This window comes from Actinokineospora sp., from assembly GCF_050699995.1.
GTDB lineage: Bacteria > Actinomycetota > Actinomycetes > Mycobacteriales > Pseudonocardiaceae > Actinokineospora.
Window position 1 is genome coordinate 1 of sequence record NZ_JBOHGC010000023.1, and the last position, 40,629, is coordinate 40,629.

Below are 40,629 nucleotides of genomic sequence, written 5' to 3' on the forward strand. Positions count from 1 at the left end.
GGCTCGGTGGTGAGCCGGAAGGTCGCCAGGTTCACCGGGCCGTCGTAGCGGAGGAACTCCTCGATGGCACCCGAGAGCAGGGTGGGGTCGGCCCTGAGCGCCGCCAGCTGGTCCGGGCGGGTCAGCAGGCCGAGCATGGCGTTGCCGATGAGGTTGACCGTGGTCTCGTGGCCCGCGACAAGCAGGAGGAACGCCATGGAGACCAGTTCCTCGCCGGAAAGCCGGTCACCGTCCTCGCTGGCGTCGATGAGCGCGCTGAGCAGGTCGGCGCCGGGCTCGGCGCGCTTGGCCTCGATGAGGCCGATCAGGTAGGTCTGCATCGACGCGGCCGCGTTGTGCAGCTTCTCGGAGCGGTCGTTCGACAGCAGCTGATCCGACCACGACCGGAAGTCGTCCCGGTCGTCGAGGGGGACGCCGAGCATCTCGCAGATCACCGTGATCGGCAACGGGAACGCGAACGCCTCCAACAGGTCGATCTCCTCGGCGCCCGCCATTCCCGCGAGCAGCTCCTCGGTGATCGCCTCGATGCGGGGGCGCAGGTGGTCGACGCCGCCGGCGGTGAACGCCTTGTTGACGAGTTTGCGCAGCCTGGTGTGGTTGGGCGGGTCCGTGTTGAGCATGTGCGACGACAGGCTGGTGCTGAAGTCGACCCGCTGCGCGCCGGGGGCGAGGTGACGGTCGGTGACGTCCGCCGACTTGCGGATGTTCTTGCTCAGCGTCGGGTCCGCCAGCGCCGCGCGCGCCTCGGCGTAGTCGGTGACCAGCCAGACGCGCACCCCCGTCGGAAGCTCGACCTTGCGGACCGGGCCGGTGGAGCGCAGTTCGGCGTAGACCCCGTACGGGTCGTCGATGAATCGGGCGCCGAGCTTAATGTCGTTGTCCAGCACGGAAATCATCCCCCCAGTGGTGTGCGGTTCGAGCCCCTTGGCTTCCACCGTACTCACTTTCAGGATCACCGCGAGTAGTTGTCCACAGGCTTAGGAGAGGCAGCCTGGACCCAGCAGTGCCTTCAGGTCCCCCATCAGCGACGGCGACGGGCTCACCCGCAGCGCGTCGTCGAGTTTGAGGAGGGTTTGCCGGGGCCCGTTGATCAGTTTCAAGTGGACTTCCGTGGTCCCAGGGTAGGAACCCAACACGTCCTTGAGCTGCGCGACCAGCGGCGGCGTGCACTTGGTCGCCGCCATGATCAGCCGGAACGGCGCGCCCGCCGCGTTGGACAGGTCGGGGACGGCGAGGTCGTTCGCGATCAGCGAGGTCCGGTCGTCGCGCTTGGCGACCCGGGCCTTCACCAGGACGATCGCGTCCTCCAGGACCCCCATGCCGATCACCGCGTACGTCTTCGGGAAGAACAACACCTCGATGCCGCCGGCGAGGTCCTCGAGCATCGCCGAGGCCCACGGCTCGCCGTTGCGGTTCACCCGCCGGTTGACCGAGGCGAGAATGCCGCCGATCACGACCTGGGTCCCGTCGGGGATGCCGCCTTCGAGGATCGCCGCGATGGATGTGTCCGACTGCGAGGTGAGCACATGCTCGACCCCGTTGAGCGGGTGGCCCGACACGTAGAGCCCGAGCATCTCCCGCTCCAGGGCGAGTTGGTGCTTGGACTCCCAGACCTCGTCGGGCACCCGCACGTCGAAGACGCCGGCCACGTCCTCGTCCGCGCCGCCCGCCGCGCCGAACAGGTCGAACTGGCCGACCGCCTCGGCTTTCTTGGTGTCCATGACCGCGTCGATGGCGTCGGTGTGGATCAGGAACAAGCCCTTGCGCGGGTGCTTGAGCGAGTCGAACGCGCCGGCCTTGATCAGCGATTCGACGACCTTCTTGTTGCAGGCCACCGCTTCGACCTTGCGCAGGTAGTCGGAGAAGTCGGTGAACTCGCCCTTCTCGGTGCGCGACTTGATGATCGAGTCGACGACGTTGGCGCCGACGTTGCGGATCGCGCCGAGGCCGAAGCGGATGTCGCCGCCGACCGGGGCGAACTCCTTCTCCGACTCGTTGACGTCGGGCGGCAGGACGGTGATGCCCATCTTGCGGCATTCGGCCAGGTAGACGGCCGCCTTGTCCTTGTCGTCGCGCACACTCGTGAGCAGCCCGGCCATGTATTCGGCCGGGTAGTTCGCCTTGAGGAAAGCCGTCCAGTACGAGACCAGGCCGTACGCGGCGGAGTGCGCCTTGTTGAACGCGTAGTCGGCGAACGGGACGAGGATGTCCCACAGGGTCTTGATCGCGTCCTTCGGGTAGCCGTTCTTCTCCATACCGCCGGAGAAGTTGACGAACTCCGCGTCCAGGACCTCTTTCTTCTTCTTACCCATGGCCCGGCGGAGCAAGTCCGCTTGTCCGAGCGTGTATCCCGCCAGTTTCTGCGCGATCGCCATGACCTGCTCCTGATACACGATCAGGCCGTAGGTTGTGCCGAGGATGTCTTCCAGCGCCTCCGCCAGGGCGGGGTGGATGGGGGTGATCTCCTGCTGCTTGTTCTTGCGCAGCGCGTAGTTCGTGTGCGACTTCGCGCCCATCGGACCCGGCCGGTAGAGCGCGCCGACCGCCGAGATGTCCTCGAAGTTGTCGGGACGCATGAGGCGCAGCAGGTCGCGCATGGGCCCGCCGTCGAGCTGGAACACGCCGAGCGTGTCCCCGCGCGAGAGCAGCTCGTAGGTGGCCTTGTCGTCGAGGCCAAGGGTTTCCAGGTCCGGCACCGGTTTGCCGTTGCGCTCGATGTTGCGCAGCGCGTCGTCGATGACGGTCAGGTTGCGCAGGCCGAGGAAGTCCATCTTCAGCAGCCCGAGCGACTCGCACGTCGGGTAGTCGAACTGCGTGATGATCGACCCGTCCTGCGGACGCTTCCACAGCGGGATCGTGTCCATCAGCGGCTCGGCGCTCAGGATGACCGCGCAGGCGTGCACACCGGCGTTGCGGATCAGGCCTTCCAGGCCGCGGCCGGTGTCGATGATCTCCTTGACCTGCGGGTCGCTGTTGTACAGCTCGCGGATCTCGGTGGCCTCGGCGTAGCGCTTGTGCTGCGGGTCGAACAGGTTGTTGAGCGGGATGTCCTTGGCCATGACCGCGGGCGGGTACACCTTGGAGATCTTGTCCGCGACCGCGTACCCGGGCTGGCCGAAAAGCACTCGGGCGGAGTCCTTGATCGCGGCCTTCGCCTTGATCGTGCCGAAGGTGATCACCTGCGCGACCTTGTCCGCACCCCACTTCTCGGTGGTGTAGCGGATGACGTCACCGCGCCGACGTTCGTCGAAGTCGATGTCGATGTCGGGCGGGCTGACCCGGTCGGGGTTGAGGAACCGCTCGAAGATCAGGCCGTGGGCCAGCGGGTCGAGGTCGGTGATGCCCATCGCGTAGGCGATCAGCGCACCCGCGGCGGACCCTCGGCCGGGGCCGACCCGGATGCCGTTGTTCTTCGCCCACTGGATGAGGTCGGCGACCACGAGGAAGTACGCCGGGAACCCCATCTGGGTGATGACATTGATCTCGAACTCGACCTGCCTGCGGTGTTCCTCGTCGACGCCGTCGGGGAACCGCTTGTGCATGCCCTCCCACACCTGCTGCCGGAAGAACTCGTCCTCGGTCATGCCGTCGGGGATCGGGAACTTCGGCATCAGATTGCGGAACTCGAACATCCCGCTGATGTCGACCTTCTCGGCGATCACCAGGGTGTTGCGGCACCCCTCCTGCCACGGGTCGGACGAGTCGATCGCGCGCATCTCGTCCGGCGACTTGAGGTAGTAGCCGGTGCCGTCGAAGCGGAACCGAGTCGGGTCCTGCAGCGTGCTCGCGGTCTGCACGCACAGCAGGGCGTCGTGCGCGTCGCGGTCCTCGGCGTAGGTGTAGTGCGAGTCGTTGGTGACCACGAACGGAAGGTCGACCTTCTTCGCGACCTCGATCAGACCGTCGCGGACCCGGCGCTCGATCTCGATGCCGTGGTCCATCAGCTCGACGAAGAAGTTGCCCGCGCCGTAGATCTCCTTCCAGGCACCCGCGGCGGCCACGGCCTCGTCGAACTGGCCGAGCCGGAGCCTGGTCTGGACGTCGCCGGACGGGCACCCGGTGGTGGCCATCAGCCCCGCCGAGTGCTCGGTGATCAGCTCACGGTCCATCCGGGGCCACTTACCGAGCTGGCCCTCCAGCGACGCCAGGCTCGACAGCTTCATCAGGTTCCGCAGGCCCTGGTCGTTGCGCGCCCAGATCGTCTGGTGGTTGTACGCGCCGCTGCCGCCGACGTCGTCGGACTTCTGGCTCGGGTCGCCCCAGCGGACCCGGTCCTTGTTGAACCGAGACCCGGGTGCGATGTACGCCTCGATCCCCAGGATCGGCTTGATACCGGCGCCCTTGGCCTGCCGATAGAAGTCGTAGATGCCGTTGGTGTGACCGTGGTCGGTGATCGCCACCGAGGTCAGGCCGAGGCGCTCGCACTCGGCGAACATGTCCTTGAGCTTGGCCGCTCCGTCGAGCATCGAGTACTCGGTGTGCACGTGAAGATGAGCGAAGGAGTCAGCCACGGGCACACCTTAGTCGGGCCGTCGGACAGTTCTGTGGACCGGCACGCGAGACAGGGAAGGATGGCGGGTGTGCGTTTCCGACCGCTTTCGCCGCCCGCTCTCATCGACGAGGTGTCCGCGCAGGTGGCGGCCCGTCCGGAGATCACCCGCGTGATCATCGACGGTGCGCCGCCCACTCGCCCGGACGTGCTGGCCGACCGGATCGGCGAGCGGCTGCGGGTGCTGGGCCGTCCTGTGTTGAGGGTCTCGGCGGCCGATTTCCGGCGGGCCGCGTCCCTGCGGTTCGAGCGTGGACGCACCGACCCGGACGCCCGGTACGACGACTGGCTCGACGCGGGCGCGCTGCGGCGTGAGGTGCTCGACCCGTTGGGCCCCAACGGGTCGCGTCGAGTCCTGCCGCGACTGTGGAACACCGACACCGACCGCGCCGCCCGCGCCGACTATGTCGACCTCCCCCATGGTGTGGTGCTGATCGACGGCGAACTGCTCTTGGGCCGCGGCCTGCCGCACGACTACTCCGTGCACCTGTGGCTCTCCGCGCCCGCGCTGGCCCGCAAGGTCCCGGAGAGCGAGCAGTGGGCGCTGCCCGCGTTCGCCCGCTACGACGCCGAAGTGCGCCCGCTCTATATCGCCGACACCGGTGTGCGCGCCGACGACCCACTGCGCCTGGCCGTGCTCGATGACGCCCCGGTGTGAGCGGACGATCACGCAAACGGATCTTCGCCGGGCCGGTGTGACAGCTTCCGGCGCAGGAGGACGAGTGACCCGGTAGCGTGCGATCCGTGACGGATCCCATGGACGCACGGGTGCTCGGCGTAGTCGCCGAGATGGGGCGTGCCGCGGTGCACGAGGTGGCCGCGCGGCTGGGCATGGACCCTCGCGAGGTGGCGTCCCGACTGGTCGCGCTGTCCGCGGCGGGGGTGCCGCTGCTCGTCGGCGTCGAGTGCGACCCCAACGGTGTGCGGGCCGCGCTGGCCCGGATGACGGCGCCCACCAACTACGGAGCGCCGGCCCCGGGACACGGCCAAGGCGTGCACGGCACGCCGTCCGGGGTCTATGGCGCGCAAGGGACGCCGTCGGGCGTGTATACCGCTCAGCAAACGCCCGGCCCGCCCTATGGTGCCCAGGGCACGCCGTCGAGTGCCTACGGGGCGCAAGGGACGCCGTCCGGGGTCTACCCGCCCTCGCCGCCCGCCGGGTACCAGCAGCAGCCGTACCAGCCGCAGCAGCAGCAGTTCCCGCCGTCGGGCCCGCACCAGGTCCGCACCGGACCGCCCAGCCAGCCGTTCCCCGCGCCGACGGGCCCGCCGAGCCAGCCGTTCCCGACGCCCGCCGAGCCGATCTCCACCTGGGGTCCCCCTGGCAGCTCGTCGTGGGCGCGCGGCGACCAGCCCCCCGCCACGACCATGCCCGACGACCGCACGCGACCCACGACCCGGCCGCGCAGGCAGGGCGTCGCGGGCGAGACGCTGGAGGCCGAGGGCCTGGAGGGTGAGCGGCTGTCGATCCAGCTCGTCGAGGTGGTCGACCCGGCCGACTACCTGTTCACCGCCGCGGGCTACCGGCTGCAGGCGGGCGAGCGCTCGGTCGTCGTGCACACCGAGCTGACCAACCGCGGGACCGTGCGCTTCGGCACGCTGCCCGACCTGTACCTGGTCCTGGTCACCCCGGACGGCAAGTCGATGTCCAAGGCACCCGTGTCACTGTCGTCCCGGCCGCCGCACCGCATCGGCGTGGCGCCGGGCGAAACCGCGGGCGGACACACCGTGTATGTCGTGCCCGAGGACCTTGAGATCACCGCCGTGCAGTGGAGCCCCCGCCCGGATGAGGAATCCCGGACGCTCACCTGGAAGATCGAGAACTAGCGGCCGAACAGCTTGCCGAACCAGCTCTTCTTCTCAGCACCCGGGTTCGCCACCGGGATCGGCGACGTCGGCGGCTCACGGTCGTAGCGCACCTCGTCGGGGTTCACCCGGACCGTCTCGTCGACGTCGTCCGGCGCCCCGCCGATCACCGACGGCGCGGCGCCGTCCCGCATGAACCGACCGTGTCCCCCGGTCGCGAACGGATCACCGTCGTTCGCGCCGTCCCACTTCGCCTCGCGCTGATCGCTCATCGCTCCCCACCCTCTTGCCGACTCTCGGACCCAAACTAGCCCAGAGCGACACGAACGGGTGGGATTCAGTAGTCCGCGGCGAGCAATTCCAGTGCCCCGGCCAAGTCCGCGGGGTATTCGCTGGTGAATTCGACCCACCGGCCGTCGTCGGGGTGGTGGAAGCCCAGCGTCCGGGCGTGCAGCCACTGGCGGGTCAGGCGCAGGCGCTTGGCCAGGACCGGGTCGGCGCCGTAGGTGAGGTCGCCGACGCACGGGTGGCGCAGCGCCGAGAAGTGCACCCGGATCTGGTGCGTGCGACCGGTTTCGAGCTTCACGTCCAGCAGCGACGCCGCGCGGAAGGCCTCGATCGTCTCGTAGTGGGTGATGCTCGGCTTGCCGCCCGCGACGACCGCCCAGCGGTAGTCGTGCTTGGGGTGGCGGTCGATCGGCGCGTCGATGGTGCCGACGCTCGGGTCCGGGTGCCCCTGCACGAGCGCGTGGTAGCGCTTCTCGACAGTGCGCTCCTTGAACGCGCGCTTGAGCACGGTGTACGCGCGCTCGCTCTTGGCGACCACCATGACGCCGGTCGTGCCGACGTCGAGCCGGTGTACGACGCCTTGGCGCTCGGCGGCGCCCGAGGTCGAGATGCGGATGCCCGCTCCCGCGAGCCCGCCGATCACCGTCGGGCCGGACCAGCCGGGGCTGGGGTGCGCGGCGACGCCGACCGGCTTGTCGACCACGACCACGTCGTCGTCCTGGTGCAGCACGATCAGGCCCTCGACGGCGATCGCCTGGACCTCGATCGGCCGTTCCGGCTCGGGCAGCGTCACCTCGAGCCACGTGCCCGCGAGCAGGCGGTCGGACTTGCCCGCGGGCCGCCCGTCGACCAGCACGTCACCGGACTCGGCGAGCGCGGCGACGACGGTGCGGGACAGGCCGAGCAGCTTCGACAGCCCCGCGTCGACCCGCATGCCGTCCAGACCATCGGGAACAGGAAGGGTGCGCGAGTCGCTCATGCGGCCACCTCATGAATTCGGTGGCTCCACTCGCGAAGGCACTGTGTCGATGATTCGCTCGCAAGCTCGCTCATGCGGTTTCTTTCGCCTTGGCCGAGGTGTGGGTGCCGTCGTAGTCGCGGCCGAGCATCGCCATGAGGACGATCAGGCCGCCGCCGACGCAGATCGCCGAGTCGGCGACGTTGAACACCGGCCACACCTCGCCGTTGGGGCCGAACACCGACACGAAGTCGATCACGTGCCCCTGCAGGACGCTGGGGGCGCGGAAGACGCGGTCGGTCAGGTTGCCGAGCGCGCCCGCGAGGACCAGGCCCAGACCCAGCGCCCAACCCGCGGAGCGCAGCTTCGGGATGATCCAGATGATCGCCACCACGACACCGAGCGCGACCAGGCTAAGCAGCCAGGTCATGCCGGTCGCCATCGAGAACGCCGCACCCGGGTTGCGCACGAGCTGCAGGTAGACGGCACCGCCGAGCAGCCGGATCGGGGCCTCGCCCTCCAGCGTCGCGACCGCGATGATCTTGGTGACCAGGTCCGCGGCGAACACGGCCAGCGCGGCCGAGATCAGCAGCAGGCGGCGGCGGGCGGGCGGTGCGGGCGTGGCCGGTTCCGACTCGGTCGGGGTATCACGGTCGTCGCCGCGCTCAGTGTTCACCGGTCCATTGTCCATGGTGTGCGGAGCGGCCGGTCAGGACACCTCTCGGAGGAACGGCGGCAGCGGCCGCTCGTCGTCGGCGGGGACCCACCGGCCGTCGACCTGCGCATAGGTGAAGGCCGGTCCGTCGGCTGCCAGCGAGCGCAGCGCGGCGACGAGCCGGTCGACGTGTTCGGCGGTGGAACCGAGTCCCAGGCTGGCCCGGACGGCCCGCTGCTGGTCGGCGCCGGAGCGGTCGAGGAGCCTGCGGGTGGCGATGTGCGCGCAGAAGGCCCCGTCGCGCACGCCGATGCCGTGCTCGGCGGACAGGGCGGCGGCGGTGAGACCGGCGTCGAGGCCGTCGACGCTGAAGCTGACCACGCCGACCCGGTCCTGCTCGGGTCCGAACAGTTCGAGGACCCGCAGGCCGGGGATGCCCGCGAGGCCTTGGCGCACCCTGCGCAGCAGGGTCCGCTCGTGCGCGGCCACGTCGTCCCAGCTCTGCGACAGCGTCTCGCAGGCCACTGCGAGCGCGTGCACACCGACGACGTTGGGCGAGCCCGCCTCGTGCCGCTCGGGCACGGCGGTCCAGGACACGCCGAGGTGGTCGCCCCAGTCGACGACCTGGCGGGTGGCGCCGCCGCCGACCAGGTACGGGTCGGCCGCCTGCAGCCAGTCCGAACGCCCGATCAGCGCGCCCGCGCCATAGGGGGCGTAGAGCTTGTGGCCGGACAGGACGACGTAGTCGACGTCGAGCGCGCGGATGTCGACCGGGCGGTGCGGGGCGAGTTGCGCGGCGTCGAGTACGACCCGGGCGCCGTGGCGGCGGGCGACCTTGGCGAGTTCGGCGATGGGCCACACCTCGCCGGTGACGTTGGACGCGCCGGTGAGCACCACCAGCCGCGGACCGACCGGGCAGGTGCTCAGGGCGGCGTCGAGCGCGGCGATGGTGGCGGCGGCGTCGGCCGGGGTCTTGACCCGGTGGACCCGCGGTCCGCGCCACGGCAGCAGGGCGGCGTGGTGCTCGGTGTCGAACAGCACGACCGAGGTGCCCTTGGGCAGCGCGCGGGCGAGCAGGTTCAGGCTGTCGGTGGTGTTGCGGGTGAAGACCACCGCGTCGGTCGCGCGCGCGCCCACGAACCGGCGCAGTGTGTCGCGCGCCTGCGCGTAGACCCCGGTGCACACCTGCGAGGCGAAGCCCGCCCCGCGATGCACGCTGGCGTACCAGGGAAGCAACTCGTCCACGGCGTCGCGCACGGCGTCCAGACAGGGCGCGCTCGCGGCGTGGTCGAGATTGGCGTAGCCGACCTGGCGGCCGTCGAGCAGCGGCACGGTCAGGCGGGCGCCGACGACTGTGGGCACGGTGGACTCACTCGGGTCGGCGGTGCGTGCTGTCGGGAAGGAGATGGCGAGCGTCAAGGCAGGCCTCCGGGTCCTGGGACCCGCATGGGTCCGCGCTTGCCCGCTCGCACCACGCGACGGGCCAGGTCCTCACCCGGGGCACCCCACCGCGGAAGGAGGGTTGCCGGTCAGCGAGCCGGGGCTTGACGCTGACACTCATGACCTTGGTCTCGACCCTAGCCGACAACTCGGGCGCCGCGCACCGCCGTCCAGATTCTGGGAGTCGACGATCAGTCCTTGCCGGATTCGCCCTTCCAGCGGGCGTAGCGGCCCGCCCGGTCGACCGCGCGGATGCGGCTCTCGGTGGCTGAGCGCACGGCCTGCGTGGTGACCACGAGAATCTGGTCGCCTTCCTGCAGCCGGGTGGTCGGGCCGGGGGTGAAGCCCTTCCCGTCCCGGGCGACCAGGCTGACCGTCGCGCCCGGTGGCAGCCGCAGTTCGGCCAGGTACACGCCGTGCAGCTTCGAGCCTGCCGGGATGGTCACCTGCAGCAGCTCGGCGTCGAGTTCGTCGAGGGTGGCGACGTCGACCTCGACCTCCTTCGGCTTCGCCCCCGGATCGAGCCTGAGGACGCGCGCCAGCATCCCGAGGGTGCTGCCCTGCACCAGCGTCAGCACGATGACCAGCACGAACACCGCGTCAACCAGCTCGGTCGCCCCGGGCAGGCCCTGTGACAGCGGGATCATCGCGAGCACGATCGGCACGGCTCCGCGCAGTCCCGCCCAGGAAAGGAACGCCTGTTCTCGCCAGGGGACTCTGAACGGCGTGGTGGAGATCAGCACGGACAGGGGTCTCGCGAGGAAGGTGACCACCGCCCCGGCGACCAGCCCCGGCACGATCGCGTCGAGCAGCCGCGACGGCGAGGCGAACAACCCGAGCAGGACGAACAGGCCGATCTGCGCGAGCCAGCCGAGGCCCTCGGCGAAGGAGACGGTGTCGGCCCGGTGCGGCAGCTTGGAGTTGCCCAGCACCAGGCCCGCGATGTAGGTGGCGAGCAGCCCGGAGGCGTGCGCGGCCTGCCCGCCAGCGAACGCGAGGATGCACACGGCCACCGTCGCGAGCGGGTAGAGGCCGGTCGCGGGCAGCGCGGCCCGGCGCAGGGCGTGCGTGCCGAGCCAGCCGAGGCCGACGCCGATCACCGCGCCGAGGCCGAGTTCGTAGACGAGGGTGAGCGGCAGGGTCCAGGTGACCGGGTCGGTCGAGGCGAGCAGCACGACCGCGATGTAGCAGGGCGCGTCGTTCATGCCGGACTCCAGCTCCAGCGACCCGACAAGCCGTCTGGTGACCGACAGGTTGCGCAGGACGCTGAACACGGCCGCGGCGTCGGTGGACGCCAGCACGGCGCCCCACAGCATCGCCATCCGCCATTCCAGGCCGAGGATCCAGTGCAGCATCGCGCCCGCGACTCCGACGCTGATCACAACCGCCACTGTGGACAGGGCGATTCCGGGCCACAGCGCGGGTTTCACCTCATCCCACCGCGTGGTCAGGCCACCTTCGGTCAGGATGAGGACCAACGCGGCCAAGCCGAGCGCCTGCGTCAGCTCGGCGTTGGAGAACTCGATGCCGAAGCCCGCTTCGCCCAGCAGGACGCCGATCCCGAGGTAGAGGAGCAGCGAGGGCAGGCCGACCTTCACCGAGACGCGCACCGCGAGCACGGCCGCGAGGATCACGGCCGCTCCGATGCCGAGCGCCAAGGTCAGGTCAGCCACGCCGCCTCCACGTTGTCAGACGCATTCTCCCCTGCCGCGGGCCGACCAGCGTCTTCTCGACGATCAGGCCCCGCGTCACCGCTCGTCGAGCAGCCGGTCCAGAGTGGATTTCGCGTCGTCGGGAGGGTGATCGATCTCGACGACCTTGTCCCGGCCGCGGTCGCCGGTGACGATGTGGACGTCCTGGCGGCGCACCCCGAAAGCCGCGGCCAGCGCCCGGCGCACCGCTTCGTTCGCCTTACCCTCGACCGCGGGCGCGGCGACGGCCACGACCAGCGCGTCGGTCCACCGACCGCCGACCTTGGTCTTGCGCGCGCCCGGCTTGACCCGGACCCCGAAGCGGAACGCCATTCACCGCTCCGCCGCGGGCACGAGGATGACCCGCAGCACGTCGTCGATGTAGGCGCGCCTGCTCGACGCCGAGCGGGGCAGCAACTCGGGCGCGACGCGCATGAGCTGAGCCTGTCCGAGGTAGGCGGAGTAGGCGAACACAGCCCGTCTGCGCGCCGCGGCACGGCCGAAGCCCAAATCCGTGAACTGCGTGACCAGATAGGCGATCCGGCGTTCGGTCACCCGTGAGACAGCCGCCGAGACCACGGGATCGGCGGTGGACGCCAGCAGCGCCAACTCGATGCCGAAAGCGTGCTCGCCCGCGAGGATGGCCCCGAACAGCAGCCGCAGCCGCTCCTCGCCGGTGGCGCCCTGGTCGGCGAAGCCGATCACACCTTCGGTGTGCTCCCGCTCCCACCGGGCGAGCGCGGCTTCGAGGAGCGCGTCGCGGGTCGGGAAATGCCAGTAGAGGCTGCCTTTCGTGGCTCCGACGCGGGCGGCGAGCGGCTCGACGGCGACCGCGGCCGCGCCGCCCTCGGCGATCGCTTCGAGCGCGATCGCCGTCCAGTCGTCCTTGGTCCTTCTCGTCGGCACACCCATACGCTACCGTACGCTCAACACCATACGGTTCCGTACGGAAGGACGATCGCATGATTCTCAATACGCACCAACGGGAAATCCCGGTCGAGCCGCGGCGCGTCGGGGAGCTGCTCGACCAGCTCCTGGGGCCCGACAGCCCGATCTGGCCAGTCGACTCCTGGCCAGAGCTGCGCTTCGACCGGCCGCTGTCGGTGGGCGCGGTGGGCGGCCACGGTCCGATCCGGTACTCCTGCACGGCGTACCAACCCGGCAGGCTCGTCGAGTTCACCTTCGCGCCGGACTTCGTCATCCAGGGAACGCACACGCTCGAAGTGGTCGACGGCGCCACACCGGACACCTGCGTGGTGCGGCACGTGCTCACCGGGCACCCGAAGGGCGCCGGGCATCTGCTGTGGCCGCTGGCTATCCGGTGGCTGCACGACGCGCTGATGGAGGACGGCTTCGACCGGGCGGGCGACTCGGTCGGACACCCGCCGGCGCGCCGCGCGCGATGGTCGCCCTGGGTGCGGATCCTGCGCTGGGCGATCGAGAAGCGTGCTCGCGCGGCGGTCTAAGAGCTACACCCGAATGGCGCATCAAGCGTTCCTGCATCACCCGTAAGGCGGCATGGTTCTTTTACGGAAAGTTGCAGTACGCATGGGGAAGATCTGCGTTTAACATGGGCGAACGCAGCGTGCGACGGACCGCTCCACTCCCCTGCCGGACTCGCCCACCGAAGGAGGCTCCGCTCGCATCCGGCCCAGTGCCGGATCGCCGAGCAGGCAACCAGATGACCGCACACCGATGGAGTGCCCTCTCCTCGGTCCGCCTCATCGCGCGTTCCCGGCGTTTGCGCGCCGAAGAACGGACAGCGACCGCGGGCCACGTCTTACTCAGACTCATCGTCCCGCTCGGCTTGGCCGGGCTGACCGCCGCCCTCCGGGTGGGGATGCTCCAGTCCCCCGCCCAACCCGTTGAAGCACAACATGTGGCACAGGTGTACGCGGTGGCCGAGCTTGGCAAGCTGCTCGACCCACTCGGCGCCGCAGCGGCCCCGCTGGCCTGGTTACAGATCGGCGGTTACACCGCCCTGACCGACGCCTTCGCCCGGCACGCGACCGGCGCCATCGCCGTCCGCGAATCGATCCTGTTCGCCTCCGCCTGCTGCGCCCTGCTGGTGTGGCTCTTCGCCCGCCGCATGTCGCTGTCGCGGTGGACCGCCGCCGCCGCGGTCGGCATGGTCGCGCTGTCACCGATGGCGATCTCCATCCAGAGCGCCGTGCGGCCGGAGAACGTGGCCATGCCGTGGGCGCTGGCCGGGCTCGGTTTGCTGTGGACCCACAACCGGCACCGCTCACTCGCGCCGGACCTGTGGGCCACGGCGTTCCTGGTCATCGCGGTGATCACCGCCCCGGTCATGCTGGCGCTCGTCCCCACCGGCGCCTGGCTGATCTGGCGGCGCCGACGCAAGCGCTTGTCGCTGATGGTGGCCTCGCTGTTCACCCTCGGCGTCGGCATCGGCCTGGGCACCACCAGGGTCCTCGACGGCGCCTACCTCACCGGCGACGGACCCGTCCCGGCGCACTGGGTGGCGATGGACCCGGTCCTGGCCGCCACCGCCGTCTTCGCCGCCTGCGGCGCCCTGTTCTCCTACCGGCTGCGCCCGCTCGCCGTCGGTGTCCTCTCCCTGATCGTGACCGCACTGATCCCCGGCGGCCCCGGAACCGCGGCCCTGACCGTGGTACCGCCGCTGGCCGCACTGCTGATCGCCGGAACGGTGGAGTGCGGCATCACCCACCGCGAGCGGGTCGGCAGGCACCAGCTGGTCAGGCCGTTCCTGGTGCCCACGGCGGCGCTCGCGGTGACCGTGGCCGCGTTCGCGATCCCCGCGTGGGCGAGCCCGGTCGGCGCGACCGAGCGTTCCGACATCGCCCCGGCTGTCGCGGCGGCGGGTTGGTTGCGGGTCAATCTGCCCGAGGCGCGGATCCTGACCGACGATTCCATGTGGGTGGACCTGGTTCGCGGGGGACGGCCGATTGCCGCCACCACCCGACCGGACGAGTGCGTCGACACCTGTCTGGCGCAGTCGTGGCTGCTGCTCACCCCGGCCCTGCGCCAGGACATCGACGTCCGACCAGGACTCGCGAGCGCGGTGGACCGCAGCAAACTCGTGGCGGTGTTCGGCGCGGGCGAGACCCGGGTGGAGGTCCGCAGCCATCCATAGTGGACTGATGCCGTCATCCGGCGAGGATGCGGGACATCAGCCCGCCAGGAACGTTCCCGCCACGGCCACCGCGGGCGCGGCCGAACCCGCGTCCTCGACCAGCACGGCGAACGCGACGTCGCCGCGATAGCCCGCGAACCAGCCGTGTGAGTGGGTGCCGTCGCCGAACTGGGCGGTTCCGGTCTTGCCGGCCACGGCGCCGTATTTGGCCAGCGCCTGGGCTCGGCCCACGGTCACGACCTCGCGCATCATGGTGCGCAAGGATTTGACGGTGGCCGCCGAGGGGCCCTGGTAACCGGTCTTCACGACGGTCTCCACCCCGGTGAACAGCCGTGGGGTGACCGCGGACCCCTTGGCCACCGTGGCGGTCATCAGAGCCAAGCCGAACGGGCTGGCCTGGACCGTGCCCTGCCCGATGCTGTTCTCCACCTGCTCCGGGGTGCCCCGGGCGGGCTGGACCCGGCCGGTCTGGGTGCTGATGCCGGGGATCTCGAAGTCCGCCGCGAAGCCGAACTGGGCGGCCGCGGCGGGCAGCGAGTCCGACGGCAGGTCGGCGGCCAGCGCGGCGAAAGTGGTGTTGCAGGACTGGGCGAACGCCGTGCGCAGAGGGCCGTCGGGGAGTTCGAAGTCGGCGTTCTTGATGCTGCGGGTGCCGATGGTCTGCCTGCCGAGGCAGGGCACGACGGTGTCAATACCGGCCTTGCCCTGGTTGAGGAGCGCGGTGGCGGTGACGACCTTGAACGTGGAGCCAGGCGGGTACAGGCCGTTGAGTGCCTTCGGGCTGCTCCCGGCGGCCGAGTTCTGCGCGACGGCGAGGATGCCGCCGGTCGACGGCTGGATGGCGACCAGGATGGCGGCGCCAGGGGCCGAGTCCACGGCGGCCTGGGCGGCCTTCTGGGTGACCGCGCTCAGTGTCGCGGTGACGGCCGGGGTGGGTTTGGCTTCGACGCCGAAGAGGTTCTCGACCTCGGCGCCCGCCTTGTCGAACAGCACCACGCGGACCGGGGCGGGGGTGCCCGCGGGCTGCACCTGGTTCTTGATCGCCCCAGCCAGCAGCGGCACGGCGGCGGGGTCGAGTGGCTTGCCGTCGCGGTCGAGGACGGCGTTCGACGCGGCGGCGGGCTGCCGCACGCCGAGGGAGAAACCGGACGTCAGCCTGGGATGCACGATCGCGGGGTCCCAGCGGACCCGCCAGCCCGCGGTGGCGCGTTCCATGGTCAACGCACTCGGGTACGTCCACACCTGGTCGACGCCCAAGGTCCAGCTGATCTGGAACTGCTGGGCGATCTCGGTCGCGTCCGCGGCGGGCGCCGCCTGGTTCGTCCACGCGGTGGCCACCTTGGTCGCCCCCAGCATCGACTTGACCTCGATCAACACCCGCGAGGCACCCTCACGGTCCGAGGTCATCGTCGCCGCGGTGACCATGTCCTGCGCGGCGAGCGACTTGATGAACCGATCACCGACCTGCAGTGCCGTCATGGTCGGCTGCGCCGATGTCGTCGGTGTGTTCGCGGCGGCCTGCGGCCCGCGTTGCCTGGGCATCAACACAAAGATGGCGGCGCCCACGCAGGCGATCACCGCCAACGCCCCAATGGACAGAATCCAGCGCTTTCGTGTCGATGACACGTCGAACCCCCAGTACCGCACATCCCCCGACGCGCGACAGTCACGCTTTCACCCACGATGCCAGGAAGGCGGCTCCCGGACTACCGAAAGCCGCCTTCCTGATACCTGCGCGTGATGTGAATTACCGCCGAACCACCAGCACCCGCACCTCGACACCGTCGCCGACTGTGCCGTCGAACCCAGTCTCGACCTCGCCGTATGCCACCACTTCGGCCAGCGTGTCGCCGCCGACGATGCCCTCGTGCGTGCGCACGGCCGCGCCCACGTCCTCCGGCGCGTGCACCGTCAGGCTGATCCGGTCGGACACGTCCAGACCGGCGTCGCGCCTGGCCTGCTGCACGACGCGGATCAAGTCGCGGGCGATGCCCTCGGCCGTCAGCTCAGCGGTGACCGCGGTGTCGAGCACGACCAAGCCCGAACTGGCGGGCAGCTCAGCGGTCGCACCCGGGTCGGTCGCGACGAGCCGGCGCTCGTACTCGCCGTCGAGCAACTCGATGCCCGCCGCGACAACCGCGCCGCCGTCGGCGGTGGTCCACTCCCCCGCCTTCACCGCCTTGATCACCTTCTGCACGTCGGCCCCGAGCCGCGGCCCGCACGCGCGGGCGTTGACCACGAGTTCGAAGTGACCGTGCGCGGCGACGTCGGTGGTCAGCTCGACCTCCTTGACGTTCACTTCGTCGCGGATCAGCTCGACGAACGGCTCGAGTACCGCCGCGTCCTCGGCCGCCACCAGCAGTCGCGCCAGCGGCAGCCGCACCCGCAGCTTGTTCGCCTTGCGCAGCGCCAGCGCCGACGAGCACACCTGCCGGACCCGGTCCATACCCGCGACCAGCTTGTCGTCGGCGGGCAGGTCGTCCGCGGCGGGCCAGTCGGCCAGGTGCACCGAACGCTCGCCGGTCAGACCGCGCCAGACCGCCTCCGCGGTGAGCGGCAGCAGCGGCGAAGTCAAGCGGGACACCACTTCCAGCACGGTGTGCAGGGTATCGATCGCGTCGGTGTCGCCCGACCAGAAGCGGTCACGCGAGCGGCGCACGTACCAGTTCGTCAGCACCTCAAGGTATTCGCGCACCGAGGCGCAGGACCCGGAGATGTCGTAGTTGTCCATCGACTCGGTCACCGACACCACGAGCTGCCGGGTCTTGGCGAGCACGTAGCGGTCGAGCACGTGCGTGGAGTCGACCCGCCAGGTGCCCTCCTTGCCTTCGGCGTTCGCATACAGGGCAAGGAAGTACCACGAGTTCCACAGCGGCAGCACGGCCTGGCGCACCGCGTCGCGGATGCCGCGCTCGGTCACGACCAGGTCGCCACCGCGCAGGATCGGGCTGGCCATGAGGAACCAGCGCATCGCGTCGGAGCCGTCGCGGTCGAAGACCTCGTTGACGTCCGGGTAGTTCTTGCGGGACTTGGACATCTTCTGCCCGTCGTCGCCCAACACGATGCCGTGCGCGACGCAGTTGGTGAACGCGGGCCGGTCGAACAGCGCCGTCGCGATCACGTGCATCGTGTAGAACCAGCCGCGCGTCTGGCCGTTGTACTCGACGATGAAGTCACCCGGGTAGTGGTCCTCGAACCACTGGGCGTTCTCGAACGGGTAGTGCACCTGGGCGAAGGACATCGAGCCGGACTCGAACCAGCAGTCCAGCACCTCGGGCACCCGGCGCATGACCGACTTGCCCGTCGGGTCGTCCGGGTTGGGCCGGGTCAACTCGTCGACGTGCGGGCGGTGCAGGTCGGTCGGGCGCACGCCGAAGTCACGCTCGAGGTCGTCGAGCGAGCCGTAGACGTCCACCCGCGGGTACTCGGGGTCGTCGGACACCCAGACCGGGATCGGCGAGCCCCAGAACCGGTTGCGGCTGATGTTCCAGTCGCGCGCGTTCTCCAGCCACTTGCCGAACTGGCCGTCCTTGATGTGCCCGGGCACCCAGTTGATCTGCTGGTTCAGCTCGACCATGCGGTCCTTGAACTTGCTGACCGCGATGAACCACGACGAGACCGCCCGCTGGATCAGCGCGTTGTCGCAGCGCCAGCAGTGCGGGTACGGGTGGTCGTAGGTCTCGTGCCGAAGCAGCAGGCCGGCTTCCTTGAGGTCGCGGATGATCGGCTTGTTCGCGTCGAAGACCTGCAGGCCCTCGTACGGCGCGACCTCGCTGGTGAACCGGCCGTGCGGGTCGACGGGGACGACGACCTCGATGCCCGCGGCGTCGGTGACGAGCTTGTCCTCCTCACCGAAGGCGGGCGCGATGTGCACGATGCCCGTGCCGTCCTCGGTGGTGACGTAGTCGGCGGCGAGGACCTGGTGGGCGTTCTCCCGCCCGGCGAAGAAGTCGAACGGCGGCGCGTACTTCGTGCCGAGCAGGTCGGAACCGGTGTAGCGCGCGAGAACCGCGGGCTCCTCACCGAGTTCGCGCGCGTAGGCCGGGACTCGCGCCTCGGCCAGCAGGTAGCGCTTGTCCTCGGGACCCTGGACGACGACGTAGTCGACATCCGGGTGCACGGCGGCGGCGAGGTTGGACGGAAGCGTCCACGGCGTGGTCGTCCACACGAGAGCCTGGACGCCGTCGAGGTCGGCGCCCGGCGCGAGCAGCCGCAGACCGACCGTGACCGCCGGGTCCTGGCGGTCCCGGTAGGTGTCGTCCATTTTGGTCTCGGTGTTCGACAGCGGCGTCTCGCAGCGCCAGCAGTACCACAGCACGCGGAAGCCCTCGTAGATCAAGCCCTTGTCGTGCAAGGACTTGAAGGCCCACATGACGCTTTCCATGTAGTCCAGGTCGAGGGTCTTGTAGTCGTTGTCGAAGTCGACCCAGCGGGCCTGGCGGGTCACGTAGTCGCGCCACTGGTCGGTGTAGCGCAGCACCGACGTGCGGCAGGCCTCGTTGAACTTCTCGATGCCGAAGTCCTCGATCTCGCTCTTCGACGAGAACCCGAGCTGCTTCTCCGCCTCGACCTCGGCGGGCAGACCGTGCGTGTCCCAGCCGAAGCGGCGCTCGACGTGCTTGCCGCGCATGGTCTGGTAGCGCGGGACGACGTCCTTGACGTAGCCGGTCAGCAGGTGGCCGTAGTGCGGCAGGCCGTTGGCGAAGGGCGGGCCGTCGTAGAAGACGAACTCGTTGGCGCCGTTGTCGCCCGCCGGGCGAGCGTCCACAGTGGCCTTGAACGTCTGGTCGGCGGACCAGTAGTCGAGCACGGCCCGTTCCAGCTCAGGGAAAGAGGGCTGCGCGGGGACAGCGGCGGTCTCGGTGTGGTGCGCCCTGGGGTACGGCATCGGTGGTACTCCTCGTACGGATCGGTCGGACCCACACGGGGACGACTCGCGCCGGCCTCCATGCCGCCGCTCGCCGCGGTACCACCCCGCTTGCCGCCGGCGCCGAAACGCCGATGACCGCTCTAGGTCGGCTGTGACGGGCCGATCCCGTCCGGTTCTACTGAGGCTCGCGCCCGTTCTTCCGGAGGCTCCCCGGTGATGGCCGGATCAGTGCCTTGACATCCAGGGTAACCGGTCCGCGCAAGCCGGTTCAGCCGACCAGGTGTTTGACCATGATCGTCGTGGGCGCGCGGGCGGTGTCCTCCAGCGCGGCCATCAGCGCACTCGCGCAGCCCTTGCCCCGCGCGTCGCGGTGCACCAGCAACTTGACCACCTCGGCGCGGTGCGGACCGTTGTCCTGGGTCGCGAGCGCCAACCGGACCGTCCCGACGACCCGAGGGGTGCCGACGAACCCGACACTCGCCCCGCTCGCCACGCAGTCCACCAGGACCTGCGCCAGCCCGTCGACAAGTCCGTCCGCGTCCTTCACCAACTCGACTCGCATGCCGCCATTGTGGCCTCAAGGTCGGTCCGGCTCGAACGCCTCCCGCCGAAAGTGCCGCCACGCGAAGCCGGTCAACACGACCATCGCCGCACCGGCAGCCCACATCGGCGCCGTGACGCCCCACTGGCGCGCGATCAGGCCACCGGCCAGTGAGCCGATCGACGCGCCGCCGATGACCAGGAGGAAGTACACGCTGCCGACCCGGCCGCGCAGCCGGTCGGGAATGACCCGCTGGCGGACCGACATGGCGACGACTCCCCAGATCGACGCGTGGACACCGAAGACCAGCAGCGTCGCCCCGGCGACCCACGCGTCGGTGGCCAGTGCCAGGCCGAAATGGGTCGCGGTCTCGATCACCATGCCCGCCCGCAGCAGCCAGGCATCCCCGAATCGCGTCTGCGCACGAGCGGCGACGGCGGTCCCCATCAGGCCACCCACCGCCATCACCGCCAGCAGCAGCCCGAAGCCGATCTCGGGCAGGTCGAGATGCTCCTTCGCATAGAGCACCAGAATCGCCGACGGCGCGAAGAACGCGACGTTCATCAGGCACAAGACCACCGCGAGGGCCCTGAGCAACTCGTGTCGCCACAGCCACCGCAGCCCCTCGCCGATCTCCTGGCGCAGCGGCCGTCGCTCGACGACCTCAGCGGGCGGCGGTCGGTATCGCAGGGTGGCCAGCACGGCGGCGCCGAGGAGGAACATCGCGGCGTTGGTCCCGAACGGCAGGGCAGCGCCGACCACGAACAGCGCCGCACCCACCGGCGGCGCGATAAGCAGGTTGCCGACGAAGTGCAGGGCGTAGAGCCTGGCGTTGGCCTTGGGCAGCAGGTCGGGCGACACGACTGCGGGAACCATGGCGGCGGAGGCGTTGTCGGCCAGCGTCTCGCCGATCCCCAGCAGGAAGAACGCGGCGTAGACGAGCGCGATCGTGACGTGGCCGGTCCATACGGTCGCGGCCAGGCCGCCGATCACGACGGCCCGGAAGACGTCGACCGAGATGATCAGCACCCGGCGGTCGAGCCGGTCGACGAGCGCGCCACTGATCAGGGAGAACAGCAGCCAAGGCAGCCGCTGGACGAAAGCCGCACCGGACACGATCGCCGGGTCGGAGGTCAGTCCGGAGACCAACAGCGGGCCCGCGGCCAGCGCGATGCCGTCACCGAGGTTGGTCGCGGCCGTGGACGCCCAGAGCTTGCCGAAGTCGCCACCGAGACGCTTGGTCCCCACGCCGGACAGGACCATGCGAAACCGCGCCCCCTAGATCAGCTGACATCAACTGTTCCAGGGACGAGTCGCGAGACGCGACCGGTTTCGCCTTCGGCTGAACTACTTCTCGCCGGGGGTCCTGGCTCCTCGGCCCGCGCGGTGCTTGGCCGCCAGGGTCGCGTCCGGGCTGCACCGCGCGCACGGGGTGAAGCCGAGCTGGCGGGCCTCGGCGACCGGGAGACCGATCGACGACCGTCCGCCCAGCCAGGCGCACTTGGCCAGGTGGTAGCGCGGACGCTCGTCCAACACCCGGACGTCGGCCGTCAGCCCGGAGATCACCAACAGGTCGGCGGCGTCCGTCGGCTCCTCGCCGGGCTCATCCTCCGAGGACGTCTCGGGGACGACAGCGACCGCCTCGGCAGGCGGGACCGACGCAACGACAGGCTCCTCGACGGGCTCGTCGACAGCTTCATCGACGTACTCCGGCTCACGGTCGTCGACCTCGGCCACAGCCTCAGGCTCGGCGGCCTTGCGGCGGCGGTTGCCCAGCCAGTCGTAGACCAGGATGCCCGCGGCGGCGATGCTGATGCCGACCGAGAGCCACGCCCAGAGGGTGTTGGCCGTTGTCAGAGCCGTGACCAGCAACCCGAGGGCGGCCAGCACCAAGATCAAGACGATGTACAGCACCGTGTGCCCTACTGCCTTGATCGGGACGCCTCAGCGATGAGGCGTCCCGATCAGTGGCTCGCTAGGTCAGCCCGCTTCCGCACGCGGGCCGAAGGAGTAGCCGCTCTGCTGACCGGCACCGCGTCCGCCCTCGGTGGTCGGGGCCGCGGAACCGCGGTCGCCGAGCTCACGCAGGCTGGACTCGAGGAAGGTCTTCAGACGTGTGCGGTACTCGCGCTCGAAGGTGCGCAGCTCGTCGATCTTCTTCTCCAGCGTGGTGCGTTCCTGCTGCACCGCGCCGATGATCTCGGTGTGCTGCCGCTGGGCGTCGCGCTCCAGCGTGGTCGCCTTCTCCCTGGCCTGACGCTCCAGGGTCTCGGCCCGGGTCCGGGCGTCGTTCAGCATGGTCTCCGCGCGCGTACGCGCCTCGGTGACCATGGTGTCGGACTTCGCACGCGCATCGGACAGCAGCTGCTCGGACTTGGTCCGTGCCTCCGACAGCATCCCGTCGGCTTCGGCTTTCGCCTCGCCGGTGAGCCGGTCGGCCATCTCCTGTGCGAGGCCCAGAACCTTGGCGGCCTGCACGTGGTGATCACCGCCGCCCCCGGGACTGGTCTGCTCCAGCGCACTGGGCGGCGGAACCGGAGTGAGCCGACGCGGCTCCTCGGCCTGACGCGGCGCCACGCTGGGCACGCCACCCCCGGACCGAGCGTCGTCGAGGTCGGCGCGGGCCGACTCCAACTGCGCGTCGAGCTGCTCGACCTGCGCGCGCAGGTCGTTGTTCTCCTCGATCAGGCGGGAGAGCTCCACCTCGACCAAGTCGAGGAAGGCGTCCACCTCGTCCTCGTTGTAGCCCCGCTTGCCGATGGGAGGCTTGCTGAACGCGACGTTGTGCACGTCAGCGGGGGTCAACGACATCTGATCACCTCACGCACTCCAGGGCTGCCATCAACCCAAGTCTCCCCGATCACCCGGGATACGCCAGTTGCATCAAGATGAATACAACCAGCAGCAGCACCATAATCGATAGGTCCAGGCCTACACCCCCGATTCGGACTGTCGGTATCAACCGACGGACCAAACGCACCGGGGGATCGGTCACTGTGTAGATGGTCTCCAGCGCTACCGCAACCCCTCCGGCTGGTCGCCACTCGCGTGCGAACGTGCGCACGAGTTCCACGACCACCCTGGCGGTGAGCAGCAGCCAGAAGGCGAACAACACCCAATAGACGGCAAGAAGCACTGGTTCCACAGCTCAACTGTGCCATCACTTAGCTTCGGGTGGCGAACCCGCCCTCCGCCAACCTCCGCTTGTCCTCCGCGGTGGGGTCGACATTGGGCGGTGAGATCAAGAACACTTTGTTCGTGACCTTGTCGATGGAGCCGCGCAACGCGAACGCGAGACCGGCCGCGAAGTCGACGAGACGCTTGGCGTCCGCGTCGTCCATCGCGGTCAGGTTCATGATCACGGGGCGGCCGTCGCGGTAGTGCTCACCGATGGTGCGCGCCTCGTTGTAGCTGCTGGGATGCAGTGTCACGACGCGGCCCATCGGGTATCCACCTGCCTGTACAGCGGGCTCCACCTGCCGCAGCCGGGGAGCCGGGTCGCGGCGGGCGTCCATGGCGAGCGCGCCATGGGTCTGCGGCTCGGAGGTCTGCCCAGCCCACGCCGGCCGCGAACGGCCCCGGTCGACGGGCTCGAAGTCGTCCTCGACATCGTCGCGGTAGCCCGCGCGAGCGCCGCCGAACCACCGACGGCGTCCTCCGGCGTACTCGTCGAAGTCGTCGTCGAGGTACTCCGGACGGCGGCCGTAGGGGCGACGGTCGTACTCATCACCCTCGTAGTCCTCGAGCTCTTCGGCAGGCACCATTCCGAAGTAGGCCTTCAGCTTCTGCAGCGTACTCATGGCGTTCCTCCGCGACTCCCCTTGCGTGGTCCCACATGGCGCACCGTCAAGGGGAGGCTAGCCCGCGTCCCCCTAGCAGAGCAGTTCCGACACGCACGCACGTCGACCCATGGTCCACCGCTTCTTCAAGATCGTTACTCATGCCGCACGACAGCTCACGCGCCGTTGGATACAGCTCGCGTAGCTGGTGTGCCACACCCGCTAGACGTTCGAACGCCGCCGAAGGTTCCATCCCGACGGGCGCCACAGCCATGATCCCCTTCAACGACAATTCACTCGATCGAATTACATGATCCGCTAAGTAATCAAGATCACTCAGGGGGCAGCCGCCGCGCGCGGGGTCGCCGTCGATGCTCGCCTGCAGGAGGACGTCGAGCGGCTCGGGACGATCTTGGGCGGCCTTGGCCAGCGCGTCGGCCAGCCGGGTCGAGTCGACCGACTGCACCTCATCGGCCCAGCGGACCACTGAGCGCACCTTGTTGCGCTGCAGCCGCCCGACCATGTGCCAGCGCGGCTTGGCGTCGGGTCGGAGCTCCATGAGCTCATCGAACTTCGCACCGGCCTCTTGATCACGGTTTTCGGCGAGACCAAGCACTCCGAGGTCAGCCAAGATCGCCGCGTCGGTGGCGGGGAAAGTCTTTGTCACGGCGAGAAGCCGCACGTCAGCGGGGTTTCGGCCGGCGTTGCGGCAGGCAGCGTCGATCCGCCCGCGCACGTCGGCGAGGTTCGCGGCGATCTCCGCGGCGCGGTCCGTCACGGCTCGAGCCAAGTGATCGCGGCCAATCGCCCAGTGGTCCCTTCCCTGCGGTGACTGAACAGCGAACGCTCCTCATTCGTGCACCGCGGGTCAATCCCGATCTTCCCGACGCCCGCGTCGGCGAGCTGCCGCCAGAGCCCGGCGCGCAGATCCAGTCCGGGCGTGCCCTTGCGGGTGCGGCACGCGCTGCCCGGCAGATGCTTCTCGACGTCGTTCTGCATCGCCTGCGGCACCTCGTAGCACTCGCCGCACACCGACGGCCCGAGGAGCACCTCGATCCGGGACACGTCGGCGCCCGCTTCGCGCATCGCGTCGAGCGCCGCCGGGACCACGCCGACCCGCGCGCCCACGCGACCCGCGTGCACCGCGGCGACCACACCGGCCTCGGGGTCGCCGAGCAGGATCGGGACGCAGTCGGCGACGAGCGCGATCACCGCGAGGTTCGGCTCCGCGGTCACGAGCGCGTCGGTCGCCTCGACCGGCTCGGACCGCGGGCCGTCGACGACCGCGGCGGTGCGGCCGTGGACCTGTTCCATCCAGACCAGCCGGTCGGGTCCGAGCCCGAGCTCGCGGGCCAGCCGCTCCCGGTTCGCCGCCACCGCCTGCGGCGCGTCCCCGACGTGGTCGCCGAGGTTGAACGAGTCGTACGGCGCGGCGGATGCCCCGCCCTCGCGTGTGGTGACCACCCGGCGAATCCGCACCCAGAACTCCTCAGTCGACCGATAACGAACACGAACCCCGGCGGGGGAACGCCGGGGTTCGTATGGTGCAGGAGCGGTGCTACCTGCGCATGAACGGGGGTACGTCGACCTCGTCGTCCGGGTCGTCGCCGACCGGGACGGCGCGGCCGGGCAGGGTGCCCTGGGTGCCGCGCACGTTCGGCAGCGGCTGTCCGCCACCGACCGGCGGCGGGGCCTGGGTGGTCTGCTGCGCGTAGCCCATGCCGTTGCCCGCGGGCGCCTGCGCCTGGTAGCCACCGGCAGGCTGCGGCGTCTGCTGCTGGTAGCCGGTGTGCTGCTGGGGCGCGGGCTGCTGCTGGGTGGCAGGCGCCTGCCGCTCGGTCGACACCTGACCCGCCTTGGCGGTCGCCGTGGCGCCCGTCGTGGTGCCGCGGGTGCCGAGCGCCGTCGGATCGAGTTTCTTGTGGGTCGGCGCACCCGCGTCAAAACCCGCGGCGATCACCGTGACCCGGACCTCGTCGCCGAGGGAGTCGTCGATGACCGTACCGAAGATGATGTTGGCCTCGGGGTGCGCGGATTCCTGCACCAGCGACGCCGACTCGTTGATCTCGAACAGGCCGAGGTCGGACCCGCCGGCGATGGCGAGCAGGACGCCGTGGGCGCCGTCCATCGACGCCTCCAGCAGCGGCGAGTTGATCGCCTTCTGCGCGGCCTGCACCGCGCGGCCCTCGCCGCGGGCCGAGCCGATGCCCATCAGCGCGCTGCCCGCGCCGGACATGACGCTCTTGACGTCGGCGAAGTCGAGGTTGATCAGACCCGGCGTGGTGATCAGGTCGGTGATGCCCTGGACACCGGAGAGGAGGACCTCGTCGGCGGAGCGGAAGGCGTCCATCAGGCTCACGCCCACGTCGCCGAGCTGCAGCAGCCGGTCGTTCGGGATCACGATGAGCGTGTCGCACTCGTTGCGCAGCTCGCTGATTCCGTCCTCGGCCTGCTTCGCGCGGCGCTTGCCCTCGAAGGAGAACGGACGGGTGACCACACCGATGGTCAGCGCGCCGAGCTTGCGGGCGATCGAGGCCACGACGGGCGCGCCGCCGGTGCCGGTGCCGCCGCCCTCACCCGCGGTGACGAAGACCATGTCGGCCCCCTTGAGGACCTCCTCGATCTCCTCGCGGTGGTCCTCGGCGGCCTTGGTGCCGACCTCAGGGTTGGCACCCGCGCCGAGGCCTCTGGTCAGTTCGCGGCCGATGTCGAGCTTGACGTCGGCGTCGGACATGAGCAGTGCCTGCGCGTCGGTGTTGACGGCGATGAACTCGACGCCCTTGAGGCCGACCTCGATCATGCGGTTGACGGCGTTCACGCCGCCGCCACCGATGCCGACGACCTTTATCACGGCGAGGTAGTTGTGCGGGGGCGTCATCAAAGGCCGCCTTCCTGAATCGTGTCGAGCATGATCGTGTCCGGACGGGAAACCCTCGACCTCAACCAGAGACTGAGAGTTATGTCAACCCCGGACCACGCAAGGAAGGTAGGCACTGGCCGGCCGCCGATCCAGCCGCCACGCCGTAATACGCGGCGGATGTTCGTCACGGACGTAAGGAACCGCGTTTATCACTCGCCCGTGGCGCCGTCGAGCTGTTCGCGGATGAGGTCGAGATGCCCGACGTGCCGGGCGGTCTCCTCGATCATGTGCAAGATCACCCAGCGCACCTTGGCCTGTTTGTCCCCGCGGAAGGCGACGACATCGTCGAGTCCGAGTCTCGCGGCGGTCTCACGGCTTTTCGAGCACTGCGCCCGGTAGTCGTCGATCAGCCGCGCGCGACCGTCATCAGCTCCGAGGGCAGCAGGCTGCGGTGGGCGTCCTCTTCGGACAAACCCGCCGCCTTGGTGACGACAGTGGCGCGGTGATATTCCAGAAACGCGCTGAGCTGGGTGGACTCGTCGGCCACGTACGGCGGATCGATCCGGGTCTCGGTCGAGGTCATGGCCGCGAGCCGTCGGACACCACCGACAGTCGCACCGGGTTTTCGCGCGGCGGGTCAGGAGATCGTCGGGAAGTCCGGGGTGCCCACGTCGTAGACCTTGCCCGGCTGGGTCAGCAGCGGACCCAGCACCGCGGCCTTGCGGTCGGAGTGCTCGGCACTGCCCCACTTCACCACCCGGCCGTCCGCCAGGATGATCTTCACGTTGCCGACCGTCTCCGCGGACACCGAGGTGACCTGCGGGCGCAGCGGGTCCGGCACGGCGGCCAGCACCGTCACCGCGGCCTTGACCGTCGGCCCGTCCGCGGCGGCGAGCTGGGGCAGGCCCGGTGGGGCCACCGACACGACACCGAAGTCCACGCCGTCGATGTCGATCAGGTGCACGCCGTCGGGCTGGGTGGTCACCGCGAACGGCGCGCGCTCGACCAGCGTGATGCGCACCGTCACCGGGTACGAACGGCGGACATCCACCGACCGCACTCGCGGCAGGGCCGCGACCCTGGCGGCGATCTCGTCGGTGTCGAGCCGCACCAGCGGGCTGCCCGCCTCGACCGCCGCGGCCTTGCGCACCTCGTCGTGGGTGAGGACGGACGTGCCGTAGACCTCGACCCCGCGCACACCGAACACCGAGGTGAACATGACCACGTAGACGAGGGCGATCACCCCGACGAAGGAGCCGAGCACCACCGCGCGGCGGACGAGGTAGCGGCGCCGGGTCAGCCTGCGCGGCCGGTCGGCGGCTTTGGGCGGCCTGCGCCGCTCCCTCGTCTGCGCGGAGGTCATTCCGTCGCCGCTCGCCGGTCGAGCTCGGCGATCAGCTCCGGGCCGAGCGACGTCACGTCTCCCGCGCCCATGGTCATCACCAGGTCGCCGGGACGGACCAGGTCGGCCACCAGCGTGGTCACCTTGTCGAAGGCGGGCTCGTAGTGCACCTCGGTACCGGTGATCGCGTCGGCGATCAACGCGCCGCTCACCCCCGGCTGCGGCTCCTCGCGGGCGCCGAACACGTCGAGCACGACGACGACGTCGGCGAGCCCGAGGGCCTGGGCGAACTCGGCGGCGAAGGCCTCGGTCCGCGAGTACAGGTGCGGCTGGAAGATCACCACGACCCGGCCGTCCTCGGCCGCGGGCCGGACCGCGCGCAGCTGCGCGTCGACCTCGGTCGGGTGGTGGGCGTAGTCGTCGTAGACCCGCACGCCGCCGGAACGGCCCTTGAACTCGAAGCGCCTGCGCACCCCGCCGAACGCGGCGATGCCCTCACCGAGCCCTTCGAGCGGTGCGCCCAGCTCCAGGCCCGCCAGCAGGGCGGCGAGCGCGTTGAGCGCCATGTGCTCGCCGGGAACCGCGACACCGAGCTCGAACTCCTGGCCGTCGAGCGACACGCGGGCCACGCCGCCGCCGTCGGCGGGGCGGTAGTCGAGCAGGGTGGCGTCGGACTCCGCGGCCGCCGCGCGCCCGTAGCGGCGCACGCGGATTCCCTTGGCCTCGGCGCGCTCGGCCAGGGCGACCGCGCCCGGGTCGTCGGCGCAGGTGATCAGCACGCCGTCGGCGGTGATCTGGTCGAGGAACGAGTCGAAGACCGCGACGTAGGCCTCGACGGTGCCGTGGTGGTCGAGGTGGTCGGCCTCCACGTTGGTCACCACCGCGACACTCGGGCGGAAGACCAGGAACGAGCCGTCGCTCTCGTCGGCCTCGGCCACGAAGATCCCGCCGCTGCCGTGGTGGGCGTTGGCGCCGGAGTCGTTGAGGTCGGCGCCGATCGCGAACGACGGGTCGAGCCTGCAGTGCTGCAGCGCGACCGTGAGCATCGAGGTTGTCGAGGTTTTGCCGTGCGTGCCCGCGATGCAGGCGACCAGATGGCCCGACATCAGCTCGGCGAGCGCCTGCGACCGGTGCACCACGACGATCCCGCGCTTGCGGGCTTCGACGAGCTCGGGGTTGTCCTCCTTGATCGCCGTCGACACGACGACCGCGGTCGGCGCCGCGGGCAGCTGGTCGAGGTTCTCGGCGCGCTGGCCGATCGCGATCTTCGCGCCCTGCGCGCGCAGGGTCAGGAAGGTCCGGGCCTCCTTGGCGTCGGAGCCGGACACCTCGCGCCCGCGCGCGAGCAGGATTCGGGCGATGCCGCTCATGCCCGCGCCACCGATGCCGATCAGGTGCGCGCGCGTGAGGAGCTTGTCAGTCGTCGTCATTGTGACCTCTTGTCGATGGCGTCGAGCACCATGCGGGCCAGGACGTCCGCGGCCTCGCGGTGTCCGCTGCCCTGCGCGGCGGTGCTCATCGCGGCGAGCCGGGCGCGGTCGGCGAGCATCGGGACGACCAGCTCGGTGACGGCCTCGGGGGTGAGTTCGGCGTCCGGCACCATGATCGCGCCGCCCGCGTTGACCACGGGGTCGGCGTTGAGCGCCTGTTCGCCGTTGCCGTGGGGCAGCGGCACGTACACCGCGGGCAGCCCGACGGCCGACACCTCGGCGACGGTCATCGCGCCGCAGCGGCACAGCGCCGCGTCCGCCGCCGCGTAGGCCAGGTCCATCCGCTCCAGGTAAGGCACGGAGACGTACCTGGGCGCACCGGGGACCTCTTGCACCACGAGGGAGTTCTTGGGGCCGTGGGCGTGCAGCACGCCGATGCCCGCGTCGGCGAACGCGCGGGCGGCGCCGGAGACGGCGTTGTTGATCGAGCGCGCGCCCTGGGAGCCGCCGAAGACCAGCAGCGTCGGGGCGTGCGGGTCCAGGCCGAAGAACTCGCGGGCCTGCGCGCGCAGCGCCGCGCGGTCGAGGTTGATGATCGACTCACGAAGCGGGATGCCGACGACCTCCGCGTTCGGCAGGCCGGAGTCCGGCACGGCCACCGCGACCCGCTCGGCGAACCGCGCGCCGACCTTGTTCGCCAGGCCGACGCGGGCGTTGGAGTCGTGCACGATGATCGGGATCCGGCCGCGGGCGGCGAGGTAGGCGGGCAGGGCGACGTAGCCGCCGAACCCGACGACGACGTCGGCGCCGACCCGGTCGAGGACCTCGCGGGTCTGCTTGATCGCGGAGCGGACCTTGAGCGGCAGCTTGAGCAGGTCGACGTTGGGCTTGCGCGGCATCGGCACCGGCGGGATGAACTCCAGCGGGTAGCCGCGCGCGGGGATGATCGTCTTCTCCAAACCGCGCTCGGTGCCCAGCGCGACCACGCGGGCGTCCGGGCGCAACCGCATCACCGCGTCGGCCAGGGCCAGCGCGGGCTCGATGTGTCCGGCCGTGCCACCTCCCGCGATCACTACGCACGGGCCTTTACGGGCGGCCTGACTACCACCGGTCAACGACGTCCTCCTTTAGCGGTTCGCGGATTCCCGCGACTTGCCTTCTGCCGGGCCCGCTCGGGCGCGCCCCGCCTCCGTTGCTCGGCGCCGCGCGGCGGTGCCGTCGGCCGCACGGGCTTGCGCTTCTTCGGCGGCTGGTACGGGTCCGGCGCTGGCAGGTGCAGCAGCTTGCCGAATCGGCCCGGCCCCTGCGAGCGTAGTGCCGACACGGCCTCGGGTTCATGGCGCGCGCAGTTGCCGAGGATGCCGAACACCAGCATGGTCACCACGACCGAGGTGCCGCCGGAGGAGATGAGCGGCAGCGTGATGCCGGTGACCGGCAGCAACCCGACGACGTAGCCGATGTTGATCGCGGCCTGGGCCACGAGCCACACGGTCAGCGTCGCGGCGACCATCCGGATCCACGGGTCGATGTTGCGGGTCGCGATGCGCATGCCGATGACCGCGACCATCGCGAAGAGGGCCAGCACCAGCCCGCAGCCCAGCAGGCCGAGTTCGTCGCCGATGAGGGCGAAGATGAAGTCGTTGTGCACGTTGGGCAGGAAGTTCCACTTCGACGAGCCCTGGCCGAGTCCGCGGCCGAAGAACCCGCCGTCGGCGAGCGCGAGCTGCGCCTGGATGGCCTGGTAGTTCTTGCCGCCGAGGTCGTCGTCGGGGCTCAGGAAGCTGACCACCCGGTCGAGCCGGTACTGGGTGCCCACCGCGAGCAGGGCGACGCCCGCGAGGCCACCGAGGGCCAGCGCGCCGAACAGCCGCAGCGGCGCCCCCGCGAACCAGAGCAGCGCGATCAGCACGACGCCGAGGGTGATCGTGCCGCCGAGGTCGGGCTGCAACATGACCAGGGCGAAGAGCAGCAGGGCCACCGGCAGCACCGGAACCAGCAGGTGGCGGTAGCGGTGCAGGACCGCGCGTTTCACCACCAGGACGTGGGCGCCCCACAGCGCGAGGGCGAGCTTGCAGACCTCGATCGGCTGAAACGAGACGGGGCCGACGACGAACCAGCTGCGGGTGCCGTTGACCTTCGCGCCTAGCGGCGTCAGCACGGCCACCAGGATGACGACGCCCACCATCATGCCGATCGGACTCAGCGCGCGGATCGTGGACAGCGGCAGCCTCAGGCCCACCCAGAAGAGGACCGAGCCCACGAGCACATACAGCAACTGCTTTTTGAACACCGTGTAGAGGCCCGAGCCGGGCGTGTTGAACGAGACCACGACCGAGGCCGAGAGCACCATGACCAGGCCCAGGGCGGTGAGCAGCGCGAACACCGCGAGAACGAGGTGGAACGAGGCCAGCGGTCGGCCCAGCCACGCGGTCAGCGCGGTGCGCAGCGCGACCAGCCTGCCCGCGACCTGGACCGTGCGCCGGGGCCGGGCGGGCTTCTCGATCTCGGTGACGGCCATCAACTCGCCCCGGTGTCGCCGTCGTCTTCCTGGATAAGCCGGTGGACGGCTTCGGCGAACGCGTCACCGCGGTGGGCGTAGCTGCGGTACATGTCGAGGGACGCGGCCGCCGGCGCGAGCAGGACGACGTCACCCGATCGGGCCATGGCGCGTGCCGCGCGAACCGCTGCGATCATGGGTTCATCGTCTCCCGGAGCCACCCGCTCGACACGGACATCCGGCGCGTGTCGCGCGAGCGAGCCGGAGATCACCTCGGCGTCGACGCCCAACAGGACCACCCCGCGCAACCGGCCGGCGACCTCGCTGACCAGGTCGTCGACCGAGGCGCCCTTGAGCTGTCCCCCCGCGATCCACACCACCGACGGGAACGAGCGCAGCGAACCGGAGGCCGCGTGCGGGTTGGTGGCCTTGGAGTCGTTGACATACGCGATCCCGGCCGACTCGGCGACCGGGACGGCCCGGTGCGCGCCGGGGACGAACGCGCGCAGACCGGCGCGCACCGCGTCGGTGGAGACGCCGTACGCGCGCGCGAGAGCGGCGGCGGCCAAGGCGTTGGCCACGTTGTGCGGACCCGCCGGGCGGACGTCGGCCAGGGTGGCGAGTTCGACGGCGTTGTTCGCCGGGTCGCCTACGAAGGCCCGGTCGATCAGCAAATCCTCGACGACGCCGAGTTCGCCGATGCGCGGGGTGTCCAGGCGGAACCCGACGTGGGTGCCGTCGTGTTCGGCGGCGAGCCGGGTCGACCAGTCGTCCCCGGTGTTGCGGACGACGAACTTCGCTCCCGCGTAGACGGCGCCCTTCGCGTGGGCGTAGTGCTCCAGCGAGCCGTGCCAGTCGAGGTGGTCCTCGGCGAGGTTGAGCACCACGCCCGCGTGGACCCGCAGCGAGGACTGCCAGTGCAGCTGGAAGCTCGACAGCTCGACGGCGAGCACCTCGTGCCCGGCGAGCACCGCGTCGATCACCGGCAGCCCGACGTTGCCACACGCGACCGCGTTGGCGCCGTGCGCGCGCAGGATCGATTCGAGCATCCCGACCGTCGTCGTCTTGCCGTTGGTGCCCGTGACGGCGAGCCACACGGGCGGCTTGGGCAGGCGCTGGGCGATCCGCCAGGCCAGCTCGACCTCGCCGATGACCTCGACGCCCGCGGCCGCCGCCGCGACGAGCAGCGGGCTGCTCGGCCGCCAGCCGGGGCTGGTGACGACCAGGTCGATCCCCGCGGGCGGCTCGGTGAGCCCAGGGACCAGTTCCGCGCCGGTGTCGGCCAGCTCGGCCAGCCGCTCGGCGTTCGCGTCGGTGACCGTGACGGTCGCGCCCATCCCCTTCAGCGCGACCGCGACCGAGCGCCCGGTGACCCCGGCGCCCGCGACCAGCACCGACCGTCCAGTGAGGTCCCGCGAGGTCACACGCCGCCGCCGAGAGCGAGCCAGTCGGCGTAGAACAGGCCGAGGCCGAACATCGCGCACACGCCCGCGAGCAGCCAGAAGCGGATGATGACCGTGGTTTCGGCCCACCCGGCCAGCTCGAAGTGGTGATGGAACGGCGCCATCCGGAACAGCCTTCGCCGGGTCGTGCGGAAGACCGCGATCTGCAGCACCACCGAGACCATCTCGACCACGAACAAGCCGCCGATGACGATCATCAGCAGCTCGGTGCGGGTGGTCATCGACAGACCGGCGACCAGGCCGCCGAGGGCCAGCGAGCCGGTGTCACCCATGAAGATCTTCGCGGGAGCGGCGTTCCACCACAGGAAGCCGATACACGCGCCCATCGCCGCCGCCGCCACGACCGCGAGGTCGAGCGGGTCGCGCACGTCGAAGCAGGCCGCTTCGCGCACGCGCGAGCAGTCATGGCTGAACTGCCAGAAGGAGATGACGACGTAGGTGCCGAGCACCATCGCCGACGCACCGCCCGCGAGACCGTCGAGGCCATCGGTGAAGTTCACCGCGTTCGACCACGCCGAGACGGCGAGGTAGCAGAAGACGATGAAGCCGATGCCGCCGAAGGAGACGATGGCGATGTCGCGGACGAACGAGAGGTGGTCCGAGGCCGGGGTCAGGTCGCGCTCGTCGGGGAAGCGCAGGGCGAGGATCGCGAACACGATCGCCACCACGAACTGTCCGACCATCTTCGCGGTCTTGTTGAGCCCGAGGTTGCGCTGCTTGCGGATCTTGATGAAGTCGTCGAGGAAGCCGACGATGCCCAGGCCGGTGCCCAGCAGCAGGACCAGCAGGCCCGACGCGGTCGGGGTGTCGCGGCCGCCGGTCATGGCGCTGACGATGTGGGAGGTGCCGTAGCCCGCCCACATCGCGACGATGATCGCGACGCCACCCATTGTGGGCGTGCCGCGCTTGGCCTTGTGGCCCTGGGGGCCCTCTTCGCGGATCTCCTGGCCGAAACCCTGCCGGGAGAACACGCGGATCAGGTACGGGGTGAGCAGGATCGAGACGACCATCGCGATCGCGGCCGCGATGAGGATGCTTTTCACTGAGCATCCACCGCCAGCAGCTCGTCGGCGACGCGCCACAGCGCGGCCGCCTTGGAGGCCTTCACGAGCACCACGTCACCGGGTGCCAGTTCGGCGCGCAGCAGCGCCACCGCGGCATCGACGTCCGGCACGAGCACCGACTCCTCTCCCCACGAACCTTCCAGGTGCGCCCCTTGGTGCATCGCGCGGGCTCCGTCGCCCACCACCACAAGGCGGTTGATGTCCAATCGCACGGCGAGTCTGCCGATCTCGTCGTGCGCGCTCACTGCCGAGTCGCCCAACTCGCCCATCACGCCGAGGACGGCCCACGACCGCCGCCGCTCACCCGTGCGCGCCATGGTCGCCAGGGTCTTGAGGGCGGCCCGCACCGACTCGGGGTTGGCGTTGTAGGAGTCGTTGACCACCGTGACGCCGTCCGCGCGGGTGGTCACCTCCATCCGGCGCGCCGAGACCCGCCGGGCTCCGGAGAGCCGCTCGGCGATGTCGTCCGGCGTGGCGCCCAGTTCCAGCGCGACCGCCGCCGCCGCCAGGGCGTTGCCGACGTGGTGCGCGCCGTGCAGGCCGAGCGTGACCTTGGCCTCGCCGATGGGCGTGACCAGCGTGAAGCTCGCGCGGGCAGCCTCGTCGGTCTCGATGCCGACCGCGCGCACCTGCGCGTGCGGCGCCTCGCCGACCAGGACGACCCGCGCGGCGGTCCGCTCGGCCATCGCGGCGACCAGGGGGTCGTCGGCGTTGAGCACGGCGACACCGTCGGCGGGCAGCTTCTCGACCAGCTCGCCCTTGGTGCGGGCGATGTCTTCGCGCGAACCGAACTCGCCGAGGTGGGCGCTGCCGACGTTGATCACGACACCGATACGCGGGGGTGCGACGTCGCACAGCGCGGCGATGTGGCCAGGGCCCCGCGCGGAGAGTTCAAGGACGAGGTGTTTGGTGTCCTCGTCGGCGCGCAGCACGGTCCAGGGGTGGCCGAGTTCGTTGTTGAAGGAGCCAGGGGGCGCCACGGTCGGGCCCATCGGCTCGAGCAGCTGCGCGATCAGGTCCTTGGTGGAGGTCTTGCCCGACGAGCCGGTCACGCCGATGACGGTGACGCCGTCAAGGCGGTCGACCACGGCCCGGGCGAGCGCGCCGAGCCCGGCGAGCACGGCGGCGCCGGACCCGTCGGTGTCACCGACGAGGGCGACGGACTTGGTGTGCGCGTCGGTCGCCGCGGGCACGATCACCGCGGGCGCGTCGACGGGCCGCGCGGCGAGGACGCCGACAGCGCCCGCCTTGACCGCGGCGGCGGCGAAGTCGTGGCCGTCGACCCGCTCCCCCGGCATCGCGATGAACAGCCCGCCCGGCACGACTGCCCGCGAGTCGAACTCGACCGACCCGGTCACCACTTGTGACCCGTCGGCGTTGTGCAGCTCACCGCCGATCGCGTCGGCGATCTCCCGCAACGTCAACCGGATCACGCCACCACCTCCGTGAGTCGCACGTTCAGAACACCGAGTCGCACGTTCAAAACACTGAGTCGGACGTTCAGGACACTGAGTTCGTTGTTCGCGTAGCCGGTTTTGTTCACGATCATGTCCGCACCCCGCGCGAGCGGATCGCCGCGGCAAGTTCGTCGCGGTCGGAGAACGGGTGCACCACACCTGCGATCTCCTGGCCGGTCTCGTGGCCCTTGCCCGCGACAACCACGACATCGCCGGAGCCCGCACGGGCCACGGCCGTCGCGATGGCCTGGCGCCGGTCGCCGATGTCGATCACCTCGCCGCGCTGGGCCGCGGGCACCGACTCGGCCCCGGCCAGCATCGCGGCGCGGATCGCGGCCGGGTCCTCGCTGCGCGGGTTGTCGTCGGTGACGACCAGCAGGTCGCTGCGCCGGGCCGCCTCGGCGCCCATGATCGGGCGCTTCGCGGTGTCACGGTCGCCGCCACAGCCGAGCACGACGATCACCTTGCCGTCGGAGCGCGCCTTGATCGCGTCCAGCGCGAGCGCCACGGCCTCGGGCTTGTGCGAGTAGTCCACGACGGCGGTGAAGTCCTGGCCCAGGTCGACCCGCTCCATCCGGCCCGGGACCTGCACTGTGGACAGTCCACTGACGATCGCGTCGATCTCGACGCCCGCCGCGCTCAGGCAGGCGGCCGCGACGAGCGCGTTCGCGATGTTGAACGTCCCGGGCATGGGCAGCGTGGCGGGGACCTTCGCGCCGTCCGGGGTGTGGATGAAGAAGGACTGCTCGCCCGACAGCGATGTCCGCGCGTCGCTCGCGGTCCAGCCGGCGCCGCCGGTCGTGGACACCGTGACGGTCTGGGGGGTCACCAGCCTGCGACCCCACTCGCCGTCGACGCAGACGACTTCGCGCGCGGAGCGGCCGTCGAACAGGAGGGCCTTCGTCTGGAAGTAGTCCTCCATGTCCGGGTGGAAGTCCAGGTGGTCCTGGGAGAGGTTGGTGAACGCGCCGACAGCGAACTTCGTGCCCGCCGCGCGCCCCAGGGCGAGAGCGTGGCTGGAGACCTCCATCGGCACGTGCGTCACACCGCGTTCGACCATCACCGCGAGGAGGGCCTGCAGGTCCGGGGCCTCCGGGGTGGTGAACGCGCTGGCCAGCCGCTCGCCCGCGATCCGGGTCTCGACCGTGCCGATCAGCCCGGTGGTGTGGCCCGCGGCCGCGAGACACGACTCGATCATGTAGCTGGTGGTGGTCTTGCCGGAGGTCCCGGTGACCCCGATGATCGCCAGTTTGGCGGACGGGTTCCCGTAGATCATGGCGGCGATAGGGCCTAGAGCGGCTCGTGGGTCGTCGTGCACGAGCACGGGCAGACCCGAGTCGCGCACGGCGGGCCTGGCGGCTCCGGCTTCGTCGGTGAGCACGGCGGCGGCGCCCGCGGCGATGGCGTCGGCGGCGAAGTCGGCACCGTGCACGCGCGCGCCCGGCAGGGCCGCGAACAGGTCGCCGTGCCGCACGTGCTGGGCGCGCAGCGTCGCTCCGGTGACCGTGGTTTCCGGAGTCCTGGTGATCAACCGCGCGGCTGACGCCTCGGCCAACGAGGACAGCGCGACGGGATCGGTGTGGGAGGGGCGAGGCGGGGCCGTGACAGCCTTGCCTTCGAGCTTGGCGGGCACGCCGCGAAGGCTACCTGCGCACTCTCGGCAACCGTGTAGCCCCTCGATCACGCGGGTCGTCGCCGATGCGGTAGGCCGCCGTACGACCATTCGGCGACACGTTCGAGTGACGCCCATCAGTGCAGCTCACCGAGCCCGCCCGGTGTGTATGGTCGAACACATGTTCGAACATTTGCCGCTCATCCCACGGACCGCGGTCCGGGGCGTGGCGGCGTGTCCGCCCGCGACTGTCCTCAGCGGACTGTTCGGGCGGTCACTTGATGAGCGGGACGATCGGCGTCGGCTCCTTCGACATGGGGATGTTGTAGCGCTGGGTCAGGAACGAAGCCACGTCGTGGAAGAACGGCGCGGCACTGTTCCCCTCCGGGGTCGAGTAGACCGGGGTGTCGTAGACCATGCCGACAACGAAGCGCGGGTTGTCCGCGGGCAGGATCCCGGCGAACGTGATCCAGTACTTCGAGTCGCTGTAGCGGCCCGCGGCCTTGTCGAACTGCTGCGCGGTACCGGTCTTCCCCGAGATCTGGTAGCCGGTGACGGCCGCGAGGGTCGCGGTGCCGCTGTTGCCGTTCGGCGCTTTCTGCGTCACGGCACGGAACATGTCGCGCGTCGTCTTCGCCGTCTCCGGGGAGACCACGCGAATCCCTTCCGGGCGCGGCTCTTCCACCCGAGTGCCATCCGGCCGGACCGTGGCCCGCACGATTCGCGGCGGCACGCGGACCCCGTCGTTGGCCAGAGTCTGGTACATCCCGGCCATCTGCAGCACGGTCATCGACAGGCCCTGACCGATGGGCAGGTTGCCGAAGGTGCTGCCGGACCACTGCTTCTGCGGCAGCAGCGCGCCAGGGCTCTCACCGGGCAGGCCGATGCCGGTCCTGGTGCCCAGGCCGAGCTTGCCCAGCAGTTCGGCGAACCTCGTCTCGTTGATCTCCTTGGCCAGCAGCAGGGTACCCACGTTGGACGACTTGGCGAAGATGCCGGTCGTGGTCATGTTGAGCCTGCCGTGGTCCCACGCGTCCCTGATCACCCGGTCGGCGATCTTGATCGAGTCGGGCACGGAGTGGACGGCGTCCGGGGTGGTGATGCCGTACTCGATCGCGCCCATGGCGGTGACGACCTTGTTCACCGATCCCGGTTCGAACGGAGTGGTCACCGACGGGTCGGACATCAGCTTCGGGTCCACGCCACCAGGTGCGCTCGGGTCGAACGCCTTGTCGTTGGCCAGCGCGTAGACCTCGCCGGTCTTCGCGTCCATCACCACGGCGCTGACCCGCTTCGACCCGCTGCGCTGCCCGTACTCGGCGGTCTTCTGCTGCAGAAAGAACTGCAGGTCGGCGTCGATCGTCAGCTCCATGTCGGAGCCGTCGATCGCGGCCTGCAGGTCGCGGCCGCGGCCGGGGATGACGGCGTCGGTGCGCTCACCGGTTTCGACTATCTGCTTGCCCGGCTTGCCCGCCAACAGGTTGTCCCGGAAGAGCTCCAGGCCACTGAGCCCGTGCAGGCTGTGGTTCGCCGGGACGGGGTCTTCCATCCGCCAGTTGGCCCGCCCCACGATGTTCGACGCCAGGCTGCCCGCCGGGTACTCCCGCTGAGCGCGGTATTCGAGGTTGAGGTGGGCGAACTTCTTCTGGAGTTCACGCGCCTTGGCGGGTTCGACCTTGTCGACGAGGTAGACGAACTTCTTGTCCGAACGCAGCTTCGCCAGCACCTCGGCCTCCACCACCTGGTCCCCCAACACCTCCCGCATCCGCTTGGCGAGCGCCGCGGTCTCCTCGTCGAAGTTCAGCTGTTCGTCCGGGTGCGTCTTGTTCCACTTGTCGATCTCAGTTCGACGCGCGACAGGCCGGTAGGCCAACGCACGCGCCTCGACAGAGAACGCCAACTCCACACCGTTGCGATCGACGATCGACCCGCGGTGCGCGGGGATCGGGATGGTCATCGCCCGCTGCTGCTCGGCGCGGGCCGCGAGAGCCTCACCTTCGAAGATCTGGACCTGCACCAGCTTCAGCCCCGCCGCCACCAGCGAAGCGATCAACAGGAACCGGATCACCACCACACGGACACGGTGGTCGGTGCCCTGGGCACGCTTGCGGACCTGCCGCATCCGCCCAGGCGCGGGCGAAGGCCGCACAGCTGGACCGCGCCCCTCCGCCGCCCACGGCCGCCGAGAACCACCGGCTCCACCGGCTCCACCGGCTCCGCGCCGGAGCGCACCCGCGGCCCGCTGGGCGACACCACCCCGAGGTGCGCCGCCGGTGGACCTGCCCTGCCCAGCCACACTCCCGCGACGTCCGGCGCCGGCACTCCCGGCCTGCCCACGACGCGAAGCACCCTTTCCGACCGGCTCTCCGCCGCGTCCGCCTGCCCGCGCCCGGTCACCACCGGCAGAGCCCGCACGACGCCCGACCGAGCGCGCACCACGGCCGGCAGGCTCCTCGCCGTAGCGGCCGCGCTCACCCACCGAACCGTCGCCATAGCGGGATCCCTTGCCCACAGGCCGATCCCCGTACCGGGATCCACCCGTGCCCACCGGTCCATCCCCGTAGCCCGAACCACTCTTGCCGCGGGAGCCACCACCAGTCGCTCCGGGGCGGCCGTCGGAAACCCCACGCCCACGTGCCGCACCGCCGGCCTGCCCGCTGCCACTTCCACCGCGAGAACCCGTCGAACCCCGCTGGTCGCTATCCCACGGCCCGACACCGAAACCGAGTCCGGAATCCCCCACATCGTCGCCATACCCCGGAGATCGGCGACGACCGTCGTCCGGTCCGTCGTACCGGTCCGACATCAGCCGCCACCTCCCCGCGTGGCACCTACCGCTCGATCCACGACTCCCCCTCGCAAGAACCCACCCACCGAACAACCAAACCCATCACGACTCGTCCCGACACCGACAGCGGCGCCGAACCCCCCGCCGCGCGAAATCCACGTCAAAGCACCGATGCCCCGCGCCGCGGCGGGCGGCGTGGGGCTCGGGGTGGAGACGATCACGCTCCCACCGGTGGCGGCGGGAGCGTCAGCGCCTGGCGCGCCTCGGGGGGCGGCTGCCATCAGCCGGCGCCTGGCGCGGGGACCCCCGCGCCGTCGGGGACGGTCTGACCCGCCGCCGGAGGTTGTGTGTCCGCGGCGGGCGGGGGCTGGGTTCCCGCGGCCGGGTCGGCGGGCGGTGCGGGTGGCGGCGCCGGGGCTTGGAC

35 protein-coding genes and 1 riboswitch are annotated in these 40,629 nt (G+C 70.4%); of the genes, 4 read left to right on the forward strand and 31 right to left on the reverse strand.

All coding sequences use genetic code 11. The features are described from left to right. Both ACRDSQ_RS01470 and dnaE read right to left on the reverse strand, forming a co-directional pair. The coding region (locus tag ACRDSQ_RS01470) for a cytochrome P450 family protein (RefSeq protein WP_431418073.1) at positions 1-944 on the reverse strand (944 nt) is incomplete at its 3' end. Between the two features lie 33 nt (positions 945-977). Next, entirely contained in the window at positions 978-4,511 is a 3,534-nt protein-coding gene (gene dnaE / locus ACRDSQ_RS01475) for a DNA polymerase III subunit alpha (RefSeq protein ID WP_431418075.1), read from the reverse strand. A 69-nt stretch (positions 4,512-4,580) separates the two neighbouring features. Here dnaE and ACRDSQ_RS01480 point away from each other — a divergent pair, with 69 nt between their 5' ends. Further along, positions 4,581-5,207 carry a uridine kinase gene (locus tag ACRDSQ_RS01480; protein ID WP_431418077.1) on the forward strand — a complete coding sequence of 209 codons (627 nt, stop codon included), beginning with the start codon at positions 4,581-4,583 and terminating at the stop codon, positions 5,205-5,207. A gap of 98 nt (positions 5,208-5,305) precedes the next feature. Further along, a complete protein-coding gene (locus ACRDSQ_RS01485) occupies positions 5,306-6,376 on the forward strand; it encodes an AsnC family protein (RefSeq protein ID WP_431418122.1) in 1,071 nt (356 codons plus the stop codon). Here the strand turns inward: ACRDSQ_RS01485 and ACRDSQ_RS01490 are convergent. From ACRDSQ_RS01490 to ACRDSQ_RS01520, 7 genes are all read right to left on the reverse strand, one after another. Continuing rightward, a complete protein-coding gene (locus ACRDSQ_RS01490) occupies positions 6,373-6,627 on the reverse strand; it encodes a hypothetical protein (RefSeq protein WP_431418079.1) in 255 nt (84 codons plus the stop codon). The genes ACRDSQ_RS01485 and ACRDSQ_RS01490 overlap by 4 nt on opposite strands. Before the next feature lie 65 nt (positions 6,628-6,692). Continuing rightward, positions 6,693-7,622 carry an RluA family pseudouridine synthase gene (locus ACRDSQ_RS01495; RefSeq protein ID WP_431418080.1) on the reverse strand — a complete coding sequence of 310 codons (930 nt, stop codon included), beginning with the start codon at positions 7,620-7,622 and terminating at the stop codon, positions 6,693-6,695. A 70-nt stretch (positions 7,623-7,692) separates the two neighbouring features. Continuing rightward, positions 7,693-8,277, reverse strand: coding sequence for a signal peptidase II (lspA, locus tag ACRDSQ_RS01500; protein ID WP_431418081.1), 585 nt, complete (start codon positions 8,275-8,277; stop codon positions 7,693-7,695). A gap of 33 nt (positions 8,278-8,310) precedes the next feature. Then, positions 8,311-9,675: an aminotransferase class V-fold PLP-dependent enzyme gene (locus ACRDSQ_RS01505; RefSeq protein WP_431418083.1), complete on the reverse strand. Its 1,365-nt coding sequence runs from the start codon at positions 9,673-9,675 to the stop codon at positions 8,311-8,313. 30 nt (positions 9,676-9,705) lie between these two features. Beyond that, positions 9,706-9,821: riboswitch (SAM riboswitch) on the reverse strand. A gap of 66 nt (positions 9,822-9,887) precedes the next feature. Next, positions 9,888-11,369 carry a potassium/proton antiporter gene (locus ACRDSQ_RS01510; protein WP_431418084.1) on the reverse strand — a complete coding sequence of 494 codons (1,482 nt, stop codon included), beginning with the start codon at positions 11,367-11,369 and terminating at the stop codon, positions 9,888-9,890. Positions 11,370-11,444: 75 nt separating this feature from the next. Then, positions 11,445-11,720 (reverse strand): DUF167 domain-containing protein, encoded by a 276-nt coding sequence (locus ACRDSQ_RS01515; protein ID WP_431418086.1) that lies wholly within the window; start codon positions 11,718-11,720, stop codon positions 11,445-11,447. After that, the gene (locus ACRDSQ_RS01520) at positions 11,721-12,293 is read right to left on the reverse strand and encodes a TetR/AcrR family transcriptional regulator (protein WP_431418088.1); all 573 of its coding nucleotides are present in this window, start codon (positions 12,291-12,293) and stop codon (positions 11,721-11,723) included. A gap of 56 nt (positions 12,294-12,349) precedes the next feature. Between ACRDSQ_RS01520 and ACRDSQ_RS01525 the strand changes: the two genes are divergently transcribed. Both ACRDSQ_RS01525 and ACRDSQ_RS01530 read left to right on the forward strand, forming a co-directional pair. Next, positions 12,350-12,853 carry an SRPBCC family protein gene (locus ACRDSQ_RS01525; protein WP_431418090.1) on the forward strand — a complete coding sequence of 168 codons (504 nt, stop codon included), beginning with the start codon at positions 12,350-12,352 and terminating at the stop codon, positions 12,851-12,853. 215 nt (positions 12,854-13,068) lie between these two features. Next, on the forward strand, positions 13,069-14,502 hold the full coding sequence (locus ACRDSQ_RS01530) for a hypothetical protein (protein ID WP_431418092.1): 1,434 nt from the start codon (positions 13,069-13,071) through the stop codon (positions 14,500-14,502). Between the two features lie 36 nt (positions 14,503-14,538). On the opposite strand, the gene ACRDSQ_RS01535 is transcribed toward ACRDSQ_RS01530, so the two are convergent. The 22 genes from ACRDSQ_RS01535 to ACRDSQ_RS01640 all read right to left on the reverse strand — a co-directional run bounded on the left by ACRDSQ_RS01535 (position 14,539) and on the right by ACRDSQ_RS01640 (position 39,539). Next, the gene (locus ACRDSQ_RS01535; RefSeq protein ID WP_431418094.1) at positions 14,539-16,128 is read right to left on the reverse strand and encodes a penicillin-binding transpeptidase domain-containing protein; all 1,590 of its coding nucleotides are present in this window, start codon (positions 16,126-16,128) and stop codon (positions 14,539-14,541) included. 121 nt (positions 16,129-16,249) lie between these two features. Continuing rightward, complete coding sequence (gene ileS, locus ACRDSQ_RS01540; RefSeq protein WP_431418096.1) at positions 16,250-19,390, reverse strand: isoleucine--tRNA ligase; 3,141 nt, start codon at positions 19,388-19,390, stop codon at positions 16,250-16,252. Between the two features lie 250 nt (positions 19,391-19,640). Then, positions 19,641-19,934 carry a GNAT family N-acetyltransferase gene (locus tag ACRDSQ_RS01545; protein ID WP_431418097.1) on the reverse strand — a complete coding sequence of 98 codons (294 nt, stop codon included), beginning with the start codon at positions 19,932-19,934 and terminating at the stop codon, positions 19,641-19,643. A 15-nt stretch (positions 19,935-19,949) separates the two neighbouring features. After that, positions 19,950-21,161, reverse strand: coding sequence for an MFS transporter (locus ACRDSQ_RS01550; RefSeq protein ID WP_431418098.1), 1,212 nt, complete (start codon positions 21,159-21,161; stop codon positions 19,950-19,952). 99 nt (positions 21,162-21,260) lie between these two features. Then, positions 21,261-21,827 (reverse strand): hypothetical protein, encoded by a 567-nt coding sequence (locus tag ACRDSQ_RS01555; protein ID WP_431418100.1) that lies wholly within the window; start codon positions 21,825-21,827, stop codon positions 21,261-21,263. Positions 21,828-21,893: 66 nt separating this feature from the next. Beyond that, entirely contained in the window at positions 21,894-22,724 is an 831-nt protein-coding gene (gene wag31, locus ACRDSQ_RS01560; protein WP_091574649.1) for a DivIVA-like cell division protein Wag31, read from the reverse strand. Between the two features lie 49 nt (positions 22,725-22,773). After that, positions 22,774-23,049: a YggT family protein gene (locus tag ACRDSQ_RS01565; protein WP_091374428.1), complete on the reverse strand. Its 276-nt coding sequence runs from the start codon at positions 23,047-23,049 to the stop codon at positions 22,774-22,776. Between the two features lie 28 nt (positions 23,050-23,077). Beyond that, positions 23,078-23,713 carry a cell division protein SepF gene (locus ACRDSQ_RS01570; protein ID WP_431418102.1) on the reverse strand — a complete coding sequence of 212 codons (636 nt, stop codon included), beginning with the start codon at positions 23,711-23,713 and terminating at the stop codon, positions 23,078-23,080. A gap of 46 nt (positions 23,714-23,759) precedes the next feature. After that, a complete protein-coding gene (locus ACRDSQ_RS01575) occupies positions 23,760-24,470 on the reverse strand; it encodes a YggS family pyridoxal phosphate-dependent enzyme (protein ID WP_431418104.1) in 711 nt (236 codons plus the stop codon). Continuing rightward, on the reverse strand, positions 24,467-25,171 hold the full coding sequence (gene pgeF / locus ACRDSQ_RS01580) for a peptidoglycan editing factor PgeF (RefSeq protein WP_431418106.1): 705 nt from the start codon (positions 25,169-25,171) through the stop codon (positions 24,467-24,469). The genes ACRDSQ_RS01575 and pgeF overlap by 4 nt, the downstream gene beginning before the upstream one ends. A gap of 79 nt (positions 25,172-25,250) precedes the next feature. After that, positions 25,251-26,570 (reverse strand): cell division protein FtsZ, encoded by a 1,320-nt coding sequence (gene ftsZ, locus ACRDSQ_RS01585; RefSeq protein ID WP_431418108.1) that lies wholly within the window; start codon positions 26,568-26,570, stop codon positions 25,251-25,253. A 191-nt stretch (positions 26,571-26,761) separates the two neighbouring features. Continuing rightward, positions 26,762-26,962 carry a DUF664 domain-containing protein gene (locus ACRDSQ_RS01590; protein WP_431418124.1) on the reverse strand — a complete coding sequence of 67 codons (201 nt, stop codon included), beginning with the start codon at positions 26,960-26,962 and terminating at the stop codon, positions 26,762-26,764. Then, positions 26,959-27,135 carry a DUF664 domain-containing protein gene (locus ACRDSQ_RS01595; RefSeq protein WP_431418125.1) on the reverse strand — a complete coding sequence of 59 codons (177 nt, stop codon included), beginning with the start codon at positions 27,133-27,135 and terminating at the stop codon, positions 26,959-26,961. Before ACRDSQ_RS01595 ends, ACRDSQ_RS01590 begins: the two co-directional genes overlap by 4 nt. Positions 27,136-27,189: 54 nt before the next feature. Beyond that, complete coding sequence (locus tag ACRDSQ_RS01600; RefSeq protein ID WP_431418110.1) at positions 27,190-27,915, reverse strand: cell division protein FtsQ/DivIB; 726 nt, start codon at positions 27,913-27,915, stop codon at positions 27,190-27,192. Next, a complete protein-coding gene (murC, locus tag ACRDSQ_RS01605) occupies positions 27,912-29,324 on the reverse strand; it encodes a UDP-N-acetylmuramate--L-alanine ligase (RefSeq protein ID WP_431418112.1) in 1,413 nt (470 codons plus the stop codon). Before murC ends, ACRDSQ_RS01600 begins: the two co-directional genes overlap by 4 nt. After that, the gene (murG, locus tag ACRDSQ_RS01610) at positions 29,321-30,439 is read right to left on the reverse strand and encodes an undecaprenyldiphospho-muramoylpentapeptide beta-N-acetylglucosaminyltransferase (protein ID WP_431418114.1); all 1,119 of its coding nucleotides are present in this window, start codon (positions 30,437-30,439) and stop codon (positions 29,321-29,323) included. Before murG ends, murC begins: the two co-directional genes overlap by 4 nt. Next, complete coding sequence (gene ftsW / locus ACRDSQ_RS01615) at positions 30,436-31,842, reverse strand: putative lipid II flippase FtsW (protein ID WP_431418116.1); 1,407 nt, start codon at positions 31,840-31,842, stop codon at positions 30,436-30,438. Before ftsW ends, murG begins: the two co-directional genes overlap by 4 nt. Then, positions 31,842-33,245 (reverse strand): UDP-N-acetylmuramoyl-L-alanine--D-glutamate ligase, encoded by a 1,404-nt coding sequence (murD, locus tag ACRDSQ_RS01620; RefSeq protein ID WP_431418117.1) that lies wholly within the window; start codon positions 33,243-33,245, stop codon positions 31,842-31,844. The genes ftsW and murD overlap by 1 nt, the downstream gene beginning before the upstream one ends. Further along, a complete protein-coding gene (mraY, locus tag ACRDSQ_RS01625; protein ID WP_431418118.1) occupies positions 33,242-34,327 on the reverse strand; it encodes a phospho-N-acetylmuramoyl-pentapeptide-transferase in 1,086 nt (361 codons plus the stop codon). The genes murD and mraY overlap by 4 nt, the downstream gene beginning before the upstream one ends. Then, positions 34,324-35,781 carry a UDP-N-acetylmuramoyl-tripeptide--D-alanyl-D-alanine ligase gene (locus ACRDSQ_RS01630; protein WP_431418119.1) on the reverse strand — a complete coding sequence of 486 codons (1,458 nt, stop codon included), beginning with the start codon at positions 35,779-35,781 and terminating at the stop codon, positions 34,324-34,326. The genes mraY and ACRDSQ_RS01630 overlap by 4 nt, the downstream gene beginning before the upstream one ends. 112 nt (positions 35,782-35,893) lie before the next feature. Beyond that, positions 35,894-37,438, reverse strand: coding sequence for a UDP-N-acetylmuramoyl-L-alanyl-D-glutamate--2,6-diaminopimelate ligase (locus ACRDSQ_RS01635; RefSeq protein ID WP_431418120.1), 1,545 nt, complete (start codon positions 37,436-37,438; stop codon positions 35,894-35,896). 253 nt (positions 37,439-37,691) lie between these two features. Then, entirely contained in the window at positions 37,692-39,539 is a 1,848-nt protein-coding gene (locus ACRDSQ_RS01640; RefSeq protein WP_431418121.1) for a peptidoglycan D,D-transpeptidase FtsI family protein, read from the reverse strand. Positions 39,540-40,629: the final 1,090 nt, after the last annotated feature.

What these genes read in the sequence shown, in the direction of transcription:
- ACRDSQ_RS01485 (WP_431418122.1), top strand. Translation starts at nt 5,306, where the DNA reads ATGGACGCACGGGTGCTCGGCGTAGTCGCCGAGATGGGGCGTGCCGCG.
- ACRDSQ_RS01490 (WP_431418079.1), bottom strand. Translation starts at nt 6,627, where the DNA reads ATGAGCGATCAGCGCGAGGCGAAGTGGGACGGCGCGAACGACGGTGAT.
- ACRDSQ_RS01495 (WP_431418080.1), bottom strand. Translation starts at nt 7,622, where the DNA reads ATGAGCGACTCGCGCACCCTTCCTGTTCCCGATGGTCTGGACGGCATG.
- ACRDSQ_RS01515 (WP_431418086.1), bottom strand. Translation starts at nt 11,720, where the DNA reads ATGGCGTTCCGCTTCGGGGTCCGGGTCAAGCCGGGCGCGCGCAAGACC.
- ACRDSQ_RS01525 (WP_431418090.1), top strand. Translation starts at nt 12,350, where the DNA reads ATGATTCTCAATACGCACCAACGGGAAATCCCGGTCGAGCCGCGGCGC.
- ACRDSQ_RS01530 (WP_431418092.1), top strand. Translation starts at nt 13,069, where the DNA reads ATGACCGCACACCGATGGAGTGCCCTCTCCTCGGTCCGCCTCATCGCG.
- ileS (WP_431418096.1), bottom strand. Translation starts at nt 19,390, where the DNA reads ATGCCGTACCCCAGGGCGCACCACACCGAGACCGCCGCTGTCCCCGCG.
- ACRDSQ_RS01545 (WP_431418097.1), bottom strand. Translation starts at nt 19,934, where the DNA reads ATGCGAGTCGAGTTGGTGAAGGACGCGGACGGACTTGTCGACGGGCTG.
- wag31 (WP_091574649.1), bottom strand. Translation starts at nt 22,724, where the DNA reads ATGTCGTTGACCCCCGCTGACGTGCACAACGTCGCGTTCAGCAAGCCT.
- ACRDSQ_RS01570 (WP_431418102.1), bottom strand. Translation starts at nt 23,713, where the DNA reads ATGAGTACGCTGCAGAAGCTGAAGGCCTACTTCGGAATGGTGCCTGCC.
- ftsZ (WP_431418108.1), bottom strand. Translation starts at nt 26,570, where the DNA reads ATGACGCCCCCGCACAACTACCTCGCCGTGATAAAGGTCGTCGGCATC.
- ACRDSQ_RS01595 (WP_431418125.1), bottom strand. Translation starts at nt 27,135, where the DNA reads ATGACCTCGACCGAGACCCGGATCGATCCGCCGTACGTGGCCGACGAG.
- ACRDSQ_RS01600 (WP_431418110.1), bottom strand. Translation starts at nt 27,915, where the DNA reads ATGACCTCCGCGCAGACGAGGGAGCGGCGCAGGCCGCCCAAAGCCGCC.
- murC (WP_431418112.1), bottom strand. Translation starts at nt 29,324, where the DNA reads ATGACGACGACTGACAAGCTCCTCACGCGCGCGCACCTGATCGGCATC.
- ftsW (WP_431418116.1), bottom strand. Translation starts at nt 31,842, where the DNA reads ATGGCCGTCACCGAGATCGAGAAGCCCGCCCGGCCCCGGCGCACGGTC.
- ACRDSQ_RS01640 (WP_431418121.1), bottom strand. Translation starts at nt 39,539, where the DNA reads ATGCGGCAGGTCCGCAAGCGTGCCCAGGGCACCGACCACCGTGTCCGT.